The following is a 56801-nucleotide window of genomic DNA, read 5'->3' as shown; positions in this document are numbered from 1 at the left end:
CGTTTGCCGTAGCGCTTTTCTAATTGTTCTGCACGTAAAGAACTACTCATGGAGCGGGAGCCTTTTTCGGATTGATCACGATATTCACCCGGCCACCTTCTGTTTTACTTTGCGCTTGGTAAGCTTCATTGTTTAAATCGTAAGTGATTACATCGCTATAAATGTGATCTTCGCCCCGCTTTACCCAAGCTTTATCTAGCAGTTTTAGAATACCGGTGCGCCCGTCGTAATCAAAACGCTGGGCTTCTGCATCCACCCACTCATTGCCGCCATCCATTTTCTGCCGAAACCGCACTGGGCTGCCGTTACCAGCAACAAACTGATTGCCCGCTTCATCTTGGCGCACGGTGAGCTTATCGCCACGAATACTGAGCGTACCTTGAGTCAGCACCACGTCACTAGTACAGACACTGGCCTGAGTCTTTTGATTCATCACGCAATTTGCAGCGGCAATTTTAATGGGTTTTTCACGGTCGGCTTTTTCTGCATGCACGGGGCCAGCAAGCAAAAATAATAATACGGCGTTAAGGGGTACGAAGCGGTTCATAGCTCATCCTGACTTTAGATTTAAGTTCCAGTGTTTCGGTATTAGAATTAGCAATAAAACCCACCGACTCAACAACATAAGTGCCCATTACGGCGTGCACTGGGGCATCGGAGCTGGCAATGCCCTGCTGGGGTAAAACCTGCATATCGCGGCTATTAATCACCAGCTCAGCCTGTGTACCACTGGCTGCACGCACCATTTTAACCGCCCCAGGAAACCAAACCTCACTGCCTTGCTTAATTGACTTAGCCCGCTCGCCCGTTACATCCAAACGAGGTTGCTCTGCTGCGGTATAACGCAAATGGGGCTTTTCTAGCCAAGTAATATCGCCAACAGGCAAGTGAGAAACATGGGTGGCCGTCAGCTGAGAAACGGGGCGGCCATCTTCTCCAAACCGCACGGCGGTGGCGCTATCGACCAACATATCTGGCTGATCAGAATTCACCGCATACGCTGCGCTTGGCAAGGTAGCCGCTCTATCTAGCAACCAAGTCAATCCGCCCAGCAACAACACTAAAGCCAAGGGCAGCAGGCGAGTAGTACCGGGAACAGCCATTAGGCGAGGTACGGCGCCATAGCTGCATCAAATGTGCCTTGCGCCTGCATCAGATACTCACAGACTTCACGTACTGCACCACGGCCACCTTGGCTACCGCTAATGTAGTGAGCGTGTTTACGCACTAATTGTGGAGAATCAGGCACGGCAACGGCAAAGGCTACCCGACGCATCACTGGCAAATCGATCACATCATCGCCCATATAACCACAGTCGTCCGCGCTAAGGCCTGCCACCTTCAGTAGCTCTTCAAAACTTGCGCCTTTATCGTGAGCGCCCTGATAGAGGTAGTCTACACCTAAGTCTTTGGCACGCTTTTCAACCAGCTTAGAAGTACGCCCGGTAATAATGGCTAGCTTTACCCCGCTGGTGTGCAACATTTTTAAGCCATGGCCATCTAGGGAATTAAATGCTTTTAGTTCTTCGCCACTATCGCTGTAAAACAGACTGCCATCTGTCATTACGCCATCAACATCAAAAATCATTAAGCGAACCGCTTTGGCTTTATCTGGCATTATTTTTCCTTTTTTTATTCCTGATTATGTCTCTTGCTCATACAAGCTCAAACAAAGTCGTTTGTAATAATCTTACAGAAACATAAATATAACCTCATGCTTTCGATAAGCTCAGGTTCAAGGGCAAAAATTTGAACACGAAATATACACAGCTTTTTTTGCTGATTTTAAACGACACGGGCGCGAAGTAGGTCATGCATATTTATCGCACCGACCAAGATCCCAGCCTCTAACACCAGCAAACCATTGACGCGGCGTGCGTCCATTTGCTGCACCGCTTCGGCGGCTAATTTATGTGATTCAATCGTTGCTGGTGCTAAAGTCATCACCGTGGATACAGGAGTATCACGCACATCGACACCCTGATCCAGTGCACGGCGCAAATCCCCATCGGTAAATATCCCGAGTAGCTGACCTGCAGCATCTACCACGGCGGTCATTCCCATGCCTTTCTTGCTGATTTCCAATAGGGCATCGCGCAGTAATACGTCTTGCCGAACCACGGGTAAAGCATCGCCGGTATGCATTAGATCGCGCACAAGCACCAATAAGCGCCGCCCTAAGCTACCACCGGGGTGAGACAAAGCAAAATCTTCAGTCTGAAAGCCACGCGCCTCTAATAAAGCCACCGCCAGCGCATCGCCCAAGGCCAAGGCTGCCGTGGTACTTGCCGTTGGAGCTAGGTTCAGCGGACAGGCTTCTTGAGCAACTCCCGAATCCAAATGTACGTTCGCTTGTTTGCTTAAAGTAGATTGCTCATTACCCGTCATAGCAATCAAGGGGATGCCTAAGCGTTTAAGGCTAGGGAGCAAAGCAATCACTTCATCACTTTCGCCGGAGTTAGATAAAGCCAGCACCACATCGCAGCGGGTAATCATGCCTAAATCGCCATGCGCAGCTTCAGAAGGATGAACAAAAAAAGCCGGCGTGCCCGTACTGGCCATCGTCGCGGCTATTTTTTTAGCGATATGACCTGATTTACCAATACCAAGCACGATAACTCGCCCTTGGCAGGCTAGAATTAATTCACAGGCAGTGACAAAACTAGGATTGAGTCGATCGGCCAGAGCAGAAACCGCTTCAGCCTCAGCCCGCAATACGCGCTTGGCGCAGTCGAGGATAAATTTGGCATTTTTCATATGCGCGAAAGTATAAGAGATGCAGCCCCTCTCCCGCCACCTGCGTCTTCTGGCAATATGCCAAGCAAGATCAATAATAATGCATAAACTTAATGGATAATTCAGCATTCAAGGTTAAATAAAGCATAGGGAAGCCGCATGTGGGCAAGTTAGTATTTAGAGCAATACCCCCAAATGCCGTCATACAAATGGCGAGTAAGATGCCGCCAACGCCCCCAAGCCACTGCTTCGCAGTAGGATAAAGCCCAACCAGCAATGCCCCATTTTCTTGAGCCCTATGTCCATCCAGCTATCCTCCTTATTACTTTTACTTGCCGCTGCCGTATTAACGGTGGTGCTTTGTCGTCGCTTAAAGCTTCCGGCCATGCTGGGCTATTTACTGGTCGGGCTACTGATTGGGCCACACGCCCTTGGTTTTATTCCTAGTAGCGACGAAGCCACCCACCTAGCAGAGTTTGGTGTGGTGTTTCTGATGTTTACCTTGGGGCTGGAGTTTAACCTTGCTCGCCTCAATGCCATGCGCCACATTGTATTTGGCCTAGGAGCCATGCAAGTACTGACGATGGTGGGTGTGGTCATGGCGATTTGCTTAATAGCGGGGCTAGATTGGAAGGTAGGTTTGGCGTTGGGGGGCGCTTTATCTATGTCATCCACAGCTATGGCATCAAAACTACTGGCTGAGCGCAATGAGCTGCACTCGCCGCACGGACAAAACGCCATCGGTATTTTGCTATTTCAAGATTTAGCCGTAGTGCCGTTTCTTATTATGATTCCAGTGCTAAATTTTCCTGGTAATGAGCTGCTGATGGCGCTGGGTTTGGCTGCGCTAAAAATCATCGTGGTCTTGCTGGTTTTGCTCTACTTTGGGCAAAAATTGATGCGGCCTTGGTTCAATATTGTGGCAAGGCAACACTCCAGCGAGCTCTTTATGCTCAACCTTTTACTAGTGACACTGGGGATTGCATGGATCACCGAGCTAGCAGGTTTATCCCTAGCCTTAGGTGCGTTTTTAGCGGGAATACTGATTGCAGAAACTGATTTTCGCTATCAAGTAGAAGACGATGTCCGGCCTTTTCGTGACCTGCTGCTCGGGCTATTTTTTGTTACCGTTGGGATGAATCTGGATTACTCGGTACTGCTAAAGCAATGGTGGCACGTGCTCTTAGTACTGGCCCTGCTTGGCCCTGGCAAAATCTTACTGATCGCAGCCCTTTCAAGAATTTTTGGCAGTACGCCCGGCTCATCTTGGCGCACAGGCTTCACCCTTGGCCAAGGTGGTGAATTTGCTTTTGTAATGCTGGCACTAGCCTCCAAAAGCCAACTACTCCCTGATAGCCTATTGCAAACCACAATCGCGGGCATCGTATTATCAATGCTGATTACCCCCTTTTTGATTCAGCATTCAGACAAAATAGTGCTACGGCTTGCGCGTTCAGAGTGGATGAACCTAGCCGCCAATTTGCACCAAATTGCCGTACGCAGCATGCAAAGCCAAGGTCACGTTATCTTGTGTGGCTATGGCCGCAGCGGCCAATCTTTAGGACGTATTTTAAACCAAGAAAACATTGGCTTTTTTGCCCTAGATTTAGACCCTGATATCGTCAGAGAAGCTTCTGCCGCAGGCGATTCGGTGGTATATGGTGACGCGGCCAAGCGTGAAGTTTTGATGGCCGCTGGGCTCATGCGCGCCAGTGCCATTGTGGTGACCTACGCCGAAACGCACTCCGCTATGCAGATTTTAGAAGTGGTACACAGCATTCGGCCCGATTTGCCGGTGATTATCCGCACCCAAGACGATAGCGATATTGATCAGCTGAAAGACGCAGGCGCAACCGAGGTGGTGGCCGAGATTATGGAAGGCAGCTTGATGCTTGCATCGCACACTCTCATGCTGTTGGGCGTACCGCTTAATAAAGTGGTTTACCGTGTAAGGGAAGTGCGGGAAGCACGCTATCAACTGTTACGCGGCTTTTACCGTGGCGTAAGCGAAGACGCAGAAAACAGCGACCGACCACAACCACGCCTGCATACCATTTATCTTTCCAATGAAGCTGCAGCCATTGGTAAACATATGGGCGAATTACAACTCGATAAACTACACATCGAGGTACGTAGCGTACGCCGCCGCAATATGCGCCCTACCCAGCCCGATGCCAGCTTTGAATTACAAGCAGGCGATATTTTAGTGCTACTTGGGGAAAGCGATAACCTCGCTGCCGCCGAGATACGTTTGCTGCAAGGGAGCTAAGCAGAATCACGCCAGCAAGAGGAAGCATGTATTTAATCTTTTAAAACATTGACTTACTCCACAAAAGACCTGACCATACACTTTCGCAATTCTGTTTTACAAAAATGGAATTGCGAAGCCTTGTAGCGGACTAACACACCGTTTAGGCCGCTTGCATCCTTTATCAAAGGAGGTCTGTATGCGTAGTCAGCGCCTTACCCAGCTTGCCGTACTCATTTTATCCGCCACTCTCTTTAGCACAGCACCTGCGGCAGAAATCAGCCCCGAACTGCAAAAAGCAGCGAGCCAAGCCATGCTCATGCAGCTGCAACCCACCGTTCAGCAAGGGATTCTGATTGAAATCCAAAAAACACACCCCGATAAGCACTGGATTTTGGGTAGTGCCACCCTCATCCTGCCCTCACACCTTGATGATGTGCCCGAAACACGGCTCTTTATGGCGCAATACATCGCGAACCACTGGCGAGTGGCCATCGAGGGCAGCGAGCAATATGCGCTATTGCTAGAACAAGCACCTGATGCACTCTTTGCCCCCAATGAAAGAAAGCTGCTCCTGCAATCCCAGAGCGTGAATCAACGTCAAAAACCCCTTGCGCCACTGGCAGAAGTACAGACAGGGCTTGGGCTGCCTTGGGCAGAAGGCACTGCATGGCGCCTCACAGGTGGGCCGCATGGTGACGATCAAACCAGCCGCCCGTTTAATTCTCTGGATTTTGCAGGTGGTAATGGCAGAGTACTGGCACCGCGTGATGGGCTCATTTATCAAAGCTGCTTACGTAATGGCAGTGGGCTAATTACCCTTGTCCACGATAATGGTTTCACCAGTAGTTATTACCATATGGAGAACCTCACTAATTTGAGTAATGGTGCTGCGGTGCGCAAAGGCACTTATCTGGGCAATATCGGGGTGGGTCTGCCTTGCGGTGGCTCCACCACAGGCCCACACGTGCACTTTGCCCTTAAGCAAGGCAGTAATAAAACTCCAGTTGATGGCAAAGTTATTGGCGGCTGGTTATTTCGTGAAGGCAATGTCCCTTACCAAGGCTATGCCTCACGCAATGGCAAGCAGGTTAATGTAGGCGGCGAATTACTCAATTATGGCGGAGGCAACGCCTTACCTTCTGGCAAAGTGACGCCGGGCAATAATGAAAATACGGTTAATCTGCGCCAGTCTCCCTCGCTCAGCGCCGCTATTGTTGGCTCATTGCAAAGAGGTGAAGCCGTCGCCATTGTCTGCACTTCACAGGGTGACTGGGTAGATGGCGTATGGGGGCGAACTCAGCTCTGGAACCGCCTAAGCGTAGGCAGCTGGATTAGCGATGGCTTCATTGATACGGGAAGCAACCAAGCCGTAGCGCCTCCTTGCTAGGGTCTGTTGACGTTTCATTCACGGCTGCGTTTGGCCCAGTTTTGGGGCTGAACAAGGAGAAAATGGCGACATGGTACGAGTACCATCAGCGATTTTTAACGCCGTGCAGCCCCAAAAATGGGCTAAACCCAAAGGGCTGAGCCGGAAAATGGCCATTCACTGCGTTATGCTCCTCGACAATAACCCGTTATTGCCTTCGTCACATGCCTTGTGTCTGGCCGTTTTCCGGCTCAGCGCAATGGCGAATGAAACGTCAATAGACCCTAGCCTAAAGCAAAAAATCCACGCAAATGCGTGGATTTTTTTGCTTTATTGACACAACTACTGCCGATTAAATTTTGGCCGCTTACCCAATTTAACCGTTAACAATACAGGTGTTCCCTTACGAAACACCTGCATCACCACCTCGTCTTCTGGCTTAAATGCAGCAATCAAATTAAGCATTCCCGAGGCATTTTGCACTTCATCGCTGCCAATTTTCAGCAAGATATCGCCAGGCTTTAAGCCCCCTTTATCCGCAGGGCCGCCACGCACTACACCGGCAATCAAAGCCCCTTTGGCTTCCACCAAATGAAAAGAGGCCGCCAGCTCTGTTGTAACCTCTTGCATCTCTACCCCTAGCCAGCCCCGCGTTACGCTACCGTCTTTAATCAAAGCATCCATGATTTGACGAATCGTTGTGGCGGGAATAGCGAAGCCTATCCCTAAGGAGCCGCCCGTTTTGGAGTAGATTGCAGTGTTAATTCCGACCAAATACCCCTTGGTATCCACCAAAGCGCCACCTGAATTACCCGGATTAATTGGTGCATCAGTTTGAATAAAGTTCTCAAAAGTATTAATGCCTAATTCGGATCGGCCTAAGGCAGAGATAATCCCCATCGTCACCGTTTGCCCAACACCAAATGGATTACCAATCGCCAAAACCACATCGCCAATTTCTGCTTTTGCTCCATTGGCAAAAGTAATTGCGGGTAAATGGTCTAATTCAATCTTAATCACGGCTAAATCAGTATCTGGATCTGCGCCTATCAATTTAGCTGAGGCAGTTCGGCCATCTGACAAGGCCACCTCGATCTCATCAGCAGACTCAACCACATGGTTATTGGTGATGATATAACCTTGATCAGAGACAATCACACCCGAACCCAAGCTAGAAGCACGCTGATCATCCCCGCCCAAGCGATCGCCAAAAAAACGCTTAAAGCGTGGATCTTGGAATAAAGGCGGCAGCTGCTTCTTCATTTCTTTGGCGGTGTAGATATTTACCACCGAAGGCATCGCCAGTTTTGCCGCAGGGCTATACGATGCCACAGCAGGGGTCGATGCAATGTCCGAGTGATTTTGCTGCACAGTAACCACCGGCGCGGGCGCGGGTTGACGCACTAAATCAGGACGAAGTAATGAAACAAGGAACCAGACCGCAAGACCTGCAGTCGTAGTTTGTGCGAAAATTAACCAAAGTTTTTTCATGATTTCCAAGGCGCTGTTGAAATGCCCATAGCACGACAAGATCTAGAAAATTATATCGGACAACTGCTACTTGTAGACAGTTGGCGTGACTACTGCCCAAATGGGCTACAAATTGAAGGCCGCCCCGAGGTGCAGCGCATTGTCACAGGGGTGACGGCTTCCTTGGCCTTAATTGATGCCGCAATCGACTTAAACGCCGATGCTTTAATTGTGCATCATGGCTTTTTCTGGAAAGGTGAAAACGCCTGCATCACTCGCAGTAAAAAAGCCCGTATCGCCAAGCTGCTCGCCAACGACACCAATTTATTCGCCTACCATCTTCCACTAGATGCGCACCCAACGCTGGGTAATAACGCACAATTGGGCCAAAGACTTGGGCTCAGCGAAACCGGACGATTTGGCGATCAAAAGCTAGCGTGGATCGGCGAACTCAAAACAGCGGCCACTTTGGCAGAATTCACACAGCAAATTGATGCGCAATTACAACGATCTCCGCTGGTAATTGGTACCGATGAGCGCATCATCAAACGCGTGGCTTGGTGCACCGGTGGCGCGCAAAGTTTTTTTCACGAAGCGGCCACTTTAAACATTGATTGTTTTATTACTGGTGAAGCATCTGAATTTGTCACCCACTTGGCCAATGAAAGCGGTGTAAGTTTTATCGCCGCTGGGCATCACGCCACCGAGCGCTATGGCGTTCAAGCCCTAGGTCAGCACCTAGCCAGCCAATATGGGCTAGAACATATCCATCTTGACCTTGCGAATCCCGTCTAATGAAACGTCTTTTAATTGCCCTAAGCTGCGCCGTCTTCCTTTCTGCTTGTGCCAGTCCCCCTAGCCGCCAAAAAACAGCGCCGGCCCCAAATACTAAAGTCCCTAGTGCCGTCAATTTACCCAATCTCAGCGACAACATTATTGTGATTAAGGATAGGCAAGCCCAAGCCATTTTTGATGACATCGTGCAGTACCGTAAACAAAAAGGCATGCTACTTAAGCGTAGAACTTCACAGCGGCTAGAATTCAGCATGAAGATTCCTAATGTAACGCAAGCCACCGAAGCAAGAATGAGCTATTTGCTGTCCCCTGTTGAAGGTGGCTTTCAACTCTCAGCACGCGTTTGGCAGATCACCGCGCCCGGAACCGCACGCGAAAACGTGAGCGAAATAACCGATGCTGTGGCGGATAAAATACACGAAGAGTTACAAACTTACGCCGAAACCAGGTAATTGCCTTGGAGTAATGAAAGAAAGTTAAGCATATGCATTACGCTGCTAATAACGAGTAAAATATATGCCAAATATAGGTTTATGCTCACCCTAAGCCAAAACACAGGTATGGGGCCAGATGAAATGATCGGTTGATATGGGCTATAAAAGCGGATATTAACTTCCACAAAACGACGTACTTACGCTTGTTCTTGGCCTCCCTATCAGCTAGGAGCAAGATAAATTATCGATGACATGCGCGCAAAGCTTTAAGTTCCCCTGTCGTTTCAGGTAGAATTTGGTGGTTTTAGCCGTCAATCAGGGATTGGGTTATGAGTGACCAGCAAGTAGATAACAGCAAACGGCGATTCCTGCTGATCGCCACGGGCATTGCCGGAGCGGTAGCAGGGGCGGGTGTAGCCACGCCTTTTATTGCCAGTTTTTTTCCTTCCGAGCGAGCCAAGGCTGCGGGTGCACCCGTAGAATTGGATATCAGTAAGCTTGAACTGGGCCAACAAGTGACCACCGAATGGCGGGGTAAACCAGTCTGGGTTGTGAAACGCACTCCAGAAATGCTGGCGAACTTACCAAAGCTCGATAGCAAGCTAACGGACCCAACATCTGCAGACAGCGAGCAACCAGAATACTGCAACAACGCTGCCCGCTCGATTAAACCCGAAATTTGGGTAGCACTTGGCGTCTGTACACATTTGGGCTGTTCGCCAACCTTCCGTCCGGATCTGGCTCCTGCCGATTTAGGCTCGGATTGGTTAGGTGGCTTTTACTGCCCATGTCATGGCTCCAAATTCGACCTCGCTGGCCGCGTGTACTCTGGCGTTCCAGCTCCGAAAAACCTCGTCATTCCACCGCACAAGTACATTACTGAAGCGCGGTTGTTGATTGGCGACGATAAATAAGAGGCTGACCCATGAGCAAAGCACAAGAGATGGGCCAACAGGCCCTCAACTGGGTGGATGAGCGTTTCCCGCTAACCTCCACCTGGAAAGCACATATTTCCGAATACTACGCACCAAAAAACTTTAACTTCTGGTATTTTTTCGGCTCATTGGCGATGCTGGTATTGGTGATTCAGATTGTCACCGGTATTTTCCTCACCATGAACTACAAGCCAGATGGCTCGTTGATTCCAGGTACTAATATCTCGGTCGCCTTTGCATCTGTCGAATACATCATGCGTGAAGTGTCGGGCGGCTGGCTGATTCGTTATATGCACTCCACCGGCGCATCGATGTTCTTTGTGGTGGTTTACCTGCATATGTTCCGTGGCTTGATTTATGGTTCTTACCAAAAGCCGCGTGAGCTGATCTGGGTCTTTGGCATGATGATTTATCTTTGCCTGATGGCTGAAGCATTCTTAGGCTATTTACTGCCATGGGGCCAAATGTCATTCTGGGGTGCACAGGTTATTGTGAATCTGTTTAGCTCTTTGCCTATTATCGGGCCAGATCTATCGGTACTGATTCGTGGTGACTTTGTGGTGTCTGATGCCACGCTCAACCGCTTCTTTGCTCTACATGTCATTGCACTGCCGCTGGTGCTGCTGGCGCTGGTTGTAGCCCACCTTGTGGCCCTGCACGAAGTAGGCTCTAACAACCCTGACGGCGTAGAAATTAAAAAAAAGAAAGACCCTAAGACTGGTATTCCACTCGATGGCATTCCTTTCCACCCTTACTACACCATCAAAGATATTTTCGGCGTATCCGTATTCCTTGCGGTATTCAGCGCGATTATCTTCTTTGCACCAGAAATGGGCGGCTATTTCCTTGAGCACCCAAACTTTGATCCGGCTGATGCACTAAAAACTCCAGCGCACATTGCGCCCGTTTGGTACTTCACCCCGTTCTACGCCATTTTACGTGCTGTGCCTTCTTTCCTTGGCACACAGGTTTGGGGTGTATTAGCGATGGGCGCAGCAACCATGATTATTGCGGCACTACCTTGGTTGGATAAATCACCCGTTAAATCGATCCGCTACCGTGGCCCGATTTACAAAACCATGCTCACGCTGTTTGTGATTGCCTTTATCGGCCTTGGTATCTTGGGTGCGCTGCCTTCAACCAATGTCCGTACCGTTATTGCACAGGTACTATCGGTGGTTTACTTTGTGTTCTTCTTGGGGATGCCTATCTATACCAAGATGGATAAAACCAAGCCGGTTCCTGACCGCGTAACGATGCACTAAGGGGAGGACGACATGAAAAAAACACTCAATACACTGCTGTTCGCCCTCTTGGCCAGCGTTAGCTTTGGCAGCCAAGCCAATACCGATGTGCATTTGGATAAAGCGCCGATTAATCTGCGCGATACCGAAAGCCTGCAACGAGGTGCGCAAACCTTCGCTAACTACTGCTTGTCCTGTCACGGTGCGGTAGCCATGCGCTACAACCGCCTGCAAGACATCGGCCTGACCGAAGACCAGATCAAAGCCAATCTGATGTTCCCCACCGAAAAAGTGGGGATTTGATGAAGGTGTCGATGCAAGCTAAAGACGCTAAGGTTTGGTTTGGTGCAACGCCACCTGATTTGTCAGTGATTTCACGCTCGCGCGGTGCAGATTACCTTTATACCTATCTGCGCAGCTTTTACCGTGATGACACTCGCCCTACCGGCTGGAACAACCTGACTTTTGATAAAGTCGGTATGCCCAACGTGTTGTGGGATCTGCAAGGGCAGCAAGTTTTAGAAGTTAAAAAAGAAGGCGAGCACGAGCACAAAACGCTTAAGCTGATTAAATCAGGCTCTCTGACCAAAACGGCTGAAAATGGCGCTTTCGATCAAACCGAATTCGACCATCGCGTGGCAGATCTGGTAAACTATATGGTTTATATGGGCGAGCCAGCTCAAGTGAAACGTGAGCAAATTGGCTACGGTATCTTGCTATTCTTGTTATTTTTTATGATACCAATCAGCTACCTGCTGAAGAAAGAATACTGGCGCGATATTCATTAATCGACCTAGGGTCTGTTGACGTTTCATTCGCCATTGCGCTGAGCCGGAAAACGGCCAAGCACAAGGCATGTGACGAAGGCAATAACGGGTTATTGTCGAGGAGCATAACGCAGTGAATGGCCATTTTCCGGCTCAGCCCTTCGGGTTTAGCCCACTTTTGGGGCTGCACGGCGTTAAAAATCGCTCATGGTACTCGTGCCATGTCGCCATTTTCTCCTTGTTCAGCCCCAAAACTGGGCCAAACGCAGCCGCGAATGAAACGTCAACAGACCCTAGTTATTAGCAAAGAAGCGGAAAGGGCAACCTTCCGCTTCTTTTTTTGCCCAAACCCCAAAATCAGCAAAAACAGCAAAAACAGCCTTTAACCGCACCAACAAATAAACCATATAAATCATAATGTTAGCGTCATATTCTGGATTAAACTCTTCATTGTGAGTAGAATGCGGGCATTCATATACTTTTGCAGAGATCCGTCGCCATGATGAAGCTTTATTCCGGTACATCCTGCCCATTCAGTCACCGTTGCCGTATTGTTCTGTTTGAAAAAGGCATGGACTTCGAAATTATCGATGTTGATGTACACAGCAAACCAGAAGATCTAGCAATAATGAACCCATACAACGAAGTACCTGTATTGGTTGAGCGCGATCTTACTCTGTACGAATCTAATATCATCAACGAGTATATCGACGAGCGTTTTCCACATCCGCAGCTGATGCCAGCGGATCCGGTGATGCGTGCACGCGCCCGTTTAATGTTATTTAACTTTGAACGCGAGCTGTTTATCCACGTTAAAACACTGGAAACTAGCGGCACCACCAAAAAAGAAATGGAAAAAGCGCGCACCACGATTCGCGATAACTTGACTCAAATCGCCCCTTTGTTTGCTAAGCAAAAATTTATGCTGGGTGAAGAGTTCTCTATGCTCGACGTAGCAATTGCTCCATTGATCTGGCGCTTTGAGCACTACGGTATTGAAGTCACCAAGGCACTTGCGCCAATTATGAAATATGGCGAACGCCTGTTTAGCCGCCAAGCATTTATTGATTCGCTAACTGCGAACGAAAAAGCTATGCGTAAGTAACAAGCAGGAATTAAGGGCGTCGTGAGTGAGGAGTGAACCATTAGTTTTACTCCCCACTGGCAGCTCCCCGCTCTACAGTTACAAAGGACAAATCATGCAAACTGTCTCTACCAAACCTTATTTGATTCGTGCCCTGCATGAATGGTGCTCAGACCACGCTTACACGCCTTATTTAGTTGTGCGAGTGATGGGCAAAATGCAAGTGCCAATGGAACACGTTAAGAATAACGAAATTGTGCTGGATATCAGCTACAACGCAACGCATAACCTCTCGATTGGTAACGATTACATCAGCTTTTCGGCTCGCTTTAGCGGCGTTTCCCGTGAAATTTTGGTGCCAATCGGCTGCGTGGTTTCAATTTTCTCCCGCGAAAATGGCGAAGGAATGGGCTTTGAATACGAAGGCGCTCAGGAAATAGAGCCTGAAGACGCCCCGCCCACCGATACCCCTCCCCGCCCAACGGGCAAGCCGCAATTACGCGTTGTGAAATAAATAAATCCCACCGAAGCGGTGGGATTTATTTTGCCCTGAGTTGAGGGAGGCACGCCATAAGAACAAAAAACATATCGTCTACAGACAACACAAAAAATCACGATCAAGCCTCACTATTTTACCTCCCCCCTTTATCGACTTGAAAAACAGCCTTACTACTCTGATAAAAATCCTAGCAGCCTCCTTGGTTTTTTTCGTGTTTTTCGTGGACGAAAGCAGTGATGCTTCCCTCTTAATTAAACAGTATATTTCAATAAACTTACAAAATATTATGGTAAAGTGCATATAAATCGACCATCTTATTCATCCTCTTCTAGAATGAAACGCCATGCGCCGCTTACTGCTGATTGCCTTATTTATGAGTCCTATCGTTAACGCCTATCAAACACCCCCCGCTGAACTGCAAGCCTTAGTCGATGCACCGCGCGGGCCGCTGTTTCGCCTTGGGCCAAAACACGGTACGGCACTGCTATTAAATCTGCCTAGCTTACCCAGCATTGCCGATGTAGCACAGCCAGAATTAAAACTGGCAGGGCTACGGCTAAACCCCAAAATGCGCAGCCAGAGCCGCTTTGATTTTGCCAGCGACATCAGCCTGTTAGATATTAAAACCGGCCAAAGCCGCGCGGTAAGCGGCTTACCGAAAGATGCGCACATCGCAGATTCTGCATGGTCGGCCAATGAGCGCTGGGTGGCGTTTAGCCGCTGGGGCGATAAAGGCGTGGAGTTATGGTTGCTGGATGTTTCTAATGCCAACGCCAAGCAACTAATCAAAGAACCGCTAAATACCAGCAGCAGCGCAGGTTTCAGTTGGCTTAGTGCTAGCGAGCAATTACTAGTGCAGCTAGCACCAATAGGTAAAGCTCCCACCGCCCCCGTTACGCCAACCGGCCCCAATACCCAAGACAGCCAGCTAGGCGCTCAAAGCCAGATTCGCACCTACCCTGATATGCTCAAAACACCTGCAGACGCAGATTTGCTAGATTGGCACCTACAAAGCCAGCTGGCCGCCGTGAATTTAAATGGTGAGATCAACATCATCACCAAGCCGCTCACCCTGCTCGCCGCCAGCGCCTCCCCTGATGGCCAGCTGATTCTCACCAAATCTGTACGCCGCCCCTACTCCTACCTACTGCCAGTGTCTTATTTCCCGCAGACTTATCAGGTATGGAACCGCCAAGGCAAGCTGGTCAAAACGATCGCCGAGCGCCCTTTGCAAGACCGTATTCCGCCCGGCAATGACGCGGTTACCAGTGGGCCGCGCGATTTTGCATGGCGCAACGATCAGCCATCCACCTTAACTTGGCTAGAAGCACAAGACGGTGGCGACCCGAACAAAGAAGCTAAAATCCGCGACCGCTTATATCAGCAGGCCGCACCGTTTAATGCCCCAGCCCAAAAACTAATCGATTTAGCATGGCGTGGTGCTTCTGTGCTGTGGGGCGATGATAATCTAGCCATTATTGAAGAAAGCTGGTGGAAAACCCGCGATACCCGTACTTGGCGCATCCATCCCGGCCACCCAGAACAAATTGCCGAGCTATTATTTGCCCGCAAATCGGAAGACCGCTATGCCGATGCAGGCGATCCGGCGACCAGCAAAAATGCCTACGGTCAAAGCGTGATCAAACAAAATGGCGATGCGATTTATCTAGTTGGCGAAGGTGCAGGCCCAGAGGGCGATAGACCATTTTTAGACCGCTACTCTCTAACCGGAAAAAAAGCTGAGCGGCTTTGGCAATCCCAAGCGCCCTATTACGAAGCCCCGCTTGCCATACTAAGCGACGCAGAATTTATCAGCAGCCGCGAAAGCAATACCGAACGGCCCAACTTTTATCTGCATACAGGCGCAACCGCAGCGCGTGCGCTCACCACATTCCCGCACCCCACGCCGCAGCTTAAAGACGTACAAAAACAAAAAATCCAATACCCACGCGAAGATGGCGTGATGCTGGACGCCACGCTTTATCTGCCCGCAGGCTACGACGCTAAAAAAGATGGCCCGCTGCCGATGCTGATGTGGGCTTACCCGCGCGAATTTAAAAACGCCCAGCTCGCCAGCCAAGTGCGCGAATCGCCTTACCGCTTTAACCGCATCAGCTACAACGGCCCGCAAGCCATGCTGGCCCGTGGCTACGCCGTGCTCGACAACCCCGCCATGCCGATTGTGGGCGAAGGCAAAACCGAGCCAAACGATAACTACCTGACACAGCTCACCATGAATGCCCAAGCCGCCGTGGATGCGGTGGTGAAGCTGGGTGTTGCTGATCGCAATAAAATCGCCGTCGGCGGCCATAGCTACGGCGCATTTATGACCGTCAATCTGCTGGCGCATACTCGCCTGTTTAAGGCAGGCATCGCCAGATCAGGCGCGTATAACCGCACGCTCACCCCCTTTGGCTTTCAATCGGAAGACCGCAATTTTTGGGAAGCCAAACCCGTCTACCAAGCCATGGCCCCCTTCAACTTTGCCGACCAAATCAAAGACCCGCTGCTGCTTATCCACGGCGAAATGGATAACAACTCCGGCACCTTCCCCGTGCAAAGCGAGCGCATGTACCAAGCCCTGCAAGGATTGGGTGCAAGAGCACGGCTCGTGATGCTGCCCAATGAAAGCCACGGCTACCGTGCCCGCGAATCCATTATGCAAATGCTGTGGGAGCAGGATCAATGGCTGGGGGCCTATTTAAAAACCAAGCCATAAAACACAAAAACCCCATCCTTGGATGGGGTTTTTACTTGTGAAAGGCTTTGTTGCACAAATCAATTTAAGAACAAACCGCCCCAAACCCCATGCCGCTTTACACCAAGCGCACCGTCACTGGTGTGCCTTGTGTGAAGCGATTTAAGATCGCAACACGCAGTAGTAGCTCTATATCAAACCAAGCAAAAACTTACACCAAAAGCCAGTAGATCAATCAAAAAACTGACTTAATAGTAAAGAAAAGTGGGAGTCCTCGCTCAATCGGGTGTAGTATATCGGCATAAAACACTTCATGCTGCGCAAGACCTTTCAAGGGGGCGCAGCGTTTTTGTACACCCAGGGCGGTGGTTTTTCTGCTGTTTTAGGGGGTCTATATATTGTTAGCAACACCCATCAACTCACAGGAGATAGAAATGGCAAAGAAGAAAGTTTTCGTCAGTTTTGATTACGACAATGACAAGAATTACAAGAATCTACTAAAAGCGTGGGACGCAAACCCCAATTTCGATTTCTATTTCAGCGATCTTTCTTCGACTGAAATCAACAGTTGGTCGGTGCCAGTGGTTAAACAAGTTCTTTCCACAAAAATCAATGAAGCCAATTACACGGTCGTGCTGGTTGGCAAGGAGGCCAACAAACAACACAAAGACCATAAGGAAATTGGCTACAAGAATTGGATAAATTACGAGGTTGCGAAAAGCAAGGAACACACAAACAAACTCGTGGCTGTCAAGCTTGATAAATCATATGACAGTCCAGAACAATTGCTGAATTCTGGCGCGAGTTGGGCGATGAGCTTTACCCAAGAAGCAATCGTAAAAGCGCTAAACGATGCAGCAAAGTAGTGCTGGTCGTTCTTTGAATGAAGCCAAGTTCAACAACCTCTGCTCTCATTACAAAGACTCGTCTGAAATCCATTTTGCAACAATAAAACAGCGTGATACGCTGTTTTATCTTTTGCTTGCAATTTTATCTCTTTTTATTGTTCATTCAGCATATACAGATTTTTTTAATAAGGTCGTATCTGAACTGTTTAAGAAAAATACATATACAGAATTGAATGAAAAAGTAGATTTAATATCTACGTTTTTGTGGTTATTTGTTTTTGGTGTTTCTGCAAAATATTTTCAAACTGCAGGAATCATTGAAAAGCAGTATGGTTATCTACATGCACTGGAAGAGCAACTAGAAAAATTTTACCGTAATACAGTGATTTTTACACGCGAAGGCAAGTTCTATCTAAATAAATATCCAGTTTTGTCAAAATGGATGTGGTTTTTATATACCATAGCATTTCCTTTAATGATTTTAATGTGTATCTGCTTTAAGGCTTATACAGAAATCTCAGTAGTAAAGTTGGCTGGAGCAACTATATATATCAATATGGTTTTTGGCATATTAGTTTTCATTACCACTGTTATTTATATGTTTAGTTTGCACTTTAAAAAATAAAACTCTAACAAGTCGTTGCAGCACCGTTCCGCTTCGCTCCACTAGACAGTTTTTAGAACACCACTATCTTTCACAAGGAGAATCACATGAGCATCCCAACAACTGGTTGGTCCAACAAAGGTGGAACCGCTGACAGAGCATGTGTCTGTGGAACATGGAAGCAACATTGGATAAATATTTCCGAGAATACATGGCCTGCAAGCTGCTCAGCAGAAAAATGTTCAAGTGCGGCAACTTTAGGTGCGCACGTTATTAACCCCGCCGTAGATGGAGAGCGGATTGTTCCTTTTTGCGACTCATGCAATAAGCTCAGCGACACCTTCACGCTAAAGGGTAGTGTTTCTGTTCCAAGCGCTAATAAATCCAAAACCTGCGAAAAAAAGGCATAACCCGGCGGTCCACCGGACGCTGAATAACTGGGGTCAGAGTAAAGTTAAATCCGCTTTCTTTAGCTCTAAAAGCATTAAGCATCGTAGGATTTAATTTTGTTCTGCCCCCAGTTATTCAAACTAAATTAGGAAACCATCATGATGAAAATGAAATCAATTTTAGCAGGCGTGATTTTTAGTAGCCTTTCTACTCTGGCACTTGCGGCAGTAAATCCGCTTAGTGTGCATGTCCTTAATCTACAAGATGGCCTGCCCTCAGTTGGGGTCACTGTCAAACTTGAAAAGCAAGATGGTAAAAACTGGTCTGTTCTCAACAGTGGCACAACAAACGAGCAAGGCCGAATTACGGCACTATATCCAGACGATAAAAAATTAGAAAAGGGCGTGTATCGCGTTACTTTTCAAACAGGAGAATGGTTTGCTAAGCAAAAAGCGTCTAGCTTTTTTCCAGAAATCCCAGTCATTTTTACTGTAGATGCTGCTGTACCACACTATCACATTCCGTTATTGCTAAGCCCGTATGGCTTCTCAACCTATCGCGGAAACTAAAACCTATTTGCAAACCTATAGGGTCAGGTCTTACGTTTGACATGGCCTACTCAATTTAAGCGGCTTTGCAAACCACTGTAAATTTTATCTAATGAAAAATGTAAGACCTGCCCCAGTGACTTACGCGGCCCTGTCCACCTAGGTGACCACCATGATTCGACTGCTCTATGTTAGCCAAGCCGCTTCCGGAATAACTGAGGAACAAGTGAAGGACATCCTAAAGTCTGCGCAACGACAAAACCCAACCACCGGCCTCACTGGCGTCTTGGTCCACGGTGGAGGTCTATTCATGCAAGTCTTGGAAGGGCCGGAACAGGCCGTGCTGCGGCAATATGTGAAGATCATGGACGATCGCAGGCATAGCGATTGCCAGATTCTCCATATATCACCCGCAAACGATCGGATATTTGAGAAATGGTCGATGGGAATCATCCAGAGCGATCCCATGCAATTTCAGCACATCGCCGAGTTGCGAGCACGCCGTCTGGAAGCCGTTCTAACGAAGACGTTCACAGAGACCATGCGCGAGTTTGCTCGGACGCTGCTGCTGGGAAGTAACTTGCCCTTGCAATAACAGGGATCAAACTGGGGTCAGAGTAAAGTTAAATCCACTTTCTTTGGCTCTAAGAGCATTAAGTATCGCAGGATTTAATTTTGGTAGAGTAGAGAGCAGGTTTTCACCTGCCCTCCCTCATCAAACCGTGCATGCGATTTTCCCGCACACGGCTTTCCGATGTTCTTCACATCAAGCATGCGCTGATTTCCAACCTGCTGCTGTCGGTAATGAATACAAACCGTATCGCTCATTTAGCACCCGCCTTGGATAACGGAGCATGCTCGTTTTCCAATCGCTGACTTTGTGCCGTTTGCGAAGATGTATCCTTAGCCGTTCTTCTGAATGACGCTTCACTTTATAAAATTGCTTGGATGAATTCCGGTAATGGAAGTAACTCGACCAACCGCGTAATGCTTGATTTAAATCTCGCACCACCTCTTCAATTGGTCGCCATGTTTGGGTTCTTCCAGTAATTTCATTTAGTCGCGTCTTGATTTTCTCTACCGATTTAGCTGAGGCCTCAATATAGGGATAGCGAGTGCCTTTAGCGGATAGGTTCGTGCGCAAATCAAATCCCAGAAATAGAAATGACGCGGCTTTAGCATCAACAATTTTTGTCTTGCTTTCGTTAAGCGTCAATTCCAGCCGATCCAATATCCACTTCATATGCGCCAGCGGGCTTTGGGTCTCGCCACGGCAGAGCACTACAAAGTCATCGGCATACCGCACCAAGCTCGCTTGTAGTTTCTTCCCTATATTGTGGCGATGCCAGATTCTATCCAGTAGATGTAAGTAAAGGTTCGATAGCAACGGAGAAATCACCCCACCTTGCGGCGTGCCCTTGCGCTGCCCTTTTCCTCCACTGACCGTTGCCGCTTTTCCATTCTCACTTTTTCCAATAACCGGCGCTTTAAGCCATTGTTGAATCAAGGCCAGTACAGCCCCATCCACAATGCGCTCAGCTACCGTGGCCATCAGTTTAGCGTGAGGAATGCTGTCGAAATACTTCGACAAATCAGCATCGATGACCTGCGTTTTACCTTGCCACAAAGCTTCTGCAATGGCGTCTATTGCTTGATGTGCTGATTTCCTTGGGCGAAACCCATAGGAGTGCTCGCAAAAATCCGCCTCAAAGATAGGCTCCATCACCAGCTTGGTCGCCATCTGAACCACGCGATCTCGTATCGTCGGAATCCCGAGTGGACGCAAACTGCCATCCGCTTTGGGAATCATGACGCGCTTGATTGCCCCAGTCCGGTAGCTTTTATCTTGCAGTTCCTGACTAATTACCGACAAGTAGCAATCTACCCCTTCGCCGCTTTCTATGGCAGCAAAGTCAATCCCATCAACCCCAGGACTGCCCTTGTTTGCCTTGACCAGTCGCCACGCTAACTTGAGGATGTCAGCACAGTAAATCTTGTCGTAGAGTGCGTAGAAACGATAGTTTGGTTCCTGCTTGGCTTTGATGTACAGCTTCCTCTGTAGCGTCCTGATCTCATTCGGAGTGATTAGCAACATGGCAATCTCCTGATCCTCAGCTCTTCAGTTGCATGAACAAAGCAGGGTCCCTTCCCTCGACTGGGGTTATGTTGTCCCTCAATCTCAAACGGTACTATGAACCCCTCCGACTTCCATCACGATACGCACTGATTTCGTTTCCTTATACCTTGCGCTTGGCAGTCTCCCTGCCACCGTGATGGATCTCCAGCACTGGGTAATTTAACTTCCAAAACATACCGCCCCTGCTACCCCGACAGCTCGCGGATGTGGCTTCCATTGCCAACACATCAGCACAACGGCCTTCCCTATACAGAAACGAGGTCGGCAACTGCAATGTTAACGAGGCTACTTCTAGGTTCACTTTCGTTACGGTCTGCCTCTTTGTCGTAAAGAACTCACGACCCTTGATTACTCAAACGCCGCTCTTTCGTACTACCGAGGCGTATGGACAATTCCTCGGACGGGACTTTAACCCGCTAGCTAAATTACTGTTACTGCGAACTTCTGACCCCTGTTATTTAGCCGGTCACTTCAACGTTAACCCGTTTCAAGCCAGCATCAACCTCAATAAAAAGGAGAGAACACAATGGATATGCCGAAAGGATATGTTGACCCTGAGTACCTTCAAGCAATGGGGAAATTTCTTGGTAGTTTAAAAGAACGTACTTATTCTAGTATGCAGGCTAAAGCAGGGGACAAAGTTCTTGATGTTGGGTGTGGTCCCGGTATTGACACAATAGCTCTCTCTCGAATTGTTGGTTCAACAGGGCAAGTGTTTGGTGTGGATTACGATAATGGAATGATTACTAAATCTGAGCAACACGCCCAGAAAGAGGGTGTAAGCGCTTGGGTCAAGCACAAACAAGCCGACGCCTCATCACTACCATTTGATACAGGGTATTTTAACTCTTGCCGTAGCGAGAGACTATTCCAACATTTGCTTAACCCAGCAATGACTTTAAACGAAATGACCCGTGTAACAAAAGTAGGTGGCACAGTTGTGGTATTGGATACAGATTGGGGGGCTATAAGTACGGATACCAATGAGATTGATATTGAGCGAAAATTGAATCGTTTTTACACGGAGCAAATGCTCAACAATGGGTTTTCTGGTCGCCAACTCTATCGCTTATTTAAGAAACAAGGTTTAGGTAATGTTTCCTTTGAAGTATTTCCTCTCAGCACAACAAATTATGCGTTATCAAGGCAAATCATTGATATGGATAAACTTGAAAAAGAAGCCATTGCCAAGAATATTATTACAGAGGATGAACTGCTTCGCTATCAAACGGATAGCGAACAGGCTGATGCTGAGGGTGTGTATTTTAGTCACGGCAGTATGATTCTAGTTACAGGGCAAAAAAAATAACTGGGGTCAGAGTAAAATTAAATCCGCTTTCTTTAGCTCTAAGAGCATTAAGCATAGTAGGATTTAATGTTGGTAGAGTAGAGAGCAGGTTTTCACCTGCCCTCCCTCATCAAACCGTGCATGCGATTTTCCCGCACACGGCTTTCCGATGTTCTTCACATCAAGCATGCGCTGATTTCCAACCTGCTGCTGTCGGTAATGAATACAAACCGTATCGCTCATTTAGCACCCGCCTTGGATAACGGAGCATGCTCGTTTTCCAATCGCTGACTTTGTGCCGTTTGCGAAGATGTATCCTTAGCCGTTCTTCTGAATGACGCTTCACTTTATAAAATTGCTTGGATGAATTCCGGTAATGGAAGTAACTCGACCAACCGCGTAATGCTTGATTTAAATCTCGCACCACCTCTTCAATTGGTCGCCATGTTTGGGTTCTTCCAGTAATTTCATTTAGTCGCGTCTTGATTTTCTCTACCGATTTAGCTGAGGCCTCAATATAGGGATAGCGAGTGCCTTTAGCGGATAGGTTCGTGCGCAAATCAAATCCCAGAAATAGAAATGACGCGGCTTTAGCATCAACAATTTTTGTCTTGCTTTCGTTAAGCGTCAATTCCAGCCGATCCAATATCCACTTCATATGCGCCAGCGGGCTTTGGGTCTCGCCACGGCAGAGCACTACAAAGTCATCGGCATACCGCACCAAGCTCGCTTGTAGTTTCTTCCCTATATTGTGGCGATGCCAGATTCTATCCAGTAGATGTAAGTAAAGGTTCGATAGCAACGGAGAAATCACCCCACCTTGCGGCGTGCCCTTGCGCTGCCCTTTTCCTCCACTGACCGTTGCCGCTTTTCCATTCTCACTTTTTCCAATAACCGGCGCTTTAAGCCATTGTTGAATCAAGGCCAGTACAGCCCCATCCACAATGCGCTCAGCTACCGTGGCCATCAGTTTAGCGTGAGGAATGCTGTCGAAATACTTCGACAAATCAGCATCGATGACCTGCGTTTTACCTTGCCACAAAGCTTCTGCAATGGCGTCTATTGCTTGATGTGCTGATTTCCTTGGGCGAAACCCATAGGAGTGCTCGCAAAAATCCGCCTCAAAGATAGGCTCCATCACCAGCTTGGTCGCCATCTGAACCACGCGATCTCGTATCGTCGGAATCCCGAGTGGACGCAAACTGCCATCCGCTTTGGGAATCATGACGCGCTTGATTGCCCCAGTCCGGTAGCTTTTATCTTGCAGTTCCTGACTAATTACCGACAAGTAGCAATCTACCCCTTCGCCGCTTTCTATGGCAGCAAAGTCAATCCCATCAACCCCAGGACTGCCCTTGTTTGCCTTGACCAGTCGCCACGCTAACTTGAGGATGTCAGCACAGTAAATCTTGTCGTAGAGTGCGTAGAAACGATAGTTTGGTTCCTGCTTGGCTTTGATGTACAGCTTCCTCTGTAGCGTCCTGATCTCATTCGGAGTGATTAGCAACATGGCAATCTCCTGATCCTCAGCTCTTCAGTTGCATGAACAAAGCAGGGTCCCTTCCCTCGACTGGGGTTATGTTGTCCCTCAATCTCAAACGGTACTATGAACCCCTCCGACTTCCATCACGATACGCGCTGATTTCGTTTCCTTATACATTGCGCTTGGCAGTCTCCCTGCCACCGTGATGGATCTCCAGCACTGGGTAATTTAACTTCCAAAACATACCGCCCCTGCTACCCCGACAGCTCGCGGATGTGGCTTCCATTGCCAACACATCAGCACAACGGCCTTCCCTATACAGAAACGAGGTCGGCAACTGCAATGTTAACGAGGCTACTTCTAGGTTCACTTTCGTTACGGTCTGCCTCTTTGTCGTAAAGAACTCACGACCCTTGATTACTCAAACGCCGCTCTTTCGTACTACCGAGGCGTATGGACAATTCCTCGGGCGGGACTTTAACCCGCTAGCTAAATTACTGTTACTGCGAACTTCTGACCCCAGTTATTCGTGATGGAACGCGGGAAGTTGGTGCTTGATCAAAAGAAAATTTGTGAGCCTGCTTGATTAAGCCCTTATCAACGTCTTGGAATACCGTCATTCCCGCGCAGGCGGGAATCTAGTGGCGCGGCTGGATCCCCGACAAAATCACTCGGGGATGACGGGGTTTTGAAATAACTGAGGTCAAAAAATAACTGGGGTCAGAGTAAAGTTAAATCCGCTTTCTTTAGCTCTAAGAGCATTAAGCATAGTAGGATTTAATGTTGTTCTGACCCCAGTTATTCGTGATGGAACGCGGGAAGTTGGTGCTTGATCAAAAGAAAATTTGTGAGCCTGCTTGATTAAGCCCTTATCAACGACGCGGAATACCGTCATTCCCACGCAGATGGGAATCTAGTGGCGCTGCTGGATCCCCGACAAAATCACTCGGGGATGACGGGGTTTTAAAATAACTGAGGTCAGAATAACTGGAGAATAACTGGGGTCAGAGTAAAGTTAAATCCGCTTTCTTTAGCTCTAAGAGCATTAAGCATCGTAGGATTTAATTTTGGTAGAGTAGAGAGCAGGTTTTCACCTGCCCTCCCTCATCAAACCGTGCATGCGATTTTCCCGCACACGGCTTTCCGATGTTCTTCACATCAAGCATGCGCTGATTTCCAACCTGCTGCTGTCGGTAATGAATACAAACCGTATCGCTCATTTAGCACCCGCCTTGGATAACGGAGCATGCTCGTTTTCCAATCGCTGACTTTGTGCCGTTTGCGAAGATGTATCCTTAGCCGTTCTTCTGAATGACGCTTCACTTTATAAAATTGCTTGGATGAATTCCGGTAATGGAAGTAACTCGACCAACCGCGTAATGCTTGATTTAAATCTCGCACCACCTCTTCAATTGGTCGCCATGTTTGGGTTCTTCCAGTAATTTCATTTAGTCGCGTCTTGATTTTCTCTACCGATTTAGCTGAGGCCTCAATATAGGGATAGCGAGTGCCTTTAGCGGATAGGTTCGTGCGCAAATCAAATCCCAGAAATAGAAATGACGCGGCTTTAGCATCAACAATTTTTGTCTTGCTTTCGTTAAGCGTCAATTCCAGCCGATCCAATATCCACTTCATATGCGCCAGCGGGCTTTGGGTCTCGCCACGGCAGAGCACTACAAAGTCATCGGCATACCGCACCAAGCTCGCTTGTAGTTTCTTCCCTATATTGTGGCGATGCCAGATTCTATCCAGTAGATGTAAGTAAAGGTTCGATAGCAACGGAGAAATCACCCCACCTTGCGGCGTGCCCTTGCGCTGCCCTTTTCCTCCACTGACCGTTGCCGCTTTTCCATTCTCACTTTTTCCAATAACCGGCGCTTTAAGCCATTGTTGAATCAAGGCCAGTACAGCCCCATCCACAATGCGCTCAGCTACCGTGGCCATCAGTTTAGCGTGAGGAATGCTGTCGAAATACTTCGACAAATCAGCATCGATGACCTGCGTTTTACCTTGCCACAAAGCTTCTGCAATGGCGTCTATTGCTTGATGTGCTGATTTCCTTGGGCGAAACCCATAGGAGTGCTCGCAAAAATCCGCCTCAAAGATAGGCTCCATCACCAGCTTGGTCGCCATCTGAACCACGCGATCTCGTATCGTCGGAATCCCGAGTGGACGCAAACTGCCATCCGCTTTGGGAATCATGACGCGCTTGATTGCCCCAGTCCGGTAGCTTTTATCTTGCAGTTCCTGACTAATTACCGACAAGTAGCAATCTACCCCTTCGCCGCTTTCTATGGCAGCAAAGTCAATCCCATCAACCCCAGGACTGCCCTTGTTTGCCTTGACCAGTCGCCACGCTAACTTGAGGATGTCAGCACAGTAAATCTTGTCGTAGAGTGCGTAGAAACGATAGTTTGGTTCCTGCTTGGCTTTGATGTACAGCTTCCTCTGTAGCGTCCTGATCTCATTCGGAGTGATTAGCAACATGGCAATCTCCTGATCCTCAGCTCTTCAGTTGCATGAACAAAGCAGGGTCCCTTCCCTCGACTGGGGTTATGTTGTCCCTCAATCTCAAACGGTACTATGAACCCCTCCGACTTCCATCACGATACGCGCTGATTTCGTTTCCTTATACATTGCGCTTGGCAGTCTCCCTGCCACCGTGATGGATCTCCAGCACTGGGTAATTTAACTTCCAAAACATACCGCCCCTGCTACCCCGACAGCTCGCGGATGTGGCTTCCATTGCCAACACATCAGCACAACGGCCTTCCCTATACAGAAACGAGGTCGGCAACTGCAATGTTAACGAGGCTACTTCTAGGTTCACTTTCGTTACGGTCTGCCTCTTTGTCGTAAAGAACTCACGACCCTTGATTACTCAAACGCCGCTCTTTCGTACTACCGAGGCGTATGGACAATTCCTCGGGCGGGACTTTAACCCGCTAGCTAAATTACTGTTACTGCGAACTTCTGACCCCAGTTATTCGTGATGGAGCGCGGGAAATTGGTGTTCGATCAAAAGAAAATTTGTGAGCCTGCTTGATTAAGCCCTTATCAACGTCTTGGAATACCGTCATTCCCGCGCAGGCGGGAATCTAGTGGCGCGGCTGGATCCCCGACAAAATCACTCGGGGAGACGGGGTTTTGAAAGCTTAATTTTGGACAGTTATTTCGAGCCATGTCCTTGCTCCGCCATAAATTGATTCCTATCCAAAAAAAGCCCATCACATAGATGGGCTTTTTGCATTATCACAAGACACGCAGGATCAGATTTTTTGCATCACCGCCGCAAAGAATGCATCGGCCTGATGCAGATGTGGCGATAGTTTGAAGTAAGGGCCGGTTAGTGCGATTTCTACTTGCTCGGCTTTTAATAGCTCAGGTGCGTCGAGTAGTTTGAAATCTGGGTTGGCGGCGAGGAAAGCTTCAACAATGGCTTCGTTTTCTGAAGGCAAGAAGCTGCATGTGGCGTAAACCAAGCGCCCTGCAGATTTCACTAGGCGGGATGCAGAGGCCAAAATACTGGTTTGCATGGCGTTCAACTCAAGCACGCTGGCTGGGTTTTGGCGGAATTTCAAGTCTGGGTTACGGCGTACTGTGCCCATACCAGAGCAAGGTGCATCCACCAATACCGCGTCAATTTTGCCAACTAGGCGTTTAATTTTTTGATCATTTTCGCTAGAAATCAGCTGCGCGTTTACGTTGGATAGACCCGATCTGGCCAAGCGTGGCTTGAAGTTATTCAGGCGCTTTTCTGATACATCAAAGGCGTACAAACGGCCGCTAGAATTCATCATTGCGCCCAGCAGCAGGGTTTTACCGCCCGCACCCGCGCAGAAATCCACCACCATTTGGCCGCGTTTTGCGCCGGTAAGCAGGCCCAAAAGCTGGCTGCCTTCGTCTTGTACTTCTACACGGCCTTCGGTAAAGGCGCGATATTTGTTGATGGCAGGCTTGCCCGTTACACGCAGGCCCAAGGTGAGTATGGCGTTGGCGTGGTATCAATTCCACCCACGTCTTTTAGCTCGGCAGCGACTTGTTCGCGTTTGGCTTTTAAACTGTTTACACGCAAATCCAGCGCCGCAGCGCCTTGCAGGCCCGCGCCAAGCGCTAGGATATCGGCATCACTCATGCCACCGGCGATTAAATCTGCCACTACCCATTCTGGCAAATCAGCACGTACATAGACCGGTGCTTCAGCTAGTTTTTTGCTTTTGCATAGGGCAAAGGTGTCTTTTTCGGTATCTGGAAACCAATCGCCACATTCACGCAGATTACGACGCTCCACCACCACTAAATAAGCAGTGAGTAAGCTACGTGCATTGCCCGGGCTACCCAAAACCCACTCTAGGCGGATTTTATTGCGCAAAATGCCGTAAACACACTCAGCGATCATATGGCGATCTTGGCCGCCCAGATTGGGGTTGCTGCGAAAGAAACGCGACATGGTGGCATCGGATGGGGCAGCAAAAACCAACATTTCAGATAGAACAGAAATAGTGGCGTGGTATCGGTTATTGTTTAAAGCAATCATGTCTTTTATCTTCGCATCATGCGGTTAGAGTTGGCGTTACGGCTATTGCTTGGGGGTTCCAACACCATTTCGCCATTAATTTTGATATCGTTGGCCCAGATATCGAAGCTACCTTCGCTACCTAGCGATAATGTCATCCGTACGGGCATGTTATGCCACTGTGGCGCTAGCCAGAAATCAAACGTTCGGTCCTCAAAGCGCCCGCGCAGCAAAATGGCTTCGATCTGTCGATCACCAAGATGCAAGCTGGCTTGGCCGCTGATTTCAAACGGCACGTCTTTATAAATTTTGCGGCCACTGGCAATGGTGAAAGTAAAGTCTTTCATTTTTGCGCCTTGCAGGGCCAGCTGAAAAGCCGCAGAAAAAATATCTTGATCGCCTGTTTTTAGCGCTTCAAGCTTACTACTGCCACCGTCATTTAAGGTGACTTGCTTGGCCTTCCAATCAAATAGCGCCTCATTAATCATTTTGCCGTCACGATAATCAGCAAAGCGTTGTGGGATGACCCCCTCGGGGCCTACTTCGCCATTGCTAATAAATTCACGCGATTTAGAAAACAAAGCACCGCGCAACTTCAAAGCATAGTGCCCAGCTTCAGCTTTCCAACTCATACGGATCGGAAATATTCCATAAGCATAGGTAATCTCTACCTGCGCCGGATAGCTTTGCTCCAACATCAAGGGGCTTTCTTTTAATGGCGGCAATGTTGATTCAAGCTGCGAGTCCACAATGACTTGCGCTACTTGCGAAGCCACCTCAGGCACACTGCTTGCCACAGCCACGACAGGTTTTGCCACTGCCGCACTGGCTGCGCTAGCCGGTTCAGAAGCTTTTGCCACGAACACCGCACTTGCAACCGTTTTCACTTTGGCTTTAGGCTGCGCCTTGGGTGGAACCGGCGCAATGGGCTGCGGTTTTTGCCCTTTTTGCAAATACACGACCTGATTTTCAACAGGCTTAACCCCAGCCAGCCCTGCCGGTTTACTGCTAGCGGCATCTTTAATCGCGCTTAATTTTTGCGTGACTTTTTTAAGCTCGCTCTCTGTAAAAGGCTTTTGCGTGACCCAAGCATAAATTTGCTCGTTAAAAATCCAGCCCAAATGCAATAGCATCGACAACAGCGCGGCCACACTCAGTAATAAGCCCGGCCAGCGCCCCATCACAACACCGGCGGAGAAATCAAAACAGCGGCAGCGCTATGGCTGGCTACACGCACTTTTCCAGCCGCAATGCTCAGCTTATCTTCAACAAACCAGCGTACTGCTTGCGGGTAAATAAGATGCTCTTGCACCAGCATTCTGCTGGATAAGCTCTCTACGCTATCATCATCAAGCACAGCCAAAGCGGCTTGCAAAATGATAGGGCCATGATCTAGCTCAGCAGTCACAAAATGTACGGTACAACCCGCCACTTTTACGCCATCAGCCAAGGCCCGTGCGTGCGTGTTTAAGCCGGTATAGGCAGGCAAGAGTGAAGGATGAATATTGATGAGACGGCCCGCATAATGATTTACAAAATCAGCCGTTAAGATGCGCATAAAGCCCGCCAGCACGATCAGATCTGGGGCATAGCCATCGATCAGCGCAGCTAGGGCCGTATCAAACGCCGCACGCCCAGCGTAGAGCTTATGATCCAGTACAGCGGTAGCCATGCCACGCTCTGCAGCCCACGCCAAGCCTGCGGCATCGGGGCGGTTGGCAATCACGGCGCAGATATTTGCCCCCGCAATTTGCGCATCCACAATGGCTTGCATATTGCTGCCACGGCCAGAAATCAAGATAACAATATTTTTCATAAGTCTCAAAAGCGAAAGGGCGAGGTAAGAGCCCTCGCCCTGTATTGTGGGGTGTGCACGCCTTAGTGCCCCACCCCTACAGCCATTTATGCAACTTGCGTTTGGTGCTCATCACCCACGCGGGCACGGATCGTACCCAGTGTGTAAACGGTTTCACCTTCGGCTTCAAGCAGGGCAATCGCTGCGGCAGCTTGATCTGCGGCCATAATCACCACCATGCCTACGCCACAGTTAAAGGTGCGGTACATTTCTTGCGCGTCCACATTGCCTTCTTTTTGCAGCCATTGAAATAACTTAGGCATGGTCCAAGATTTTGCATCGATGGCCGCAACTACATTATTTGGCAGTACACGCGGTACGTTTTCGCTGATCCCGCCACCGGTAATATGCGCCATCCCTTTGACGGTCATCGCTTGCATAAGTTTCAGCAGCGGTTTCACATAAATACGGGTTGGAGCCATCACCACATCGGCCAAGCTTTTGCCGCCGTCAAATTCTGCAGCGTAATCCGCTTCAGCGCGGTGCATAATTTTACGCACCAAGCTGTAACCATTGGAATGTGCGCCATTCGATGCCAAACCAAGTACCACATCACCCGGCACGATATCGTCGCCCGTAATGATTTTGCTTTTCTCTACCACGCCAACCGCAAAGCCAGCCAGATCGTATTCGCCCGCAGGATACATGCCAGGCATTTCGGCCGTTTCACCACCGATCAGTGCACAACCTGCCTGCTCACAACCAAAGGCGATACCACGAATCACTTCAGTTGCATTTGGCACATCGAGCTTGCCGCAGGCAAAGTAATCAAGGAAGAACAATGGCTCGGCACCCTGTACCAAGATATCATTCACACTCATGGCAACCAGATCAATGCCGACTGTATCGTGGCGATTTAGCTCGAAAGCGAGCTTGAGTTTAGTACCCACACCATCGGTGCCGGACACCAAAACAGGCTCTTGGTATTTTTTACTGATTTCGACTAAACCGCCGAAACCGCCAATACCACTCAGCACCTCTGGGCGCATGGTACGCTTGGCGTAGGGCTTAATATTTTCAACCAACTGATCGCCGGCATCGATATCGACACCCGCATCGCGGTAGCTCAAGCTTTGATTGGTCATGCAAGGCCTCGTGAAACTGGCAGCGCCACTAGTGGCTTCTGCGCTAGAATGGCGAACATTCGTTATATTAGTGCAGATGAGTGTCCCTAAAAGGGATAACACCTGCTGCAAAGCAAAGCATTTTATCGCATCTTGTGAAAAAACACCCGCACGCTCGTCATCGACCCAATGGAGCCCCTCCCGCATGAAGCAACTCGTGCTGGACTTACAACTGCCAGCCCCGCCCTCTTTTGAGAACTTTATTCGAGGCGAAAACGCCGAGCTACTCTACCAACTTGGTTGCTGGAGCCTTGGTGAGGGAGACGTGCGTTTTCTCTACTTGTGGGGAGAACGCGGCAGTGGCAAGAGCCACTTACTCGCCGCCGCGCGCGCCATGCTACCCGCTGGCGCTCAAATCTTTTTTACTGATGCCGCCTACGACGCGCTGCCTAGCTCGCTGCCGCAAGAAGCCTCTCTGATCGTCGATAATGTTGAGGCGCTGAGCCGCGATGAGCAGATTCGCTTATTTGATCACTTTAATACGCTGAAAGATGGCGGTGGGCTGCTGCTAGCCGCTGGCTCTAAACCGCCCATGCTGCTGCTACTTAGACCAGATTTAAGCACGCGTTTAGGTTGGGGCTTGGTGTATCAACTGAAACCGTTATCCGATCCTGAAAAAGCCGACGCCCTTAAGCGCCGCGCCTTTAGCTTAGGTTTTGAGCTAAGCGATGATCTAGCCGATTATCTACTACGCCACGCTTCACGCGATTTACCCACGCTATATCAGCATCTGGATATCGCCAATCATCTTTCCCTGACCGAAAAACGGCCAGTGACCGCGTCTTTACTTAGGGAAGTGATTCGGGGCATTGGACAAAGTAAACCCGAGCTGGGGGAAAGCTCGGATTTCTTTAGATAAAAAATAAATTTAAGTTTTAGACGGAGAATGTTGATGGGGTAAGGCGCGCTGCGCTTCGAGTACGCCCTTAAGGTCTTTACGAGGGGGTTAAGGCAATAAGCGTAAACCTACATTCGAAGTCCCTGTACGCGCCCAACAATCCGTCGCATTGGTGTAAAGAGGTGCGGTCGTACTTCTAACCACCGTCCCAGCCCCCCCTACCGCGACAGCGCCACTATCACCGTTGTCAATCATCCGATCTAATGCACAAACATAGCGAGCATCAGCAACCGTTGCGATAGGCACAGCGTTTACTGGATTGGTAAATGATAAATAATTAGTGCCCGCAGGCGGAAAAACTGCTGAGGTTGAAATAGATACAGCCCAAGTCGTACCAAAAGGCGTTTGTAAATCAGCAGCAGTTAGAATATTGGCATTTTGCAGCTGAATCAGTGCAGAATTAGCCTCATTTACAGTATTTAGGATGCCGTTTCTACCTGCAGTAGGGCATTGAACAAAGGTGCCAAGCACCTGTAAAGCTGTACAACCATCCCCAGGATATGCGCCATATTTTTCAAAATAAATATTAAACGCCGCTTGAATTTTATTATATTGGGCGGCGAGGCTCTTCACCTTCGCCCCATCAATCAAATCCTTGCCTTTAAACGCCATCCCTAAAATCAAGCCGATAATCACCAGCACAATGGCTAACTCAACCAAGGTAAAGCCTGTTTGCTTAGCATGGCCCTTGCATTGCTTGATACTCATCGCTCCGCTCCTTCGTAGATATAGTCCTATGTGGCATGAAATCCATAAAAGCATTAGATTATAGAGCCTTACAGTACTTATAGACCAAATCCTGAAGTTCAGCTTTTTTTAGGTAAATGACGATTTAGCAATGATGTAATTGCTTCTCTTAAAGGCCCATCCTCCAAAGTGGCAGATAGCTCAGAAAAAGCCACGCAAGCCCCTTCTTTTAAGTATAAGTCTTTGCTTCGCATGGCCTTTGTGCTTTGCAAACCAACTTGCACCTTGGGCAAGATTGCGGTAGCTTTCCATCCGCCGGCTTGCAGTGCGGCCAAAATCTGTGGGGCAAATTGACGCACCCTTGATGCAGCAGCACTGCCACTCACACCAATTAATATAGTATCGCCGGACCAAGCCACTCCAATGCAATGACTCGCCATCGCTGGCGGCAGCACACCCCGCACTTGGGTTAAAACTCTCGCCAAATCGTCTACCTGATGCATCAGGCTGGCGAGCTGTCGATCATTTCCTACCTGCTTCAGAGTGGTTTTTTTCAGCATTAAAATGGTTCGCAAAGGTTAAATTCAATGAATATCATTGTGATGTCTAATCGGCTAGGCAAAACGGTTTCGCTCGATAGCCGACAAATTATAAGTCTAGCCCTGCTTATGCTTTTGCTGGTGGCATCGGTCGCTTTCGCCTTAGGTTCCCTAATCAAACCTAGCTCTCATCAAGCGCTATGGCGGCTAATGCCGGGCAGCAATAACACCCGCCAAACTGAAATCGACGCACTCGCCATTCGTGTAGGCGAGCTACAGGCCAAATTACTCCGCTTAGATGGGCTAGCCAGCCAAGTTGGCAATAAAACCGGTATTGATATCAAGCCGTTTTTATCTAGCCAACCCGTGCCACGTGGCGGGATACAACACTCGGGCACCCCCTTAACGGCCGCCACTCTTGGTAGTGAAATTGATGCGGCGAGCAGCAGTTTAAACGCGAGGCTGGATCAGCTCGCCTTAGCAGAAAGCATCTTACTGCAGCCAAAGACATGGCAACTGCCTTCCAAAGCCCCGCTGAATGTAGGTTTACAATCATCAAGCTTTGGCAAAAGGATAGACCCCTTTAACGGCAACCAAGTCTTTCATGAAGGAATCGACTTTGTGGGCGAAAGCGGCACACCCATTATGGCGGCTGCGACGGGGAAAGTCAGCTTTGCGGCCTTCCACCCCCAGTATGGTAATATGGTTGACTTAGATCATGGCAATGGAATCACTAGCCGCTATGCTCATGCCTCCAAATTAGCCGTAAAAGTAGGTGAGCAAGTCAACGCTGGCCAGACCATTGCCTTACTAGGAAGCACAGGGCGTTCAACTGGGCCACATCTGCACTTTGAGATTCGCTACAAAGGAATTGCACAAAACCCTTTACGCTTTATTGGCCCTGCCACGAATGAAATTAACATTGCTGCGACAAAATCCGGCGATTGACCTTGAATTTTGATTGAAATGGTCGCATATACGGCGGATTAGGATGTTCTAACCGCCGTTGTCACACTAACCGGGCCTTGCCCATTGCTGGTAGCTTTAGATGATTGCAAATTTGCTCAAAAAAGTTTTCGGAAGTCGTAATGACCGCCTGCTCAAACAATATGGCACCATCGTAAAGCAGATCAACGCGCTCGAAGCTGGTATTGCAGCGCTCTCTGATGATGACTTGCGGGCTAAAACAGCTGAGTTCCGAACGCGCGTCGCCCAAGGTGAAACGCTTGATCAAATTTTGCCAGAAGCCTTTGCTGTTTGCCGCGAAGGCTCTAAGCGCAGTTTAAGCATGCGTCATTTTGACGTACAGCTAATGGGTGGCTTAGCGCTACACCAAGGCAAGATTTCTGAAATGCGTACCGGTGAAGGTAAAACACTAGTTGCAACCTTGCCCGCCTATTTAAATGCCTTATCAGGTAATGGCGTACACGTTATTACCGTAAACGATTACCTCGCCAGCCGCGATGCGGCCACAATGAGCAAGCTCTATAACTTCTTAGGGTTAACTTGCGGTGTGAATCTGGGCCAAATGCAGCACGACGATAAGCAGCAAGCTTACGCCTGCGATATTACTTACGGCACCAATAATGAATTCGGCTTTGATTACTTGCGCGACAATATGGTGTTCACCGTGGGTGAGCGCGTACAGCGCAAACTCAACTACGCGATTGTCGATGAAGTGGATTCGATTCTGATCGATGAAGCGCGCACTCCTTTGATTATCTCTGGCCCTGCTGAAGACAGCATCGAGATGTATCAACTGGTTAACGATATCCCCGGCCAACTGACTCGCCAATCTGAGGAAGAATCTGAAGGCGATTTCTGGGTGGATGAAAAAGCCCATTCAGTATTGCTCTCTGAAGCAGGTCACGAGAAAGTTGAGGCTATTCTCAGCCAAAAAGGCCTGCTAAAAGAAGGCGACAGCCTTTATTCTGCGATCAATATCAGCTTGGTTCATCACCTTTATGCTGCAATGCGCGCACATTCATTATTCCAGCGCGATCAGCACTATGTGGTGACCGACGAAGGCGAGATCGTCATCGTTGACGAATTTACTGGCCGTTTAATGTCTGGCCGTCGCTGGTCTGAAGGCTTGCATCAAGCGGTTGAAGCCAAAGAAGGCATGGAAATCAATCAAGAGAACCAAACTCTTGCCACGATTACCCTGCAAAATTACTTCCGCATGTATAGCAAGCTATCAGGTATGACCGGTACTGCCGATACTGAAGCTTACGAATTCCAGCAAATTTACGGCCTAGAAACCGTGATAGTGCCAACGAATCGCCCTATGGTGCGTGACGATAGACAAGATCAGGTTTACAAAACCGCTGGCGAAAAATACAACGCCATCATTTCCGATATCAAAGGCTGCCAAGAGCGTAAACAACCCGTTTTGGTAGGCACTACTTCAATTGAGCAATCTGAGCTGCTCTCTGAAATGCTGGAAAAAGACGGCTTCAAGCACAATGTGCTGAACGCCAAACAGCATGCGCGTGAAGCCGATATCGTGGCCCAAGCAGGCTCGCCTGGCGTGATTACCATTGCCACCAATATGGCGGGCCGTGGTACGGATATCGTGCTGGGCGGTAATATCGAGCGCGAAGTCAAAGCCGTTGAGCAAGACACTGAGCTGAGTGACGCCGACAAACACGCAAAAATCGCCAGCATGAAGGCCGATTGGCAAATCATCCACGATGCCGTGGTTGCTGCGGGCGGCTTGCATATTATTGGTACTGAGCGTCATGAATCACGCCGTATTGATAACCAGCTGCGTGGCCGTTCTGGCCGTCAAGGTGACCCGGGTTCTAGCCGCTTCTACCTATCGCTAGAAGATTCGCTGCTGCGTATTTTTGCTGGCGATCGCGTGGCAATGGTGATGGACCGCTTGAAAATGCCTGAAGGCGAGCCAATTGAAGCGGGTATGGTTTCCCGCGCGATTGAATCAGCACAGCGCAAGGTTGAAGGCCGCAACTTCGATATTCGTAAGCAATTGCTGGAATACGATGATGTATCTAACGAGCAGCGCAAGGCGATTTACGGCCAGCGTAATGAGATCTTAGAAAGCGAAGAAGTCAGCGACACCATCAGCGCAATGCGCGACAGCATGATTGCTGATCTATTCAACTCTTATATTCCAGCCGATTCAATGGAAGAGCAGTGGGATGTGGCAGGTCTTGAGCGCGCCCTAGGCGAGCTAAATATCGAGCTAGCGATTGCTGATTGGGTTAAAAACGATACCACGCTCACCATTGAAGCGATGAAAGAGCGCGTACAGGTGGCTGCGGCTGAAAGCTATAACACCAAAGTTGAATTAGCTGGCGAAACTACTTTCCGCCAGTTTGAACGCTCGGTACTGCTGCAACACGTTGATCAAAGCTGGCGTGAGCATTTGTCATCGCTAGATCATTTACGCCAAGGTATTCATTTGCGCGGCTATGCGCAAAAGAATCCTAAGCAAGAATACAAACGTGAAGCGTTCGAGCTGTTCTCGCAACTATTAGACAACATCAAGCGTGAGGTCATGCAAATTGTAATGACCGTGCAAGTACGCTCGCAAGAAGATGTAGAAGCCGTGCGCCCACAAGAAATCCCTGCTTCGGCACTGCAATTTAACCATGCCGATCTAGAAGCCATCTTAGCCAGTGGTGACGATGAGCAAATCAAAGCCGCTTTGATGCAGGCAATGCAAGCAGAAGGCGGCCCAAAGCTGCAATTCTCTGGCGTATCCCGCAACGATGCCTGCCCATGCGGCTCTGGCAAGAAGTTTAAACACTGCCACGGCCAAGTGGCTTAAAGCGCTTAGCCCCACAAAAAACCCCACAGCCGGCTGTGGGGTTTTTTTATGCTTAACCAATTAAGGTAGTTTACCCGCCGCCAGCATTTTGGCGATCAAAATAGAGGGGCTGATCCAAACCGTTATATCGTCGAATTCTTCGTCCGCTGGCGTGGCCGGATTATCATCGACGCGTAATTTACTAATAAATGTGGTGTTGTTGCTGGTGTTTTCTTGCTCATCCACCGATCCCACCCCTGCATTGGGTGGGCCGTGGCGAAAGTGCATCACAATCGCCGCCACCAGCTGTGAAGCCAATGGCGTTGCTGCGCCTGAGGTTGGCAACACAGAAATATCCCCCTGCGAACAAAGCATAAAACTAATTCCAGCCGCTGCCACACTCCCAAGCGGGCATCCTCCCAAGGTTTGATTGCTGTCTGTAATCACTGGGGGAGATGAGGCAGGGCCATTATCGGCAAAATCGGTACTCACTCGATAAGTAAACGGCTGGCCATAGGGATCGGTTGATTTGGCTAAACCTAGGCTAGCGCCAGGGATGCTGCCTTGGGCACGGTTGCACGTACCGTTAGCCGCTCGATCTTCAATAAAGGTAGTTAAGGCAGGATTGGCAGGGCAAGGCAGATGGCCATTTTGTACGGCAAAACCCAGTAAGGATTCTTTAATCTCAGCCAATTGTGCGCGGCCATCATTGCTGCGCTGCGCATCGGTTTGCGCCTTAAATGCCCCCAAACCACCCGCCAGCATAATGCCAACAATCACCAGCACAATGGCAATTTCAGCCAGGGTAAAGCCACTCTGCTTCATGGTCTATCCTTTGGGGCATACAGCCATTTCGGCGCTGCAGGCGGCACAGTGGTTGAGGTATAGCGATAATACAAAGCATCATTGCCCACATCCACCGCTTGCATCTTGGCATAGCGGTTGCTAGGCAACGCACCCCAAGCCGTTTGGTTAATGTTGCTTGCAAAGGGTGGTGGTGCAATAGGGCTGGTTGCCAAATCTAAATAATTACTTAGGCTGGCTCTTTCTAAAACCGTGCCGCGAAGCTGCCCCGTTTGCGCCACACCTGTGCTCATCAATACCACCTCTACCCCTGCCATATCACTAGGCAGCTGCATATTGAGTAATTGCATAGCTGGCAAGGCGCAGCTTGGTGTATTGGCTACCGCATAAAAAAACACTTGCTCCCAGCGATTGCGATAAAGCCAATCGTATTCACTCAGCAAGCTTTGCCAGTTAGCCAGACTAGCGATGCTGGTGGGCATATTAATGGGGTTCACCAAATACAAAGGAGAAACCGCTAAACCGAGCCCTGTTAGCTCCACCGATCTAGGTGGGCGGCCTTGGCAAATGGTGGGATTCGGTGCACACGCCGATGGCAGCAAGCTAACTGCGCCGGTTTGCGTACAGCCCACGTCATCTGGTTTGGCGGGGAAAGGCAAACCCACATCGAGCGGATTACTCGGGCTAGGCAGCAGACGTTTGCTGCCCACCTGCCTTGCCCATAAATCGAATAACTGCTGGTAATCCCTGGCCGCTCTTTGCTCTAAAGGCCTCAGCAATTCACTGCGCCGAATAGTGATAATTCTATCGTTTAGCGTTGGATTGCCGCTGCTATCTAAGCGTGGGCCATCTAAAAAACGGCCTAGCGTAGCATTAGTATTAGCGTAGTTATTCGGGGAACCAAGGCAAGCCCCCCCCACCGTTGGCCGATTACATTCAAAATAATTGTTTGGGTTACGTTGCTGCGCCGCAGTACTGCGGTTTTGCCCAGCCAGAGCCGGGCCAGGGGCTAAAATCACCACCACAATAGGATCACTTGCATCAGATAAAGCTTGCGCGCCACTATTGGCTGCGGCAAAAAACCAAGGATTAGGCGCTTGGGGGGCGGTATCGCTATTAAGCGGCTGCGTTATTCTTTCCTGAAACCCATCGGCCACCGCCATCCATAAAGGCTCACCCGAGCTATCGCGTAATTCTTCGGAGTGGTAAGTTGCCCAAGGAATTCTGCCGATACGGGTAGCGGGCTGATTACTAGGGCAAGATGGCGTGGCTAAACCTAAACCACTCTGCCCATAGCCCGCCTCACCTTGCACATTGCGATCTGGGCAATAAAACTCGCCTGGGCGAACCAACGTACCTCCGCGCTTTGCCAAGGCATCGGCCAACAAAATTTGCTTAGCTTGCGCCAGCGCACTCAATGTTTGCTGCTCTCGGTGTAGCTCAAAAGTGTGATGGCTAAAGCGCGATAAAACAGCAGCGGCAATACCTAGGCCCACCACCATCAATAGCATTAAGGCAATCGCGCCACGTTGATTAAATCCGCGCTGCATACTTAGTCCTGCTGCGGCTGATAGACATCGCGCTTCACACCCGTTTCTCGCGTCAGCGTTTGGCCAACTTTCAGCCCAGAGGGAAGCGGGATACGGCTAAGCTCGCCATTTACCCAGCGCAGCTTTTTACCATTACGGCTGATTTCACCATCTAATCTAAACGTATCAATCACCGCAGACGCTTCTGCCTGCGGCCTTCCATCCCCCCTTGATAAGGCACGCTCAGCAGGGCTAAAAAATAACTTACCCCAATCTGCATGAGCCAACATGCTAGGGAACAGCATCAGCAATAATCGGTACTTCATTGGCTCACCTCCCCCTCGGGCGGAGCAATAGGGCCGATGCTCAGCCACTCAATATCACACGCCACTTTTATTCTAGCCTCCTCAGTGCGGGTTAAGACGCATTGCTCAGGAGCTGGCCAGCCAGGCAGGTGCTGCAACCCTGCTAGAACATCTGAAAACACCTCTTCATTTTTAAGCTCAAAGTTCAATTGCATTTTGCTGCCATAAAGCTGCACGTTTTCCACCACCGCGCTCAAAGGGCGCTGTGGATCCAGCCGAAAAACAATCTTCAACTGCGGCACTTCCCGATTTAATTCAGTTAAGTATTCAATCCAATCTAGCCGATGCTCCGCATTGATGATGCCCTGTCTACTTAAGCGCTGATAAAGCGCGCCATATTGCACCGCATTATTCCACGCGGTTTCTTGGGCATCAGCTTGCAACGTTAAGCTTTGCAAATGGCTACGCAAAACCTGCTGCTCGGCTTGCATATAGCCTAGGTAAGTTTGTGTAAGGCCAATAAGCAGCAACGCACAGACCAGCGCTGCGCCACTTAGGATTAAATCGTGACGAATAAATTGCCAGGCTTGTCCAACTATTTTCATGGTGCTTTTGGCCCCCAGCTTAAGCGCAGCACAAAATCAACCCGCTTATCATCGGCTGCATCCGCCAGCACCTGCCCCTCCACTCTGGCTGTAGAGCTAATATTTAAAGGCAATTGCAACGTCTCTACTTTTACATTTGGTAAGGTAGATAAGCGGCTACTCAGGCGATTTACACTGTTTAAAGCCTGCCGATACTGCTGTGAAAATGGCTCAACCCGCCCTTGTAACTCCAAAACAACGGGCAGCTGAGCCACCTCAGCCGGTGCCTCAGCTGCTGCTTGGGTAGCAGGTTCTACCGGCGCACGGCCAGAGTGCCAACGTAGCTCATCTAAGCTTAGCTCAGGAAACTCCAGCAACACTTGGCTGACTTGTTGCAGCGTTAATTCGATATCAGGCCAAGTCAGCAAATGCTGGTTATATAGCTCATGCACGCCTTTCATGGCAGCAGGATCACTGGCATTGCTTTGCTTGAGCAAGAGATTAAACCGGCGCAAACGCTCATCAATTTGCGCCGTTTTTTTCAAGGATTGGTTAATCGAGGCCTGCACATCGCTCGCCTCTTGCATCGCCAAGCCGCTCCAAATCAGCACAAAAAACAAACCAACAAACGCGCCATAACGCAGCATTCGCCCCCATTTTTGCCATATCGCGTGGATTAAATGCTGGGCTTGCCCATAGTGGTTGGCGGGTGGCCGCAGCATCAGCCAGCTACATAAAATACTAAGCAGCGAATCCCCGGCGGGGAGCCGCAATTTTTGTGCCAACAAACCCAACGGCACATCACTAATCGTAAAATGCCCCGCCTCTCCACTGGCTTGCAAACGCTGGCTGATCGCGGCTTGGCAATCTAAGCCATTAGGCGCCACCACGGCCAATTGCACTTTATCGTCACGACCAAGCATGCGTAAGGTGGATAAATATTGCCTAGCACGTAAGGACTCAAGCACAATCACTTCGGCCATCCGCACCGCGTCTTGCAAATCTATTCCTTCTGGCAAACTGCTCACGCGGCTAAATTTAAGCCCTTCTGCCGATAAATACGTCTGCCGCATCCCACCGTCAGAGCTAAATGAAATCAACAAATAATGTGCAAGCCCTAGACCTGAGCGGTGCATCATTTCCCCTGCCAATAGCGCCACCGAGTAAATGCCTTGCAACACTACTTTTTTCTCTAATAAGGCATTCACCACCGCACCAATCGGCGCAGCAGGGCTTAAGGCCGATAGTAATACCTGATCTTGCTCTCCCTTTTTCCCTTCTTTTTGCACAATAAAGCGGCGATAAGGCGTGGTACGGTAGTTTTGCTCTAAACGGCGCATTAATAAGGCACGGCGATCTGTTTTTCCCAAATGAGGAATAGATTCCAATTGAAAATCTTCTTCCACCACATCCACTAATAAACTAAAAACAAACTCTTTTCGCTGCTCCAAATAAATTAAAAACGCTTCTTTCCCCATCTCATCTAAACCAAAGCAATCCTCTTCAACTAATTGGCCTTGCTCTATATGCAAGGCAATCAAATGCGTATTTGATAATAAAAGGGTGCGGTGAATATGGCTCATCGTATTTTGCTAATCGTATCGAATATCGGCCCCAGCACTGAGGACATAATCCACGCCAAAATCAGCCCCAATACCACGGTAAGCGAGGGCTCTACGAGGGCCTGTACGCGCTCAATAGATTCTTTGACATCACGGTTATAAAAATAGGAGATATTCATCAAAGCATGATCCAACTGCCCTGTACCCTCGCCCACTTTTAACATGCGTAATACCAAGGGAGGGAACATTTTTTCCTGGCTAAAACTCGCCGTAACCCCCTGCCCCTCTCGAATTTGCGCCTGAATACGCTGTAAAGATTCAGCCACAACGCTATTGCTAACAATCCCTTCTGAAATCTTAATGCAATCCAAAATAGGAATCCCTGCCGCATACATCAGCGCAAAAAAATTGGCAAAACGTGCCAAAATAATTTTATGCAAAATAGGGCCAAAGGGTTTGATCGCTAATTTCCAGCCATCAAATTGATGTCTGAACTTTTCATCATGGCGCAGGCGAAAACGAATTGAAAAAAACAAAATAACAGGGGTGCTAAATATTGCCCACCAATAATTAATAAATACATTTGAAATAGCAATCAATATTCTTGTATTTAAAGGCAAGGTTTGCGACATTGCCGCCACAAAGGAAACGAGTTGAGGCACTAAATAAATCATTAAGAAGGTAATTACTCCCAACACCAACACCCCCACAAAAGCGGGGTACATAATGATTTTTTTAGTTTGAGAGATCAGTTCGTCTTGCCATTTTAATGAATCGGTTAAATTAAGTAATACTTCAGGTAATTTACCGCTGGCTTCTCCTGCCTTAATTAAATTTACATAAATAGCATCAAAAACTTGTGGGTGTGCCGCCAAAGCCTGTGAAAACTGGCTGCCCCCTTCAATATCTTCAATTAAATTGGCAATCACGGCACGAAAGTGCGGCTCTTCTAAGCTATCGCGCAAATCAGATAGCCCCTCCAAAATAGACACCCCTGCCCGTATTAGCTGCTCCATATGAAAAGTAAAAGTAATCAGCTCCCGCCTATCTACTTTTTTACCCCCCAAAACACCACCTATAGAAGCCTCATTAGCGTGAATCAGGCTGAGGCCCAAGCGCTCTAGACGCAGCTCTAAATCTGCTAGGTTATTAGCTTCTGACTTACCCTTTTTTATTAAGCCAGCGCTATCTACAGCACGATAGATAAACTGCATCTGCTTCCCTTATTTGCTTGTAATCCCCACATGCCGTGCAGCACCTACAAAGAGAATGCGGCAAGCGCCCATAGAATGGTTGTAGGGCTAATCACGCAAATTCAAACCACGCTCAAGAAAAACACCTGCACCACCGCGTGGAGCGTCTTTTTCATAAAGTATTTTTTCAAGCTTCAGCAAGCAGTAGGCATTGAGCGTTAAATTATGTTTAGTGGCTTGTGCCACCAATTGCGCCTTGGTCATTTTGTCGATTCGCAGCGTTAAGGTAGTGAGGTTTGCTTCGCTATTAATTGCAAATATTTTTTCCTTACGCCAAGGGCAGTATTTTTCGACCCACTCCTCGGCCTGTTCTAGAGAGATGGGTGTTAACACATCTACCACAGCAGCTTTTTCCTTTTCCATATAGGGATGAGGAATGTTGTGCTCAACCAAAAAATATTGATCTTTCTTGGTGCGATAAAGATCAATGATATAAGGCACACCCTGATCATCTTTTGACTCGGTGTGCATATGGCAATTTAAAGCGGTGCGGGTGTTATACGTTTTGCCATCAATCACTCGTGAGATATGTTCACGTACATACATTGCTATCCTCCTTATTTAACTTAGCCCACTCGGTCGGTCAGATCGATCACTCGGGAAATTTCTGCCAGCGAGGTCATGCCGTCGATAACGTGGCGGCAGGCATCATCGGCCATGGTTTTAAAGCCTTGTACTTCAGCGGCTTTTTTCATCTCTAGCCGAGTGGCGCGTCTGGCGATCAGCTCATCCAGCTCGACGCTCATTTTTAATACTTCCATCACCGTAATCCGGCCCTTATAGCCTTGGTGGTCGCACTTTGGGCAGCCTGCTGGGCGATAAATTGTGAGCTCTCCCACCTCTTCAGGTACGCCAAGTAAGCGACGTTCAAAGTCATCTGGCTGATAAGGATCACGGCAAAGCGGGCATAATTTTCGGGCTAAGCGCTGGGCGATAATGCCGATAATATTGCCCGCCAATACATCAGGCAGTACGCCAATATCCAATAAGCGCGGAATTGAGCCGATGGCGGAGTTGGTGTGTAGGGTTGAGTAAACTTGGTGGCCAGTCATGGCCGCGCGAAATGCCATATCGGCGGTATCTCGGTCACGGATTTCGCCCAGCAAGATGATGTCTGGGTCTTGCCGCATCATAGAGCGTATACCGTTCACAAAATCCATTTTCGCCGCTTCATTGACCGAAGTTTGCCGCAGCATAGGAATCGGATATTCCACAGGGTCTTCCAGCGTCATAATGTTGACGGCTTCGGTATTGACGCTGCTTAAGATCGAATAAAGCGTGGTGGTTTTGCCTGAGCCTGTTGGGCCGGTCACCAAAATAATACCCTCAGGGCGAGCGATCATCAGCTGTAATAGATAGAGGTTTTCTTTGCTAAGCCCCAGTTTATCTAGCTTTACCAAGCCTTTTTGACGATCCAAAATCCGCAAAACCACGTTCTCGCCCCAAGTCGTGGGCTGAGCCGCCACCCGAAAATCCAGCGGGCGGCCAGCAAGGGTCAGCGAGATTCGGCCATCTTGTGGCGAGCGGGTTTCGGCGATATTCATATTGCTCATTACTTTTAGCCGCACCACCATCGCTGGCCAATAGGTTTTGTGCAGGGCGCGAATTTGCCGCAGCACACCGTCAATGCGGTAGCGAATCCGCACAAAAGAGGATTCAGGCTCAAAGTGGATATCCGATGCGCCGCGCGTGCAGGCATCGGCCAGCAAAGCATCGATCAGCCGCACTACTGGCTGGTTGTACTCCGCCTCGGCATTTTGCAAGCTAGCGTAATCAATCACGCCGGTTTCAATTTCATTCAAAATGCCGTCAATAGACAGCTCAAAACCATAGTATTGATCGATGGCATGGTTTAAATCAGATTCTGCTGCAAGCAGCGTTTCTAGCTCGTACTTGTCTTTAAGCAGCATGCGCACTTGATCTAGCGCAACCAGATTATTTGGATTAGACATCGCCAGCGTGAGCTTATTACGCTCTACATCTAACGATACTGGAAGCAGCATATGGCGCTTGGCCACATCCTTGGGGATCAGCTTAATTGCCTGTGTATCCGCCAGAATTTTGGATAAATCAACGCTAACTTGGCCTAGGTTTTCTGAAAGCGCATCCCGCAAAATGCCTTCTGAGATAAAGCCCAACGACACCATCAACTTGCCCAAGGGCACGCCACTGCGGCGCTGCTCAAACAGGGTAATCCGCAGTTGGTCTTCTGAAAGCAGGCCTTTAGAAACCAGCAGCTCGCCCAGCGGCAGTTTTCTGACCGGCACGTTCATGGCAACTCCAGCTCCTTTAGTCTTGCTTCGGCAACAGCCCGATCAAAAGAGCCACGCCCTGCCAAGGCTTGGCGGTAATACCGTGCTGCGGTTTTAGTCTCTTGCAAATGCTCTAGACTAATTGCCAAATTAAAGGCGTAGTCGGCATTATTGCTATCCAGAGATAAAGCTTGAAAATACGCACTCTGCGCCTCGCTCCAGCGGCCTTGCCCTGCGTAGAGATTAGCCAGAGCAAACGCCGCCCCTGCCTGCTGGCTAGCTAATTGGCGTAAACCAGCCTCTGAACCTTCGCTGCTTGGCGTTAGTGCATACAAGCCCGCTTGAGCCGCCTCATCCCGTGGATTAAGCGCCAAAATTTGCCGATAAAACTGCGCCGCCTCACTGCCCGCACCCCGCTTCGTCGCCAACGCTGCCATGCCTAATAAAGCATCTCGGTTGCGCACATCAAGCTGCAGCATCTGCCGATATGCCTCCTCTGCGCGGCGATAGTCCCCTTCTTGAAAGGCACGGTAAGCAATCACCAGCGGCAGTGGCACTGCCGCCTCATTATTTTGCGTATCAAAGCGCACACCCGCCCCATCAGGCCCGCCAGAGCGCTCTTTTACGCTAGCCACATCGCTCTTAAATTGCCGTGGCATCGCTGTAGGCGCGATTTGTTGTGCAGCCGCTTCTACCTGCCCAGCAGGCTCATTCAGCTCTATAGCCGCAGGCGATGGTGGTGGCAAGATAGCAATAGACGCTGACGCAGCTGGCGGCGCTGCGGCCTCTACCGCAGCAACAGCAGGTGTGTGCTCAACCATTAAGGATTGATATTGCCACCAAAAATACCCCCCATCCCCCCCGCAATCAACACCCCTGCCAGCACCAACCAAGGCAGTGTTTTGGAGCGTGAAGCCGCTTTAATTAAGGGCTTTGCCACAGGAGCAGGTGGAGTAGGCGTTAGGGTTGGCTCTGCTTGTGGCGCGGGTGTAACTGAGGCGATACGAACAGGAGAGAGGGCCACAGGAACTGGTTGTAGCCAAGTTAAATCATCCTCAACTGGCGGAGGGATATCCGCAGTCGAACCTGCTGGCTCTGTCGCCATTAATGGCTCAGGCAAGGGAATAACAGAGCTTGGTTCGGCCTCAAGCACTGCCGCTTCAAGCAAGGGCAGAGGCACAAACTGCCACTCTTCAACGGACGGGCTCGCCTCTATTGGCGGTGGCACTGGTGCCTCACTAACCGGTGGGTTCAGGTCATGCGGCGGCGCCGTCGGGGCCTCCAGCTCCAAAGCTAACTCACTTAAGCTAAGCGGCGTGGCCACTAACTGGCTAGCCGCTACGCTCTCTTCAGCCTGCGGCTCACCTTCCAGAGCAGCGGCTTCGCGCAATCGTTTTGCTTCTTCCGCTTTTTTAAGCGCCTGCAGCAATAAGCTCATGGCGATGACTCTAGTGGCGTATTACCCGATTGAAATGCCGATAAATCATGATCCATACTGCCTTTAAAAAATTGATCATTAGGCAAAAACTGCTGATAATCTTTTAAATCACCCTGCGTGCTTGCATCTTTAATTAAAACTGGCCGCAGAAATATCACCAATTCAATTTTTTTAACTTTATCGTTCCGATAGCTAAATAAATCACCCACATAGGGCAAGCGTGAAATTCCAGGCACTCCCTGCCTATCATTATTTAAAGAGTCTTGAATTAACCCCCCTAAAATAGCCACCTGCCCACTGGCCACTTTTAATGTGGAATCAAATTCTCTGACTTGCAAAATAGGCACTAAGCTTTTAATCGGCGATGAGCTGTTAGCCGCCAAAATAGCGACCGCAGGGTCTTCAACAAAGGAATTAATATTAGTAATAGTCGGCCTCACATTTAAGGCAATTTGGCCATCTTCAGATATTTGCGGTGTAACCTGCATCACCAAACCAATCGGCACGGTATGCAATTCACTATCATAAGTGGCTTGAGTGGTTGGTTTCCCATCAGTAATCACAGGGGGAGTGACTTTAACCGTAAAATACACCTGCTCTTCTACGACTTTCATGACCGCTGTTTGATTATTAAGCGCCATTATTTTAGGACTAGATAACACGCGAGTACGGCCAAATTGCTCTAACATCTTTATAGTAAAATTAAATGTCCCATTAAATACACCGCCTGTTTTAGCGTAACTCAAAAGACTAAATGGCGGCGCAGCCATATTACTGGCTACATTAGATTGAGTGAAATTTAATTGATTTTCTGTAGTACCAATACGGCTCCAATCCACACCTGCTTGATATTGGTCAGAAAGCAATACTTCTACAATTGTTGCCTCAATCAATACCTGCCGTAATGCGCCACCTTGAATCGCACTTAAATACTCAGCTACTTTTACATGCTCAGCTTGGCTGGCTTTTATGGTGATAATTCCTGTTTCTGGGTTCATAATCACAAGGCGGCTATTATTAATCGCTGAAGGGGATATAGTTTTATTAATCGGCTGTGATTCACCCGCTTTTAATTTCTCAGTTTCTGCATTTATTTTATTTGCTTGCGCAACGTCTTTAGCTGCTTTTGCTGCCTCTGCCGCCGTTTGAACCACTTCTTTTTTATCAGTAGAACTGTTTGTTTTTACGGCGATGGCGCTTTTATCCTGCACAATACTTCCCAGCTGTGCTCCACTTGTTTGTGCATCGTTTTTTACTACATTTAAAATTTCTTTTAAATTTGCCTCTATTTGCTTCCACAATTGATGCTCTGCCACCATATCAATTTGCGTACTTGAACTATTACCAGAACCAGAACCGCTGCTCCCACTACTTACCGAATTAGCTAAGGTAACATTAGATTTTACATTCCTAGATAAATTAAAATAGTTCATCTTATAAATTTTAAAATAAGGAATATCTGGGGTAATAATTAAAACGCCATTTTCCAACTCCCAGCGCAAATCAACTTGCCGGCTCATTCGCTCTAAAATTTGCGGCAGGGTTTGATTAATAGCATTCAAGGTTACATTGCCGTTGACTCCAGAATGCACATCCACATTAATTTTTGCATCACGCCCTAAGGCAAATAATATTTCTGCCACCGGCACATTGTGCACCACCACGCTATAAGTAGCCGTCTTTGCTACCGCTTGTGGTTTAGCTAACATTGGCGCGCTTGATATTGGCTTGGGTATATTACTGGCTATGGGTTTTAATTCTAAATGGCGTCCGCTTTCAACTTGCAAGCCCGTTTGATTAGCGCATGCACTCAGTACAAAAAGCAGAATAGGAATTTGCCACCGCATTGATAAGTGCTCATGCTTATACTACAGATAAAATAAAGCAGATGATTAATCTGCGAAGATTAAGCTATAAATTCCACAACTCATCACGCATTCCTGCCACGGTGCGCAAAATGGGTTTGTTTTTCTTTAATCGATCCGGCAAAGCCAGCATTGCTACTTGAGCACTAGATTTATCTGTAAATAAACCATAGACCAAACCCCAGCCTTTTTTACCACGTATTTCTGCTGGGTAAATAAGCAATTGATCTTTAGGTATTAATTGGCTGGTTTTTAAAAAATATCTTTCCAACTCTTCATTATGCTCACGATCCGTAACCAAGAGCATAATGCCAATATGATTTGCTTCGGCACGATTAAATTTTTGCCTGGATTGGCTTAATTTATTTTTTAACCCCTCACTTAATTGAAGGCTTGGCATTGAAACGCTGGCCGTGTTTGCTAATTGCAAAGGCAATGGGGCAGCAACTGGTGCCGAGGCCACTTTTATATTTGATGGCTGAATTAAGCTTGCCCCAACTCCTCCGGTTAACACGCCCAAGAGGAGTAACCACGCCATCATCGGTTTCTTTCTAAGCGATTTAAAAGCACTGTCTTTAATTGCAGCTTTTACATGCCGCGCATTCACTGAATGCTCACTACGGCTAAATGCCGCCATTAATGATTTATCTGCCAGAATATTAATTCGCCGAGTTAAGCCTTCTGATTCAATAAATATTTTCCTAAGCGCCTGAGATTGAAATAACTCAGGCCCACGATAGCCTGCTGTACGCATACGAAATTCGATATAGGCTTCAATATCATCGCTTTTTAATGGGGCAAGCTGAAAAGCATGAGTTACGCGCTCACGTAATTGACGTAAATCTTGTTGCGCTAAGCGGCTATCTAATTCTGGCTGGCCAAATAATACAATTTGCAATAATTTATGGTGGCCATGATCTAGATTAGACAGCAACCTTACGGCTTCTAAACTAGCCGTCGGCATGGCGTGCGCTTCATCTATCAAAATAACCACTTGCCGCCCTGCAGCAAAACGCTCTAGCAAGGCGGCTTGCAAATCTCTGACTTTAGCGCTGGTATGCGTTGCATCGCAGGCCAAGCCTAAATCATCTGCAATCATCAACATCAGCTCATCTGGTTTCATGGCCGGATTAGCAATGTAAACGCTATCAATATTGGCTGGTAAGCGCTCAACTAAAACACGACAGAGCATCGTTTTACCACTGCCCACCTCACCCACCACTTTAACTAAACCCTCCCCTGCCAGCACCGCATAGATAAGTGCATCTAGCGTAGCACCACGCTCCGCACCTGTATAAAAAAACTCTGGGTGCGGTGTAATCCTAAACGGGGGTTCATTTAAGCCAAAGTGCTCTAAATACATAAGTAATCCTGCCAAAACATGAATACTGGCTTTCATACTAGTACGCGGATTACGTAAAACAAACAGCGGACTAGCTAAATGCAGAGCGCATTAACTTAAATACAGTGCAAAATGCACTGCAATAGTGTGGAGCTAGATTTTGTAACATTTGCAAAATAGCTAAATTAAAGTGTTGTATTTAGGTTTTTTTATCCATGGTTTTTAAGCAAAAACAATATAAGCAAATGCAAGAAAGTGTAGCTACACGCTTGTCATAACAGTGAATTAGCTGCACGGCCTGCTGACTACCTTTGTTGCATGGCAATAATTCCGTACACAATCATACAAACTTCATCTATCTGATTGAAGCATAGCCACCTACAATAGCCCTCTTTATGGCTGGAGTATCTTGCGAAATGCCTCTGGTGCAATTTGAGAATGTAAGCTTTGCCTATGGCGAACGGGCGGTACTCACCGACGTATCCCTTAGCATTAAGCGTGGGCAAGTGGTCGCCATCATGGGTGGATCTGGCTCAGGCAAAACCACGCTCCTCAAACTCATCGGCGGGCAAATTCGTCCAGATCTTGGCAAGCTCAATGTTGCTGGTGACGATGTTGGCAGCATGAATGAAGCTCGCCTTTACAAGATGCGCGAAAAGCTCGGCATGTTGTTTCAATTTGGCGCTTTATTTACCGATCTATCCGTCTTCGACAATGTGGCCTTCCCACTTAGGGAGCGTAGCAATCTGCCCGAAGCCATGATCCATGATTTAGTGCTAATGAAGCTGAACGCTGTTGGCCTGCGCGGAGTCAGCGAGCAAATGCCCTCCGAACTCTCCGGCGGAATGGCACGTCGCGTGGCTCTGGCCCGCGCTATTGCACTAGACCCTGCGGTGATGTTGTATGACGAGCCATTTACTGGGCTAGACCCAATCTCACTCGCCACAATCGGCAAGCTTATTCGAGATCTAAACGATGCACTGGGCACGGCATCGGTGATTGTGACCCACGATGTAGAAGAATCGCTTTCGATTGTCGACTATGTGTACTTTTTGGCCGACGGCAAAATTGTGGCTGAAGGTACGCCAGAGCAGGTTCGCGCCTCAACTCACCCCTTTGTAAAACAGTTTATTAACGGGGAAACAGACGGCCCAGTGCCTTTCCATAAACCCGCCATGCCATATGTCACGGATCTTGGTCTGGAGCCGCGCCTTGCCTAATTTTTTGTTTAAAGCCTTTTCAACATTGGGCCGACCATTTAGCAACGTCATCATCAAACTGGGCTTTGCCTGCCGCTTTATGCTGGCTATTCTGCGTCATTCCCCCACATCACTACTCCGATTTCAGCTTACAATGCGTGAAATTTGGTTTGCAGGCGTGTTATCGGTCTTGATTATTGCGGTATCAGGCTTATTTGTTGGCATGGTGTTAGCCCTGCAAGGCTATGACACACTGCAGCGCTTTGGTGCGACCGAATCGCTGGGCATTTTAGTTGCGCTGTCTTTAGTTCGCGAACTTGGGCCGGTAGTTGGTGCCTTGCTCTTTGCCAGCCGAGCAGGTTCCGCGATTACCGCCGAAATCGGCCTTATGAAAGCCACCGAACAATTAGCCGCCATGGAAATGATGGCGGTTAACCCGATTGCCCGTGTGGTTGCGCCGCGCTTTTGGGGCGGGGTGATTTCTATGCCGCTCTTGGCGGCCATGTTTAGCGCGATGGGGATTTTTGGTGGTTATTTAGTCGGTGTAAAACTACTGGGCCTGGACGAGGGCGCTTTTTGGTCGCAAATGCAAAGCGCCGTTGATTTTCGCCAAGACGTCATCAATGGCGTAATCAAGAGTGTGGTGTTTGGTATTGCCATCTCGCTGATTGCCGTTTTTGAAGGCTATGACGCACCACCTACCGCCGAGGGCGTTTCAGGAGCCACCACTCGTACCGTGGTCACAAGCTCGCTGGTTATTCTGGCACTCGATTTTGTACTCACGGCCTTTATGTTTAGAGGCATCTAATGCAGCAAGTTTAGGTTTTTTCGTTATGTGTCAGTTGTCGTTACGTATCAGATTAAGGGGTTTTTAAACAATGAAACGAGGCATGATTGATTTTTGGGTAGGTCTATTTGCCGCTGCAGGCATTGCCGCCTTACTGTTTTTATCGTTACGCGTTAGCAGCCAAACCACGCTTCCGGCATCCAATAGCTATGAGCTGATTGCAAATTTTGAAAATGTCGGTGGCCTAAAAGTACGCGCACCCGTGAAAAGTGCTGGGGTTTTAGTGGGCCGTGTGAGTAGTATCACTCTAGATACAGAGCGTTACGTTGCACGGGTGAAGCTGGATATGGATAGCCGCTATCATTTTAGCAAAGATGCCTCAGCAGAAATCCTAACCTCCGGCCTCTTGGGTGAGCAATATATTGGTGTGACCTCAGGTGCAGACAGCAAAATGCTTGCCACTGGCAACAGCTTTACCATTACCTCTTCAGCCATCGTGCTGGAACAATTAATTAGCCGTGTCCTGTTTAACAAAGCAGAAACCGCTGGTGAACAAAAATCGGAGCAAAAATAATGAAAAAATGGATCTTATCCCTCTCAATGAGTTTTATCGCCACTTGTAGCCTAGCTGCAGTGGTTGAAGCACCAGAAGTCATCGTTAAGAATGTGAGCCGCGATGTGCTGGATATCATCAAGAAAAACGATAAGGAGCCGCTTAAAGCCCGCGATCTCGTTGATGCCCGCGTTGCCCCTTTGGCTGATTACAACCGCATGACCATGCTGGCCGTTGGCCGTTATTGGAAAACAGCCACACCAGAGCAGCAGCAAGCCTTGACGCGTGAATTTAGAACCATGCTGGTACGCACTTACCTATCGGCACTTTCAATTTATAAAAATGCCCAAGTCGATGTAAAAGGCACTCGTCCGGGGAATGATGCAAACGAAATGGCCGTGCGCACCGAAGTGAGCCTGCCAGGCCAAAAACCAATTCCGCTTGATTTTAGCTTCGAAAAAACCGATGCAGGCTGGAAAACCTACGATATTGCCGTAGATGGTATTAGCTTTATCAATAACAACCGCAATCAGTTCAATGCAATCATCCGCAAAGACGGTATTGATGGCTTAATCAAGCAGCTTTCTGATCGCAACAACGTACAGCGTAACGCAAGCAAATGAATGTATTTCAAGCCAGTGGTAAATTCACTTTAGACACGGCCGTAGCACAGCTGGCTACCTTGCCAACGCTTAGCCAAGGCGAGCGACTGGAAGTAAACCTTAGCCAAATCAGTGCAGCAGATTCCTCCGCAGTGGCGGTGTTGCTGTACTGGCTGCGTAATGCTCGCAAACAAGGCGCAGAGCTCTGCTTCTCTGAACTACCTGAGGGCCTTGCTGGGCTGATTCGCCTCTATGATGTAAGTGCAATACTGCCCTTGAAATAGCCGTTTTTGGCCACACTGCACTACAGTTTTTGCAGCCTAAAATAATGGGCAACATTTGCGGTAGTTTTGCAAGTATCACTGCGTTCTGTTTATCCAGTGAGCAGGTAATCATTTATCAGCCCGCAACAGGCCAAATCAGCCTAGAATATCTACCTTAATCACTGAACAAATCACACACATGCGCCGCCTTATTCCTCTATTTGCTCTCTTACTTGGCGCATGTGCGACGCCACAGAATAACTACGACCCCATCGAGCCGGTAAACCGTGGCATTTTCGCCTTCAATAATACCGTTGATAAAGCGGTTCTCAAGCCTGCGGCTGAAGCACACGAGAAATACTCGCCAGGCCCAGTCAAACAGGGCGCGAACAATTTCTTCTCAAATATTGATGACTTTTTCGTCTCTTTTGGTGCTTTATTGCAAGGTAAAGGCACTGATGCCGGTCACAGCTTAGGCCGAGTCGCCATCAATACCACCTTGGGCATGTTTGGCTTAGTTGATTGGGCCAGTGATATGGGCCTTAAAAAAAGCGATGAAGACATCGGTCAAGCCCTTGGTAGCTGGGGAATGGACACCGGCCCCTATTTAATGATTCCTCTACGTGGGCCAACCACGCTCCGCGACAGTAGTGATCTAGCGGTACGATTCTTTGCGGATCCTCTAGATATTTGGAATGGCTCGCAAGAGCTCAGCACGCAAATTACTCGCTATGGCGTTTGGGGCATAGAACAGCGCCGCCAACTATTGCCTTTAGATCAAGTGATCGATGCACAAGCGGATCCCTATGCTTTCTTGCGTGACTCTTACCTGCAGCGGCGTTATTACCGCGTATGGGATGGTGCTCCACCTAAACCACTGCAATTAGGGCCAAGCGATGAAGAATTGGATGCGATAGATGCGGCAGATAAAGCTAAATCACAAGCTCCCAATACAAGTGCCCCCGCCAGCGCGCCTGCTACCGCCAGTGCCACAGCTGGGGTTGCCCCTTGAGCGCCATTATTTTTGACTCCGTAGCCAAACAATACGGCGATTTCCACGCCTTAAAAGGGGTGAGCTTTACTGTAGAGCAAGGTGATTTTTTTGCGCTACTTGGCCCTAATGGCGCAGGCAAAACCACACTGATCTCGGCTTTAGCAGGCCTTTCACGCCCAACATCGGGCCAGATCTCGGTGATGGGCTTTGATGTACAAAAAGATTACCGCGAAGCACGCCGCGCGGTAGGAATTGTTCCGCAAGAGCTGGTTTTCGATCCCTTTTTTACCCTGCGTGAAACACTGACGTTTCAGTCTGGCTATTTTGGCTTACGCAATAACGGTGCGTGGATTGATGAAATTCTCCACAATTTAGGCCTCACCGACAAAGCCGATACCAATATGCGTGCGCTCTCTGGTGGGATGAAACGCCGGGTCATGGTGGCGCAAGCCTTAGTGCATCGCCCGCCAGTGATTGTGTTAGATGAACCAACGGCAGGCGTTGATGTGGAGCTACGTAAAACCCTGTGGGACTTTATCCGCCGCCTCAATAAAAACGGCCACACCATTGTGCTGACTACGCATTATTTAGAAGAAGCCGAAGCACTGTGTAACCGCATCGCCATGCTCAAAAAAGGCGAGCTGATTTCACTAGAAGATAAAGATACGCTGATGAGCCGTGGCGCTGCACGCGAATTGTTTATCAAGATTAAGCCCGCCATCCTTCCCGCATCACTCACCCCACTGCTGATTTGCGAAAGAGACAGTGGCTTTGAGCTAAAACTTGCAGACTGCCGCGATCTTGAAACGATCTTAAGCGAGCTTAGAAATAACGCCGTACAGCTCAGAGATATCGAAGTAGGCAAGCCAGATCTAGAAACCATTTTTGTGGATATGATGCAGTAAGGTGGGCACGCGATTTTTAGCTACATCGCCTGAAAACCCAAATTTTGCGCCACACAGAGTAAAAAGATAACGCAGAGGAGTACAGAGAAAGGCAATAAGGTTACAAACACGAATGCAATACTCAGTTTGCAGCTTTTCTTTACGTGGCTCCGAGCCTTCTGTGTACTCCGAGGTGCATGCTTTGGGTTTAAATAAAAATACACTGGCGCTCGAATGCACAAGGTTTCTCCCCAATAGTTTTTTACAAATGCCCCATACGCCAAGACGAGATTATGCAAGGTTTTTACACGCTGTTTTATAAAGAAGTACTGCGTTTTTGGAAAGTTGCTTTTCAGACCGTTGCAGCGCCAGTGCTCACCGCACTGATGTATCTGCTGATTTTTGCCCATGTACTTGATAGCCATGTAGAGCCTTATCCTGGTGTGCAATACACGGCATTTTTGATTCCTGGCTTGGTGATGATGTCGATTTTGCAAAATAGCTTTGCTAATTCATCATCCAGCCTGATTCAATCCAAAGTCACTGGCAGCCTGATTTTTGCGCTACTGCCACCGCTATCGCACCTAGAGTTTTTCCTTGCCTATCTGCTGGCGGCCATGGTGCGGGGGCTTGTCGTCGGCGCTGGTGTTTTGCTGGTGACCATGTGGTTTAACCTGCCTGTTTTTGCTCACCCGCTATGGATTTTAGTCTTTGCGCTGACTAGCTCCGCGCTGATGGCTGCGCTTGGCATACTGGCAGGGATTTGGGCAGAAAAGTACGACCAACTTGCAGCGTTTCAAAACTTTTTAATCATGCCACTGACGTTTTTATCTGGCGTGTTTTACTCCATTCATAGCTTACCTGCCTTTTGGCAGGGCATCTCAAGCTGGAACCCAATTTTTTATATGATTGACGGTTTTCGCTATGGCTTCTTTGGCGTAAGCGATGTATCGCCCTGGCATGCTTTAGCCGTTGCGGCGCTTTCTTTGGCTATTGTGGCCAGCGCTGCCTACGCATTGATTAAATCTGGTTACAAATTAAGGCAATAAACCCATGACTCCCGAATCAGTACAAGCCTTGCTTACCGAGCGCCTCGCCGCAACCGCCGTTGAAGTCACCGGCGATGGCCATCATTTTTACGCACGGATCGCATCCCCACGCTTTGAAGGCCTTGGCCTTTTGGCGCGTCATCGCTTAGTGAAAGAATCGGTTAAACCAGAGCTCGACTCTGGCGAACTGCACGCCCTATCGCTGGAAAAAACGCTGACTCCTAGCGAATGGGCTGAACAATTCCAATGAGCCAAGATGATCGCTTCAATCTAGACGCCATTGAAAACAATCGCGCCAAGCTTGAGCAAGCCATCGTTGAAGCCAGAAAACCACTGGATCGCAGCTCGCAAAAGCTGGCAGCACTGACCAATCTGCCTTGGCTAATCGCCGGTCTTGCCGCGCTGCTTTGGTATTGTTTTAAATAACCCCCTAGTGAAATTGGTGTGCAAGCACTGCACATCCTACGACGACCAAAAAGCCGAAAATCGTGCTTTTTGTATTTTTCGTGGACAACAACAGAGTTAGAAAAATGGACAAACTAAGAATCATCGGTGGCAACCCAATCTC

58 protein-coding genes and 1 pseudogene (2 of these 59 running past the window's edge) are annotated in these 56801 nt (G+C 48.7%); 30 read left to right on the top strand and 29 right to left on the bottom strand.

Annotation, left to right across the window (positions count from 1 at the left end; genetic code table 11):
* The 5 genes from lptB to C1H71_RS09560 form a co-directional block, all read right to left on the bottom strand.
* Positions 1-50, bottom strand: the start of a protein-coding gene (gene lptB / locus C1H71_RS09580; RefSeq protein ID WP_130106359.1) for an LPS export ABC transporter ATP-binding protein. The gene continues 676 nt to the left of window position 1, outside the view; only the first 50 of its 726 coding nucleotides appear in the window; it begins with the start codon at positions 48-50; its stop codon lies beyond the left edge, outside the window.
* Positions 47-547, bottom strand: coding sequence for a lipopolysaccharide transport periplasmic protein LptA (gene lptA / locus C1H71_RS09575; RefSeq protein ID WP_130106358.1), 501 nt, complete (start codon positions 545-547; stop codon positions 47-49). The genes lptB and lptA overlap by 4 nt, the downstream gene beginning before the upstream one ends.
* Complete coding sequence (lptC, locus tag C1H71_RS09570; RefSeq protein ID WP_130106357.1) at positions 525-1103, bottom strand: LPS export ABC transporter periplasmic protein LptC; 579 nt, start codon at positions 1101-1103, stop codon at positions 525-527. Before lptC ends, lptA begins: the two co-directional genes overlap by 23 nt.
* Positions 1103-1618 (bottom strand): 3-deoxy-manno-octulosonate-8-phosphatase KdsC, encoded by a 516-nt coding sequence (kdsC, locus tag C1H71_RS09565; RefSeq protein ID WP_130106356.1) that lies wholly within the window; start codon positions 1616-1618, stop codon positions 1103-1105. Before kdsC ends, lptC begins: the two co-directional genes overlap by 1 nt.
* A gap of 167 nt (positions 1619-1785) precedes the next feature.
* The gene (locus tag C1H71_RS09560) at positions 1786-2757 is read right to left on the bottom strand and encodes a KpsF/GutQ family sugar-phosphate isomerase (RefSeq protein ID WP_130106355.1); all 972 of its coding nucleotides are present in this window, start codon (positions 2755-2757) and stop codon (positions 1786-1788) included.
* A gap of 277 nt (positions 2758-3034) precedes the next feature.
* Here C1H71_RS09560 and C1H71_RS09555 point away from each other — a divergent pair, with 277 nt between their 5' ends.
* On the top strand, positions 3035-5005 hold the full coding sequence (locus tag C1H71_RS09555) for a monovalent cation:proton antiporter family protein (protein ID WP_130106354.1): 1971 nt from the start codon (positions 3035-3037) through the stop codon (positions 5003-5005).
* 178 nt (positions 5006-5183) lie between these two features.
* Positions 5184-6374 (top strand): M23 family metallopeptidase, encoded by a 1191-nt coding sequence (locus tag C1H71_RS09550; protein WP_130106353.1) that lies wholly within the window; start codon positions 5184-5186, stop codon positions 6372-6374.
* A gap of 321 nt (positions 6375-6695) precedes the next feature.
* Here C1H71_RS09550 and C1H71_RS09545 read toward each other — a convergent pair whose 3' ends face one another.
* Positions 6696-7844, bottom strand: a complete 1149-nt coding sequence (locus C1H71_RS09545; protein WP_188053694.1) for a Do family serine endopeptidase — start codon at positions 7842-7844, stop codon at positions 6696-6698.
* 21 nt (positions 7845-7865) lie between these two features.
* On the opposite strand from C1H71_RS09545, the gene C1H71_RS09540 reads away from it, so the two are divergent.
* From C1H71_RS09540 to C1H71_RS09520, 5 genes and pseudogenes are all read left to right on the top strand, one after another.
* Positions 7866-8618 carry a Nif3-like dinuclear metal center hexameric protein gene (locus C1H71_RS09540; protein ID WP_223146027.1) on the top strand — a complete coding sequence of 251 codons (753 nt, stop codon included), beginning with the start codon at positions 7866-7868 and terminating at the stop codon, positions 8616-8618.
* Positions 8618-9070, top strand: coding sequence for a hypothetical protein (locus C1H71_RS09535; protein ID WP_130106352.1), 453 nt, complete (start codon positions 8618-8620; stop codon positions 9068-9070). The genes C1H71_RS09540 and C1H71_RS09535 overlap by 1 nt, the downstream gene beginning before the upstream one ends.
* 311 nt (positions 9071-9381) lie before the next feature.
* On the top strand, positions 9382-9966 hold the full coding sequence (gene petA, locus C1H71_RS09530) for a ubiquinol-cytochrome c reductase iron-sulfur subunit (RefSeq protein WP_130106351.1): 585 nt from the start codon (positions 9382-9384) through the stop codon (positions 9964-9966).
* Between the two features lie 11 nt (positions 9967-9977).
* The gene (locus C1H71_RS09525) at positions 9978-11252 is read left to right on the top strand and encodes a cytochrome b (protein ID WP_130106350.1); all 1275 of its coding nucleotides are present in this window, start codon (positions 9978-9980) and stop codon (positions 11250-11252) included.
* Positions 11253-11264: 12 nt separating this feature from the next.
* Positions 11265-12019, top strand: a pseudogene (locus C1H71_RS09520) (cytochrome c1).
* Positions 12020-12291: 272 nt separating this feature from the next.
* Here C1H71_RS09520 and C1H71_RS20635 read toward each other — a convergent pair.
* Positions 12292-12531, bottom strand: coding sequence for a hypothetical protein (locus C1H71_RS20635; protein ID WP_188053758.1), 240 nt, complete (start codon positions 12529-12531; stop codon positions 12292-12294).
* Between C1H71_RS20635 and C1H71_RS09515 the strand changes: the two genes are divergently transcribed.
* The 8 genes from C1H71_RS09515 to C1H71_RS09480 all read left to right on the top strand — a co-directional run bounded on the left by C1H71_RS09515 (position 12498) and on the right by C1H71_RS09480 (position 19264).
* On the top strand, positions 12498-13103 hold the full coding sequence (locus C1H71_RS09515) for a glutathione S-transferase N-terminal domain-containing protein (protein ID WP_130106349.1): 606 nt from the start codon (positions 12498-12500) through the stop codon (positions 13101-13103). The genes C1H71_RS20635 and C1H71_RS09515 overlap by 34 nt on opposite strands.
* Before the next feature lie 94 nt (positions 13104-13197).
* Positions 13198-13596: a ClpXP protease specificity-enhancing factor gene (locus C1H71_RS09510; protein WP_130106348.1), complete on the top strand. Its 399-nt coding sequence runs from the start codon at positions 13198-13200 to the stop codon at positions 13594-13596.
* Positions 13597-13924: 328 nt separating this feature from the next.
* On the top strand, positions 13925-16300 hold the full coding sequence (locus tag C1H71_RS09505) for a S9 family peptidase (RefSeq protein ID WP_130106347.1): 2376 nt from the start codon (positions 13925-13927) through the stop codon (positions 16298-16300).
* A gap of 413 nt (positions 16301-16713) precedes the next feature.
* Complete coding sequence (locus C1H71_RS09500; RefSeq protein ID WP_130106346.1) at positions 16714-17145, top strand: TIR domain-containing protein; 432 nt, start codon at positions 16714-16716, stop codon at positions 17143-17145.
* A complete protein-coding gene (locus C1H71_RS09495) occupies positions 17132-17752 on the top strand; it encodes a hypothetical protein (protein WP_130106345.1) in 621 nt (206 codons plus the stop codon). Before C1H71_RS09500 ends, C1H71_RS09495 begins: the two co-directional genes overlap by 14 nt.
* Before the next feature lie 86 nt (positions 17753-17838).
* Positions 17839-18141: a hypothetical protein gene (locus C1H71_RS09490; RefSeq protein WP_130106344.1), complete on the top strand. Its 303-nt coding sequence runs from the start codon at positions 17839-17841 to the stop codon at positions 18139-18141.
* Positions 18142-18279: 138 nt separating this feature from the next.
* Complete coding sequence (gene uraH / locus C1H71_RS09485) at positions 18280-18690, top strand: hydroxyisourate hydrolase (protein ID WP_130106343.1); 411 nt, start codon at positions 18280-18282, stop codon at positions 18688-18690.
* A gap of 151 nt (positions 18691-18841) precedes the next feature.
* Positions 18842-19264 carry a BLUF domain-containing protein gene (locus C1H71_RS09480; RefSeq protein ID WP_130106342.1) on the top strand — a complete coding sequence of 141 codons (423 nt, stop codon included), beginning with the start codon at positions 18842-18844 and terminating at the stop codon, positions 19262-19264.
* Between the two features lie 171 nt (positions 19265-19435).
* Here the strand turns inward: C1H71_RS09480 and ltrA (C1H71_RS09475) are convergent, their stop codons facing one another.
* Positions 19436-20764, bottom strand: a complete 1329-nt coding sequence (ltrA, locus tag C1H71_RS09475) for a group II intron reverse transcriptase/maturase (protein ID WP_130104759.1) — start codon at positions 20762-20764, stop codon at positions 19436-19438.
* 568 nt (positions 20765-21332) lie between these two features.
* On the opposite strand from ltrA (C1H71_RS09475), the gene C1H71_RS09470 reads away from it, so the two are divergent.
* Positions 21333-22115: a methyltransferase domain-containing protein gene (locus C1H71_RS09470; protein ID WP_130106341.1), complete on the top strand. Its 783-nt coding sequence runs from the start codon at positions 21333-21335 to the stop codon at positions 22113-22115.
* 160 nt (positions 22116-22275) lie between these two features.
* Here C1H71_RS09470 and ltrA (C1H71_RS09465) read toward each other — a convergent pair whose 3' ends face one another.
* From ltrA (C1H71_RS09465) to purM, 7 genes are all read right to left on the bottom strand, one after another.
* Positions 22276-23604, bottom strand: a complete 1329-nt coding sequence (gene ltrA, locus C1H71_RS09465; RefSeq protein WP_130104759.1) for a group II intron reverse transcriptase/maturase — start codon at positions 23602-23604, stop codon at positions 22276-22278.
* Between the two features lie 1131 nt (positions 23605-24735).
* Complete coding sequence (gene ltrA, locus C1H71_RS09460; RefSeq protein ID WP_130104759.1) at positions 24736-26064, bottom strand: group II intron reverse transcriptase/maturase; 1329 nt, start codon at positions 26062-26064, stop codon at positions 24736-24738.
* Positions 26065-26846: 782 nt separating this feature from the next.
* Positions 26847-27557 (bottom strand): RsmB/NOP family class I SAM-dependent RNA methyltransferase, encoded by a 711-nt coding sequence (locus C1H71_RS21420; RefSeq protein WP_262488425.1) that lies wholly within the window; start codon positions 27555-27557, stop codon positions 26847-26849.
* The gene (locus C1H71_RS21415) at positions 27542-28114 is read right to left on the bottom strand and encodes a hypothetical protein (protein ID WP_262488424.1); all 573 of its coding nucleotides are present in this window, start codon (positions 28112-28114) and stop codon (positions 27542-27544) included. Before C1H71_RS21415 ends, C1H71_RS21420 begins: the two co-directional genes overlap by 16 nt.
* A 5-nt stretch (positions 28115-28119) precedes the next feature.
* Positions 28120-29274 carry a DUF3108 domain-containing protein gene (locus C1H71_RS09450; RefSeq protein WP_130106340.1) on the bottom strand — a complete coding sequence of 385 codons (1155 nt, stop codon included), beginning with the start codon at positions 29272-29274 and terminating at the stop codon, positions 28120-28122.
* The gene (purN, locus tag C1H71_RS09445; protein ID WP_130106339.1) at positions 29274-29909 is read right to left on the bottom strand and encodes a phosphoribosylglycinamide formyltransferase; all 636 of its coding nucleotides are present in this window, start codon (positions 29907-29909) and stop codon (positions 29274-29276) included. The genes C1H71_RS09450 and purN overlap by 1 nt, the downstream gene beginning before the upstream one ends.
* An 86-nt stretch (positions 29910-29995) precedes the next feature.
* On the bottom strand, positions 29996-31033 hold the full coding sequence (gene purM / locus C1H71_RS09440) for a phosphoribosylformylglycinamidine cyclo-ligase (RefSeq protein WP_130106338.1): 1038 nt from the start codon (positions 31031-31033) through the stop codon (positions 29996-29998).
* A gap of 184 nt (positions 31034-31217) precedes the next feature.
* On the opposite strand from purM, the gene hda reads away from it, so the two are divergent.
* Positions 31218-31931, top strand: a complete 714-nt coding sequence (hda, locus tag C1H71_RS09435; protein ID WP_130106337.1) for a DnaA regulatory inactivator Hda — start codon at positions 31218-31220, stop codon at positions 31929-31931.
* Between the two features lie 87 nt (positions 31932-32018).
* Here hda and C1H71_RS09430 read toward each other — a convergent pair whose 3' ends face one another.
* Entirely contained in the window at positions 32019-32678 is a 660-nt protein-coding gene (locus C1H71_RS09430; protein ID WP_130106336.1) for a type II secretion system protein, read from the bottom strand.
* 98 nt (positions 32679-32776) lie between these two features.
* Positions 32777-33232 (bottom strand): DciA family protein, encoded by a 456-nt coding sequence (locus tag C1H71_RS09425; RefSeq protein WP_130106335.1) that lies wholly within the window; start codon positions 33230-33232, stop codon positions 32777-32779.
* Between the two features lie 12 nt (positions 33233-33244).
* Between C1H71_RS09425 and C1H71_RS09420 the strand changes: the two genes are divergently transcribed.
* A complete protein-coding gene (locus C1H71_RS09420) occupies positions 33245-34144 on the top strand; it encodes a M23 family metallopeptidase (RefSeq protein WP_130106334.1) in 900 nt (299 codons plus the stop codon).
* A gap of 100 nt (positions 34145-34244) precedes the next feature.
* Positions 34245-36989, top strand: a complete 2745-nt coding sequence (gene secA / locus C1H71_RS09415; protein WP_130106333.1) for a preprotein translocase subunit SecA — start codon at positions 34245-34247, stop codon at positions 36987-36989.
* 60 nt (positions 36990-37049) lie between these two features.
* Here the strand turns inward: secA and C1H71_RS09410 are convergent, their stop codons facing one another.
* The 12 genes from C1H71_RS09410 to C1H71_RS09355 form a co-directional block, all read right to left on the bottom strand.
* Positions 37050-37793 (bottom strand): type II secretion system protein, encoded by a 744-nt coding sequence (locus tag C1H71_RS09410; RefSeq protein ID WP_130106332.1) that lies wholly within the window; start codon positions 37791-37793, stop codon positions 37050-37052.
* On the bottom strand, positions 37790-39322 hold the full coding sequence (locus C1H71_RS09405) for a hypothetical protein (RefSeq protein ID WP_130106331.1): 1533 nt from the start codon (positions 39320-39322) through the stop codon (positions 37790-37792). Before C1H71_RS09405 ends, C1H71_RS09410 begins: the two co-directional genes overlap by 4 nt.
* A 2-nt stretch (positions 39323-39324) precedes the next feature.
* Positions 39325-39627 (bottom strand): hypothetical protein, encoded by a 303-nt coding sequence (locus tag C1H71_RS09400; RefSeq protein ID WP_130106330.1) that lies wholly within the window; start codon positions 39625-39627, stop codon positions 39325-39327.
* A complete protein-coding gene (locus C1H71_RS09395; RefSeq protein ID WP_130106329.1) occupies positions 39624-40211 on the bottom strand; it encodes a hypothetical protein in 588 nt (195 codons plus the stop codon). The genes C1H71_RS09400 and C1H71_RS09395 overlap by 4 nt, the downstream gene beginning before the upstream one ends.
* Positions 40208-41773 carry a hypothetical protein gene (locus C1H71_RS09390; protein WP_130106328.1) on the bottom strand — a complete coding sequence of 522 codons (1566 nt, stop codon included), beginning with the start codon at positions 41771-41773 and terminating at the stop codon, positions 40208-40210. Before C1H71_RS09390 ends, C1H71_RS09395 begins: the two co-directional genes overlap by 4 nt.
* Positions 41770-42966: a type II secretion system F family protein gene (locus tag C1H71_RS09385; RefSeq protein ID WP_130106327.1), complete on the bottom strand. Its 1197-nt coding sequence runs from the start codon at positions 42964-42966 to the stop codon at positions 41770-41772. The genes C1H71_RS09390 and C1H71_RS09385 overlap by 4 nt, the downstream gene beginning before the upstream one ends.
* 87 nt (positions 42967-43053) lie before the next feature.
* Positions 43054-43551, bottom strand: a complete 498-nt coding sequence (locus tag C1H71_RS09380; protein ID WP_130106326.1) for a hypothetical protein — start codon at positions 43549-43551, stop codon at positions 43054-43056.
* Positions 43552-43571: 20 nt separating this feature from the next.
* Positions 43572-45278 carry a GspE/PulE family protein gene (locus C1H71_RS09375; RefSeq protein ID WP_130106325.1) on the bottom strand — a complete coding sequence of 569 codons (1707 nt, stop codon included), beginning with the start codon at positions 45276-45278 and terminating at the stop codon, positions 43572-43574.
* Positions 45275-46078 (bottom strand): tetratricopeptide repeat protein, encoded by an 804-nt coding sequence (locus C1H71_RS09370; RefSeq protein WP_130106324.1) that lies wholly within the window; start codon positions 46076-46078, stop codon positions 45275-45277. Before C1H71_RS09370 ends, C1H71_RS09375 begins: the two co-directional genes overlap by 4 nt.
* Complete coding sequence (locus C1H71_RS09365) at positions 46078-46695, bottom strand: hypothetical protein (protein WP_130106323.1); 618 nt, start codon at positions 46693-46695, stop codon at positions 46078-46080. Before C1H71_RS09365 ends, C1H71_RS09370 begins: the two co-directional genes overlap by 1 nt.
* The gene (gene mshL / locus C1H71_RS09360) at positions 46692-48542 is read right to left on the bottom strand and encodes a pilus (MSHA type) biogenesis protein MshL (protein WP_130106322.1); all 1851 of its coding nucleotides are present in this window, start codon (positions 48540-48542) and stop codon (positions 46692-46694) included. Before mshL ends, C1H71_RS09365 begins: the two co-directional genes overlap by 4 nt.
* Positions 48543-48606: 64 nt before the next feature.
* Positions 48607-49959, bottom strand: coding sequence for an ExeA family protein (locus C1H71_RS09355; RefSeq protein ID WP_130106321.1), 1353 nt, complete (start codon positions 49957-49959; stop codon positions 48607-48609).
* A gap of 359 nt (positions 49960-50318) precedes the next feature.
* Between C1H71_RS09355 and C1H71_RS09350 the strand changes: the two genes are divergently transcribed.
* The 11 genes from C1H71_RS09350 to murA all read left to right on the top strand — a co-directional run.
* Positions 50319-51122, top strand: coding sequence for an ABC transporter ATP-binding protein (locus C1H71_RS09350; protein WP_223146026.1), 804 nt, complete (start codon positions 50319-50321; stop codon positions 51120-51122).
* On the top strand, positions 51115-51909 hold the full coding sequence (gene mlaE / locus C1H71_RS09345) for a lipid asymmetry maintenance ABC transporter permease subunit MlaE (protein ID WP_262488423.1): 795 nt from the start codon (positions 51115-51117) through the stop codon (positions 51907-51909). Before C1H71_RS09350 ends, mlaE begins: the two co-directional genes overlap by 8 nt.
* A gap of 82 nt (positions 51910-51991) precedes the next feature.
* Positions 51992-52462 (top strand): outer membrane lipid asymmetry maintenance protein MlaD, encoded by a 471-nt coding sequence (gene mlaD, locus C1H71_RS09340; RefSeq protein WP_262488422.1) that lies wholly within the window; start codon positions 51992-51994, stop codon positions 52460-52462.
* Entirely contained in the window at positions 52462-53064 is a 603-nt protein-coding gene (locus C1H71_RS09335; protein ID WP_130106317.1) for an MlaC/ttg2D family ABC transporter substrate-binding protein, read from the top strand. Before mlaD ends, C1H71_RS09335 begins: the two co-directional genes overlap by 1 nt.
* Complete coding sequence (locus C1H71_RS09330) at positions 53061-53327, top strand: STAS domain-containing protein (RefSeq protein WP_130106316.1); 267 nt, start codon at positions 53061-53063, stop codon at positions 53325-53327. The genes C1H71_RS09335 and C1H71_RS09330 overlap by 4 nt, the downstream gene beginning before the upstream one ends.
* Before the next feature lie 178 nt (positions 53328-53505).
* Complete coding sequence (locus tag C1H71_RS09325) at positions 53506-54318, top strand: MlaA family lipoprotein (RefSeq protein WP_130106315.1); 813 nt, start codon at positions 53506-53508, stop codon at positions 54316-54318.
* Positions 54315-55205 carry an ABC transporter ATP-binding protein gene (locus C1H71_RS09320; RefSeq protein ID WP_130106314.1) on the top strand — a complete coding sequence of 297 codons (891 nt, stop codon included), beginning with the start codon at positions 54315-54317 and terminating at the stop codon, positions 55203-55205. Before C1H71_RS09325 ends, C1H71_RS09320 begins: the two co-directional genes overlap by 4 nt.
* A 272-nt stretch (positions 55206-55477) precedes the next feature.
* Complete coding sequence (locus tag C1H71_RS09315; protein WP_130106313.1) at positions 55478-56233, top strand: ABC transporter permease; 756 nt, start codon at positions 55478-55480, stop codon at positions 56231-56233.
* Positions 56234-56237: 4 nt separating this feature from the next.
* Positions 56238-56483, top strand: a complete 246-nt coding sequence (locus C1H71_RS09310) for a BolA family protein (protein WP_130106312.1) — start codon at positions 56238-56240, stop codon at positions 56481-56483.
* Positions 56480-56659 carry a hypothetical protein gene (locus tag C1H71_RS09305; RefSeq protein WP_130106311.1) on the top strand — a complete coding sequence of 60 codons (180 nt, stop codon included), beginning with the start codon at positions 56480-56482 and terminating at the stop codon, positions 56657-56659. The genes C1H71_RS09310 and C1H71_RS09305 overlap by 4 nt, the downstream gene beginning before the upstream one ends.
* A 104-nt stretch (positions 56660-56763) precedes the next feature.
* Positions 56764-56801, top strand: the beginning of a protein-coding gene (gene murA, locus C1H71_RS09300) for a UDP-N-acetylglucosamine 1-carboxyvinyltransferase (protein WP_130106310.1). 1213 nt of this gene lie beyond the right edge of the window; the window shows 38 of its 1251 coding nt (coding positions 1-38); the start codon lies at positions 56764-56766; its stop codon lies beyond the right edge, outside the window.

This window comes from Iodobacter fluviatilis, assembly GCF_004194535.1.
GTDB lineage: Bacteria > Pseudomonadota > Gammaproteobacteria > Burkholderiales > Chitinibacteraceae > Iodobacter > Iodobacter fluviatilis_A.
The sequence above is the reverse complement of the archived record's forward strand: the minus strand, read 5'-3'. Positions and strand labels throughout refer to the sequence as shown.

Coding starts and splice junctions, on each gene's coding strand:
- C1H71_RS09380 (WP_130106326.1), bottom strand. CDS start 43,551: ATGTATGTACGTGAACATATCTCACGAGTGATTGATGGCAAAACGTAT.
- C1H71_RS09385 (WP_130106327.1), bottom strand. CDS start 42,966: ATGCAGTTTATCTATCGTGCTGTAGATAGCGCTGGCTTAATAAAAAAG.
- C1H71_RS09350 (WP_223146026.1), top strand. CDS start 50,319: ATGCCTCTGGTGCAATTTGAGAATGTAAGCTTTGCCTATGGCGAACGG.
- C1H71_RS21415 (WP_262488424.1), bottom strand. CDS start 28,114: ATGATTGCTTTAAACAATAACCGATACCACGCCACTATTTCTGTTCTA.
- C1H71_RS09540 (WP_223146027.1), top strand. CDS start 7,866: ATGCCCATAGCACGACAAGATCTAGAAAATTATATCGGACAACTGCTA.
- C1H71_RS09495 (WP_130106345.1), top strand. CDS start 17,132: ATGCAGCAAAGTAGTGCTGGTCGTTCTTTGAATGAAGCCAAGTTCAAC.
- kdsC (WP_130106356.1), bottom strand. CDS start 1,618: ATGCCAGATAAAGCCAAAGCGGTTCGCTTAATGATTTTTGATGTTGAT.
- C1H71_RS09450 (WP_130106340.1), bottom strand. CDS start 29,274: ATGGGGCGCTGGCCGGGCTTATTACTGAGTGTGGCCGCGCTGTTGTCG.
- C1H71_RS09310 (WP_130106312.1), top strand. CDS start 56,238: ATGACTCCCGAATCAGTACAAGCCTTGCTTACCGAGCGCCTCGCCGCA.
- C1H71_RS09335 (WP_130106317.1), top strand. CDS start 52,462: ATGAAAAAATGGATCTTATCCCTCTCAATGAGTTTTATCGCCACTTGT.
- C1H71_RS09400 (WP_130106330.1), bottom strand. CDS start 39,627: ATGAAGTACCGATTATTGCTGATGCTGTTCCCTAGCATGTTGGCTCAT.
- ltrA (WP_130104759.1), bottom strand. CDS start 20,764: ATGTTGCTAATCACTCCGAATGAGATCAGGACGCTACAGAGGAAGCTG.
- mshL (WP_130106322.1), bottom strand. CDS start 48,542: ATGCGGTGGCAAATTCCTATTCTGCTTTTTGTACTGAGTGCATGCGCT.
- C1H71_RS09470 (WP_130106341.1), top strand. CDS start 21,333: ATGGATATGCCGAAAGGATATGTTGACCCTGAGTACCTTCAAGCAATG.
- C1H71_RS09375 (WP_130106325.1), bottom strand. CDS start 45,278: ATGAACGTGCCGGTCAGAAAACTGCCGCTGGGCGAGCTGCTGGTTTCT.
- C1H71_RS09500 (WP_130106346.1), top strand. CDS start 16,714: ATGGCAAAGAAGAAAGTTTTCGTCAGTTTTGATTACGACAATGACAAG.
- lptC (WP_130106357.1), bottom strand. CDS start 1,103: ATGGCTGTTCCCGGTACTACTCGCCTGCTGCCCTTGGCTTTAGTGTTG.
- C1H71_RS09430 (WP_130106336.1), bottom strand. CDS start 32,678: ATGAGTATCAAGCAATGCAAGGGCCATGCTAAGCAAACAGGCTTTACC.
- C1H71_RS09490 (WP_130106344.1), top strand. CDS start 17,839: ATGAGCATCCCAACAACTGGTTGGTCCAACAAAGGTGGAACCGCTGAC.
- ltrA (WP_130104759.1), bottom strand. CDS start 23,604: ATGTTGCTAATCACTCCGAATGAGATCAGGACGCTACAGAGGAAGCTG.
- C1H71_RS09510 (WP_130106348.1), top strand. CDS start 13,198: ATGCAAACTGTCTCTACCAAACCTTATTTGATTCGTGCCCTGCATGAA.
- ltrA (WP_130104759.1), bottom strand. CDS start 26,064: ATGTTGCTAATCACTCCGAATGAGATCAGGACGCTACAGAGGAAGCTG.
- C1H71_RS09535 (WP_130106352.1), top strand. CDS start 8,618: ATGAAACGTCTTTTAATTGCCCTAAGCTGCGCCGTCTTCCTTTCTGCT.
- secA (WP_130106333.1), top strand. CDS start 34,245: ATGATTGCAAATTTGCTCAAAAAAGTTTTCGGAAGTCGTAATGACCGC.
- C1H71_RS09525 (WP_130106350.1), top strand. CDS start 9,978: ATGAGCAAAGCACAAGAGATGGGCCAACAGGCCCTCAACTGGGTGGAT.
- purN (WP_130106339.1), bottom strand. CDS start 29,909: ATGAAAAATATTGTTATCTTGATTTCTGGCCGTGGCAGCAATATGCAA.
- C1H71_RS09550 (WP_130106353.1), top strand. CDS start 5,184: ATGCGTAGTCAGCGCCTTACCCAGCTTGCCGTACTCATTTTATCCGCC.
- C1H71_RS09365 (WP_130106323.1), bottom strand. CDS start 46,695: ATGAGCTTATTGCTGCAGGCGCTTAAAAAAGCGGAAGAAGCAAAACGA.
- C1H71_RS09355 (WP_130106321.1), bottom strand. CDS start 49,959: ATGAAAGCCAGTATTCATGTTTTGGCAGGATTACTTATGTATTTAGAG.
- C1H71_RS09405 (WP_130106331.1), bottom strand. CDS start 39,322: ATGCAGCGCGGATTTAATCAACGTGGCGCGATTGCCTTAATGCTATTG.
- C1H71_RS09305 (WP_130106311.1), top strand. CDS start 56,480: ATGAGCCAAGATGATCGCTTCAATCTAGACGCCATTGAAAACAATCGC.
- C1H71_RS09560 (WP_130106355.1), bottom strand. CDS start 2,757: ATGAAAAATGCCAAATTTATCCTCGACTGCGCCAAGCGCGTATTGCGG.
- uraH (WP_130106343.1), top strand. CDS start 18,280: ATGATGAAAATGAAATCAATTTTAGCAGGCGTGATTTTTAGTAGCCTT.
- C1H71_RS09410 (WP_130106332.1), bottom strand. CDS start 37,793: ATGAAGCAGAGTGGCTTTACCCTGGCTGAAATTGCCATTGTGCTGGTG.
- C1H71_RS09545 (WP_188053694.1), bottom strand. CDS start 7,844: ATGAAAAAACTTTGGTTAATTTTCGCACAAACTACGACTGCAGGTCTT.
- petA (WP_130106351.1), top strand. CDS start 9,382: ATGAGTGACCAGCAAGTAGATAACAGCAAACGGCGATTCCTGCTGATC.
- C1H71_RS09325 (WP_130106315.1), top strand. CDS start 53,506: ATGCGCCGCCTTATTCCTCTATTTGCTCTCTTACTTGGCGCATGTGCG.
- C1H71_RS09370 (WP_130106324.1), bottom strand. CDS start 46,078: ATGGTTGAGCACACACCTGCTGTTGCTGCGGTAGAGGCCGCAGCGCCG.
- C1H71_RS09480 (WP_130106342.1), top strand. CDS start 18,842: ATGATTCGACTGCTCTATGTTAGCCAAGCCGCTTCCGGAATAACTGAG.
- lptA (WP_130106358.1), bottom strand. CDS start 547: ATGAACCGCTTCGTACCCCTTAACGCCGTATTATTATTTTTGCTTGCT.
- C1H71_RS09390 (WP_130106328.1), bottom strand. CDS start 41,773: ATGAGCCATATTCACCGCACCCTTTTATTATCAAATACGCATTTGATT.
- C1H71_RS09555 (WP_130106354.1), top strand. CDS start 3,035: ATGTCCATCCAGCTATCCTCCTTATTACTTTTACTTGCCGCTGCCGTA.
- C1H71_RS09330 (WP_130106316.1), top strand. CDS start 53,061: ATGAATGTATTTCAAGCCAGTGGTAAATTCACTTTAGACACGGCCGTA.
- mlaD (WP_262488422.1), top strand. CDS start 51,992: ATGATTGATTTTTGGGTAGGTCTATTTGCCGCTGCAGGCATTGCCGCC.
- purM (WP_130106338.1), bottom strand. CDS start 31,033: ATGACCAATCAAAGCTTGAGCTACCGCGATGCGGGTGTCGATATCGAT.
- C1H71_RS09315 (WP_130106313.1), top strand. CDS start 55,478: ATGCAAGGTTTTTACACGCTGTTTTATAAAGAAGTACTGCGTTTTTGG.
- C1H71_RS09420 (WP_130106334.1), top strand. CDS start 33,245: ATGAATATCATTGTGATGTCTAATCGGCTAGGCAAAACGGTTTCGCTC.
- C1H71_RS09505 (WP_130106347.1), top strand. CDS start 13,925: ATGCGCCGCTTACTGCTGATTGCCTTATTTATGAGTCCTATCGTTAAC.
- C1H71_RS09395 (WP_130106329.1), bottom strand. CDS start 40,211: ATGAAAATAGTTGGACAAGCCTGGCAATTTATTCGTCACGATTTAATC.
- C1H71_RS09515 (WP_130106349.1), top strand. CDS start 12,498: ATGATGAAGCTTTATTCCGGTACATCCTGCCCATTCAGTCACCGTTGC.
- hda (WP_130106337.1), top strand. CDS start 31,218: ATGAAGCAACTCGTGCTGGACTTACAACTGCCAGCCCCGCCCTCTTTT.
- C1H71_RS20635 (WP_188053758.1), bottom strand. CDS start 12,531: ATGGGCAGGATGTACCGGAATAAAGCTTCATCATGGCGACGGATCTCT.